The following is a 57,671-nucleotide window of genomic DNA, read 5'->3' on the forward strand; positions in this document are numbered from 1 at the left end:
TTTGGTTCGCACTTAAACTTACCACTTTTTCATGCCTTTTTCATATCGTTGCAACAAAGCCATTTTTAATTATCAATTTTTAATTAAAACAAATCATTGATCATTGAAAATTATAAAAGCTATAGCGTACCACTGACCTATTTTAGAGCTTGTTTGGAATCCAGATTTTGAGAATAAAACTTCTATAAATTGACTGAGAAAGTTCTGATTTGAGCCTAATAGTGGTTCTATTTGGGGATAATCAGGACTTTCTCAGTCAAAATTAGAGGAATTTTATTCCAAAAGATGTGGTTCCAAACAAGCTCTTAAGAGTTCAAAGTTTTTTGCTTATACAAAATTAACCGTGATAAAGTCTAATGATTTATGAGTTCAATTATTGACATTGGATGGATGGAGCTGTTTTTTAGCTTCAGCATTCTAATCATCCCTTTTGTTTTCTTCTGGAAGTTTGACATTCGGCTAACCAAAAATGTACTCATCAGTGCTGTCCGAATGGGCATACAATTAGGCTTGGTTGCGCTTTACCTGGAATGGATTTTCACCTTAAATAATCCCTGGATTAACACACTATGGGTAGGAATTATGATATTGGTCGGTGTATTGACGACTATCAGAAGAGTCGCACTCAACTGGAAAATCTTTCTAATCCCCTTAGCAATCGCAGGGCTGACGTCTGTATTTATAGTCGATGCTTTTTATCTTGGATTAATTATACAGTTAGAGTATATATTTGATGCCCGTTATTTCATCCCTATCACGGGTATGATCTTGGGAAATGCTCTCAATCATAATATTGTAGGGCTCACTACCTACATCAAAGGGTTACAAGAAAAATCTGACCTTTATTACTTCTTATTGATCAATACAAATAAACGAGAAACCGCCCTCAAGCCTTTTATCCAAGAGGCTATTATTCGCGCCCTAAATCCTATGATTGCAAGTATGTCTGTGATGGGGTTAATCTCCTTACCCGGCATGATGACTGGTCAAATTCTAGGGGGAAGTTCTCCCGCTACAGCGATCAAGTATCAGATTATGATTATGTTGGCAATTTTTGTGGGGTGCTCTCTGAATCTTTTTCTGAGTATCTTAATGATTAATCGGGTGATTTTAGATGAAAAAGACCAAATGATTGAGAAGATAAAATAGGTTTTTGTTCATATTGTTTAATTGAGCTTCGCTCGTTCATGATGTTTAGTTGTTACCTATATTTTAAACAACTAAACATCATGAACGTAGTTACGCAGTGACTACAATTAAACAATATGAACAAGAAGCTACCCTTCTATCTGTTCTCTAAAGAAGCGCTCGTAGTTGTCAATGACCTTCTCTATGGAAAAGTCTTCGAAAGCTGTTTTCCTTCCATTGGCAATCAATCGATCCTGTAGTTCTTTGTCTTTTAATAAGCGCTCTATTTGTTTTGCCAATTGCACGGCATCTCCTTCCTCGAAGAACAATCCATTCACTCCTTCCTCTATCAAGTCAATATTTCCAGCTGCTCTTGTGCCAATCACGGGTACACCTAAGGCCATTGCCTCCAATAGGGACTGAGACAATCCTTCCATATTAGAAGCCAGTACCTTAATCGTGAATAAATCATAGAAATAAAGGATTTCCTTAGCATCCACTTTTCCGGCATAAATAATATGATGAGGTACTTCATACTTGTCGGTGATCGCTTTATACTCCGGAAACTCCTCCACTCCGGCCAATAGTACCGTCAATGGTTGCTCAATATACTGAAGGGCGCTAAGTAAGTGACTTTGCTGTTTCTTACGAGACACTACCCCTATAACCACTTCATCCTTATGTATATCATAGCGTTTGCGTAACTCTTGGCTAATTTCAGGGTTTTTCAGTTCATATTTCTCGGCTGGTGTTCCATTATAAATCACCTCAATATGAGATTCAGGAAGGCCTTTCTGAACCAGCTGTTTCTTGATCTCATGCCCAACCGCTACAATTTTATCCGGCGATTTGGTATAAAACCAATTCTGCAAGAAACCACCAATACTCTCCGGTTTCTGTCTGCGGGTATGAATAATTTTTACGGGTAGGTTATAAAGCCATTTCGCAAAACCTACCGTATACCGGTCATAACTTGCCTGCGCATTGATCAGTTGAATATTATGTTCCTTAACCAAATCTCTGATATGGCGCATATTATCCAAATCCAACTTTCCTTTGAATTTCATAGGAACAAGAATAGCCTTAGAATCTTCCAGCAAGTTATAGAGTAAGGAGCCTTCCGGACACCCTACGTATACATTATGCCCTCTTTCAGCTAATCCTCTACTAAGATATGAAATGGAATTAGTAGACCCGGCCATTCCTCCCCAACAAGTAATAATTAAAATATTCATTGTTTCCGCTAACAAGTATGTTTATTCGTTCGCATGGTGTCAATTACTACAATAATAGAAGGATTTTTACACTTTTAAAGTGTCGGAATCTCCGACCAAACTACTCAAAACTCATAAATCCATTAATTTTCACTCTTTTTATAACGTTATTTATTCAAATACAGAATAGCTACCCAATAGACAACAACACACAAATGACTCATTACTAAAAAGATAGACTCAACCCATGAAAAGTATATGTTAATAAGGCTAAAAGTACCCCTCAATGAAACATTTATATATGTTCATACGTTTATATATTTGTAACTTTAAAATGGCATATTTGCCTCAGAATAGAACGATCATCTAATAAGAAAATATAGATTATGAAAAATTTGACATTAGCCGATTTCAAAGCCAACGTTCACGACTTCGAAAACAATAAAGAATGGAAATTCTTGGGAGATAAGCCTGCAATCATCGATTTCTTTGCAGACTGGTGTGGACCTTGTAAAATGCTAACTCCTGTACTAGAGGAGCTATCTCAGAAATATGAAGGGAAAATAGATATTTATAAAGTGGATACAGAAGTGGAAGAAGAGTTGTCTGCCATGTTCGGTATCCGTAGTATTCCATCTATCTTGTTTATTCCACAGGATGGGCAGCCACAAATGGCACAAGGTGCATTGCCTATGAATACCTTGGAGCAGGCAATCCAAGAAGTACTACAAGTACAGTAATCAGTTTTTAAGTGCGCAGTGAACAATGAACAGTAAAATGTGTCATTCATTCACTGCGCACTGTTCACTGCTCACTGTTTTACAGTTCTTCCTTCACCATTCCACACTTCAACATCTTATCTCCAAAGTAAGGATTTCTCACCTCCTTGGATGCGCTCAACCAGTAAGCTCCCGTGTCATTGAATGCCATTGGACAATACTGCTTATACAATGCTGTTTCTTTCTCCGTGGACTTTGCTACTAAATAGATATACTCAGATAATGTTTTGAAATGTTCTCTCTGAAGTTCTGTATCTTTTGTATCCACAATAAATTGTGCATCGGCGATAATCATCGCTACCTCACTTCCTTCTTCAGCTTCCCCCAATGCTGTTACCAGCTTAGCTGCCGCTGCACTCGCCTTAGCAGCATCCGTTGCAACCAATGCATCTTTTACTTCAAGGTAAGCGTTGATTGCTCCTTGTGCATCTTGTAGCATAATTGCCTCCTCTTCTTTTACTTCCTCCATGGCCTCATGGTCATGTCCTGCGTGAGATGCATGCATTTCCTGCTTAGCTTCTTCTTGTTTTGCATTTTCAGTATTTCCACATGATACCAACTGGAATGCTGCACCCATTACTAGTGCTACTGCGATTGTTCTCTTTTTCATTTTTTGTTTGATTTGTTTATTATCAACTGATTAAAGCATGAATAAGGGCTGCGACAATAAATAGCCCCGTACCTATCCATATAATTTTACTTTTCCATTTTTGAAACCTTGAAGGCTCCTTGGTTTGGCAACAGTTTTTCATTCTTATCTTTTGATCACGTGCTGTACTTCTCCACAGCGAAGCATCATTTCGCCGAAATAAGGATTCTTCACTTCTTCTTCCAAACTCAACCATATAGCTCCTTTATTATCAAAAGCCATAGGGCAGTATTGTTGATAAATCGTATGATCCAAGGGCTGAAATGTCACGGTCAACTGCAACATTACTTCAGAGATTACCTCAAAGTCCTTTCTTAGACTTTCGATATTCTCATGATCTGACACATACTGCAAAGGCTTCTCCATATCTTGTTTGATCTTCCCCCATACTTTTTGGGCTTTTAGGTCCAATGCATTAGTATTTACTTTATTTAATGCCTCTTTTAAGGATAACCCTGCCATTTTGGCTTTCAGAAAATCATCTGCTGCAAGCTGCTCCTTCAACTCAAAATAAGCTGTATACAGAGGTTTGAAGGTTGCCTTTGCCTTAGAGGTAATCGCAATGACTTTGATATTGTCCAATGTATTTTTCTCCCCAGACATCATACTCGGTTTCCCCGCCAGCTGAGCTGCAGCATCAATGCTAAACGTACCATGAGTCGCTATCTCTTCTCCTTCGCTTAACCCGTCCTTTAAGATATAACTATCTCCTAAGGCAGTACCTAGCTCTATCTCTCTCATCCTAAAGTATACCCCCTGCTTTTCCTCCGTTTTTACATAAACCACGGAACGTTCTCCAGTCCACATAACTGCGCTTTTGGGAATCACCAAAGCGTCTTTAGTCTGCTTTAGCGTCGCCTCTACCACTGCTGAAACAAACATCTCAGGTTTCAACTGCAGCGTTGGATTGTTGATCACCAACCTTGCCTTAGCCACCCGTGTTTGGGGATTGATAACCGGGTCGATATAGTCAATCACACCTTCAAACAGTTTCCCTGGCAAAGAGGATACCCGGATCTGTACTTTATCACCCTTGTTAACCCAAGGTAAATCTGACTCATAGATATCCAGTAATACCCACACCTTAGACAAGTCTGCAACCTGAAATAAAACTGCTCCCTCCATAACATGGTCACCTGAGTTGACCATTTTGGCAGTTACGTACCCAGCATGATCTGACAACACTGGAAAAGACTCATCAGGGGTTCCCTTCTGCAAGATACGCTCTATCTGAGCTTCCGTCAATTTCCAATTTTTAAGCTTCTCTTTTGCTGCATTAAACAACATTGGCTGGGTATCCATTATTTTCCGTGCTTCAAATAACTCTTGCTGAGCCGTAATCAACTCCGGAGAGTAAATTTGAGCAATGGGTTGGTATTTCTTAACATACTCTCCCGTAAAATTAATCATCAGTTTCTCAATCCTACCTTTGATATGCGAGGTTTGAGAATACACTCTTCGTTCATCTACTTGTACCTTACCATGGAGGTTAACCTCTTTTACTGGATGCATTCTCCCCACCAAATCGGTTTGAATATTGGCTAGTTTCATCGCTGTTGGAGACATTTTTACAGCCAAGGGGTCTCCTTTGTCTATTTCATCTTTCAAAGGGATTAAATCCATTCCGCAAATGGGGCAGTCCCCTTCCTCCGGTTGACGAATTTGAGGATGCATAGAACAAGTCCACATTGTTTCAGTCGAGTATTTCTCTATATGAGGAGTCTCTCTTGGAGTCTCTTGTATTCCGAAAATCACCCAACCTAGTAGTATACCTAAGGACAGTGTCACTACTGCTGTTACCGTGATCGTTTGTATCTTTTTCATTTTTTAGTAATTAGTGGTTGGTGTATTAGTAGTTGGTGATTGGTGATTGGTGATTGGTCGTTTTATCAGCTAATATCCCACTAAAAAACTAATCACTAGACACTAATCACGAATCACTACTAACTCCCTCCAAGAATGATAAACTCCAACTGTGCTTTCAGTACATTCCACTCTACCAGCGTTGATACCTGCTTTTTCTGAAGGAGCAATAGCTGTTGCTGTACTCTTAATACTTCCTCAAAATCTTTCCCTGAATTGCTATATGCCGTAAAGAGTAAGTTGAGTATTTGCTCTGATTCCTGAATTTGCTGCTCATACAGTACTAATAAATCCTGTTGCTGCTCCAACTGGAAATATAGTCGATGATAGTTGCCAAAAAGCTGGTTCTTCACCTCCTCCTTTTGTAGTCGATAACTCTCCGTCAGTAATTTTGCCTCCTCTTGTTGTGCCTGGTATTTCTTACTGAAAAAAGGAATAGATACGGACACCATCGGCATCCATACATCCTTTCCATTATCCGGAAGGTCCATATCATCCCGCTTACCCACCATTACATAGTCCAATCCTACTCCAAATTTCGGCAAAGCCTGTTTCTGTGCTACCTGAATACCTGCCTCGGAGGCTTTAACTTTTGCATTAATTATATCTAATACAGGGTTTCCTTCCAGAAGGGAATCTTTTGAATAATCTATTAATAAGGTCGCTTCCAACGTATCTTTTACCACGACCTCCTCTTCCCATGAACGATTCAAGATCGCATTGAAACAGCTTCTCAAAGCATTTTCTTTTTTATTCAGAATGTCCAAATTCGTCTGTGCTTCTTTTAGCATAATATCTACCCGAAGTACATCCACCATTGTACCTTTTCCATTTCTGAATTTTGTAGTCGCCAATGCCTTAAAGGACTCTAACAAAATAATATTTTCATCCTCCAGCATTTTCCACTCTTTCCATTCATAGAAAGGATAATAAGCCAGCGCTACTTGATAATATAACTGATTACGAGCATCCAAAAATTCCTGATATTTCACTTCTGCCAATGCAGCAGCCACCTCATTTTGTGCCGACAATGTTCCAAACCAAGGAAACTGTTGTGTCAAGGAAAATTTCGCTTGCTGAGGTCCTACCCTTGTCTCCACCGGAGCAAGAAAAACCCCCATCGAAAGCATAGGGTCCGGCAATGCTTTTGCTTGTGCAGCCTTCTGCAAGGAAGCTTCAAATGCCTTATAACGAGCCTGTAACCCTGGATTACTTTCTGCCGCAATACGGTAATAATCCTCCAGAGACTGTGTATGGCCTATTGGCATTCCAGCAAGTCCTAAAAGCCCAAGCAAGGTTGTTATGATTAATTTATATCGATACATGTTGTCTGTTGATGTTTTATTACCTGAAGACGATGTGGTGTTGATCACCATTTCGGCCATGCCAGTGGCATGGCCCTACGTCTTCCTTAAAGACCGTTCTTCCCTCCAGCAATAAAGTGTCGGTACAATAAAATACGTAATGGCTGCTACCAGCATACCTCCAAAAGAAGGAATCGCCATGGGTACCATGATATCACTTCCTCTTCCTGTGGAGGTCAGGATCGGCAACAAAGCAATAATCGTTGTAGCCGAAGTCATTACCGCTGGTTTGATACGACGTTGTCCTGCCTCTACCACTGCAGCCCTGATTTCCTCCAGAGAAGTCGTTTTGTTCTTAGCAAAACTTTGGTCCAAATAGGTCGCCATTAGTACGCCGTCATCCGTAGCAATACCGAACAGGGCTATAAAACCTACCCATACCGCTACACTCAAGTTTATGGTTCCCATCTGGAATAAATCCCTCATATTCGTTCCGAATAAGGAGAAGTTACCAAACCATGCTTCACCATAAAGCCAAAGCATAATAAAGCCACCAGAAAACGCCATAGCTATTCCTGTAAAGACCATCAAGGAGGTCGTCACCGACTTAAACTGAAAGTAGAGAATCAGAAAGACAATCATTAGTACCAATGGGATAATCATGGACAATCGCTTCTCTGCTCTCACCTGATTTTCATAACTACCGGAAAACTTATAGTTGACTCCTCTCGGTACAATCAAATTACCCTGATCAATCTGCGTTTGTATCGCATCACGAGCCGCATTCACGACATCCACCTCCGCTTGCCCTTCCCGCTTATCAAACAAGACATAACCTACCAAAAAAGTGTCCTCACTCTTGATCGCCTGAGGCCCTCTGATATATTGAATATTCACCAGTTGACTTAAAGGAATCTGCGTTCCTGTAGGCGTAGGTACCAATATATTTCCTACGGATTCTGGACCATCCCTTAGTTCCCTTGGGTAACGCACTCTTACCGGGAAACGCTCACGCCCCTCTACTGTTGACGTAATCTTCATTCCTCCGATCGCTGTCTCTATCGTTTGCTGTACATCTTCTACGTGCAACCCATAACGGGCAATGGCATCACGATTGATCTCCAGGTGCAAATAAGGCTTCCCTACAATACGGTCTGCAAACACCGCCTCTGCCTTTACCGAAGGCACTGTTTTCAGAACATCTTCCAGCTTTCGGCCAAAGTCCTCGATCGTCTGAAGGTCTGGTCCGTATACCTTAATCCCCATGGGAGCTCTCATTCCTGTCTGTAGCATCACCAAACGTGTTTCTATAGGTTGTAACTTAGGTGCTGAAGTAACTCCTGGAATTTTAGTTACCTTCAATATTTCATTCCAGATATCATCCGAAGAATGAATATGTTTACGCCAGTTTCTGAAATAACGTCCCTCTTCATCCGGCTGTAAAACCTTAGCAGTAATTCCTTTCTCCAATGCTTCTGCATTATCATATACCTTTCCATTGCGGGTGACAAACTTCCCCTCTTCATCTACCTTGAATCGCACACGATGTCCCATAGAGTCCAATGCATATTCAGGCTTATAGTTGATCACATTCTCATACATGGAAATAGGAGCAGGGTCCAAAGCAGACGCTACTCGTCCCATTTTCCCCACGGTTAGATCCACTTCTGGAATATTCGTCAGGAGCATATCCAATTGCCCTAAAACTGTTCTGTTATAATCTACACCAGAATGTGGCATAGAAGTAGGCATTAATAGGAAACTTCCTTCATCCAGAGAAGGCATAAATTCCTCTCCTATACCCGGAAACTCATGCGCCATAAAGGCCCATCCTTTTGAGGTACGAATATTCCATCCTACTTGATCAAATCCGTTGGCTACAAATCCAAAAATAGTGTTGAACCCCAACCAAATGAAAAGAGCTAGCACCATCAATATGGCCGGAATCGATAAGAATTTCAGTTTATTATTCAAGCACCAAAGCAGGATATCTTTGTAATAGTATTCCAATACAGAAAACAGTACCAGGATACTTCCTACGAGTAACACCACAAAAACCGTATTCCACCATAAACTATAAGAAGGTCCCAACGGAAGCCAGTACTCTGCTAATAAGATTGTTACGCCTATCACTACCACAATCAGCTCCAAATGATGGAACAAACGCTTTCTCCAACCTTCAAAAGTAACCCCTCTTTTCTCAATCCATAACTTTAATAGTAATACTCCTGTATAGATCAGTAACATCCAACCTGCCCAGGCGTATCCCATAAACAGGAATACCAAACCTGCAATCAGTAGTACCCCATGCATCATCCCTTTTTGCTCTTTGCGCTTTACCTGAAATCCAAAAAACCAGTAAGCAAGCGTAGGCAGGATTAAAAGAGAAACCAATAAGGCAGCGATCAATGCAAATGTTTTCGTATAAGCCAAAGGGCCAAACAGCTTTCCTTCTGCTGCTTCCATCGTAAATACCGGCACAAAACTCACAATCGTCGTAGAGACAGCCGTCAAAATCGCAGAAGCCACTTCTGAAGCGCCCTTGTAAATCGTTTCCTGCAAGGGTTGTCCTTCCGGAGCTTCTTCCAGATGCTTGATGATGTTTTCAGAAAGGACGATCCCTAAGTCTACCATGGTACCTATCGCAATTGCAATCCCTGATAAGGCTACGATATTGGCATCTACCCCAAAGTAGCGCATCCCAATAAAAACCATTAATACAGCAATGGGCAATAAGGCTGAGATCAACAAAGAAGCTCTCAGATTATAGACTAAGACGATCACAACCAATACGGATATCAGGATTTCCAGTGATAATGCCTCTTCCAACGTACCCAACGTTTCATAGATCAACGTAGAACGATCATAAAAAGGCACAATCGTCAACTGACTCTCTACCCCATTAGCTAATGTCTTGCGTGGAAGCCCAGGAGCAATTTCCTTGATTCTATCTTTAAGGTTATTGATCACCTGTAAGGGATTTGCACCATAACGGGCAACCACTACGCCTCCAACGACCTCTGCCCCATCCTTATCCAATAAACCTCTTCGGGTAGAAGGCCCCAAGGTTACTTTGGCTATATCCTTAATTCGGATCGGAACGTTGTCGGTCACAGCTACCACGGCTTTCTCCAAGTCTTCCACACTCTTGATATACCCCAAACCTCTGACCAGGTATTCTGCCTGATTAATCTCTATGGTTTTAGCCCCTACATCACGATTGGATTTCTTTACCGCCTGCATCACCTGATGCAATGGAATCCCATAAGTTTTTAAGGCATCTGGATTAACATCCACCTGATACTCCTGTACAAAACCACCAATAGAAGCGACTTCTGATACCCCATCGGTCGCATTCAATCCATACTTCACATAAAAATCCTGTACCGTACGAATCTCATGTAAATCCCATCCACCCGTTGGGTTTCCATCCTTATCCCTTCCTTCCAACGTATACCAAAATACTTGTCCCAAAGCAGTCGCATCAGGGCCTAAAGCGGGCTGTACCCCTTCCGGCAATAAGCCCGAAGGCAACGAATTTAGCTTTTCCAGAATACGGGAACGAGACCAATAAAAAGCAATCTCTTCCTCAAAAATGATATAGATACTGGAAAAACCGAAAATGGAAGAACTACGGATAGACTTCACGCCGGGAATTCCCAAAAGGTAAGTGGTCAATGGATAAGAGATTTGATCCTCTATATCCTGAGGAGAACGCCCTGCCCATGGAGTAAAAACGATTTGCTGGTTTTCTCCTATATCCGGAATGGCATCTACGGGCACTGGATCAGAGGGCAGCCCATCCACCTTCCACCCAAAAGGTGCTGTGATGATTCCCCATCCGATAAAACCCAGCAACAGCAAGACCGTTGCCAAACGATTTTCCAGAAAAAATCTAATTAATTTACCTAGCATATTGTTGAGGCAGCTTGCGCTGCTTATTGAGTAGTGCTTCGCACTGTTGAGTGGCACTTTGTGCCGTTGAGTTTATAAACGTATACTATTCTAAGAGTTCAGGTTTTATCTTTCTACAACAATCAAAACCTGACGTTGCTGACTATCGGTAAAATCGCTCTTAGAATTGATTGTTGTTGGGGAGGGGGAGTGGTCATCTCGGGTCAAAGAGCGATTTTATCTGTGATAATTCGTACTCTTCTTCATCCTGCAGTAGCCGATAAAACCTGAACTCTTTGACCAGATTTAATGAATCTCCTGATCACTAGTGGCTAGTCACCAACAACTGGCACCCAACACCTCAAACTATAATAGGAAAGATTGATGAAGTACATAGGCGACGTACCTCAAGAGTGGAGGAACATATTCATTAAAAGTCTGTTCCGTAGTAGGCAATGAAAAAATTGCCTGAAAAAAATGATGGATTGTAGCGACAATAATAGCGGGAGACAAAACCCATTTCAGGTCATTCCCTACTTTTACACTGTCCTCCAATTGCAATTGCTTTACAAGATCTGAACAGCAATCTGCTCTGGTAATACTTTCTTTACCATCTGTACCTTCTTCACAGTTAGCCTCCATATTTTGCATTCCACATCCAAGATGGTGGACACCCAAAGCCACCTCCGACTCTACTGCTACTTCCCCACAAAAATGGGTAGCAACAGAAAACCCGAGGTTTCCGAGCAATACGCTCATGGCTAACAATATGGATACAACTGCTTTCATAAAACAAAGGTATATCAAACCGTTCGTACTGCAATTATATAATTTTGTCTTTGATTTATAAAAATATGAGACATAAAAAAAGCCTGAGGTTTCCCTCAAGCTTACTCATCAATTATCATTTTTAAGCATCATCTCTAGAACTTGTAATAGGCCCTTGTCCTGTGATAGGACCATGTCCTGTACTCGGACCTGTAGCAGTCTTAGAGCTAAATTTACCGCTCAACTCATCCTGCTTTTGCTTAATCATGGATTTATAATTCTCTATTTTATCTCTTCCACTAACAATCTGGTGATCCAGTTCTCCTTGTAGTCTTTTGATGTCATTAGTTAATTTTCGTTGGGTTTCTGTGCCCGAATCCGGAGCCAGTAAAAGTCCAGCTACTGCCCCTATGGCTGTTCCTGCAAGAAATGCTAAAAGTGTTCCGTTCTTCATAGTTTTTGATTTGGGAATTCAGGTAAACGATTAATATAATGTAATGGGAATAAATTAGGTTACCCCTAATATACTGGTATGTACCCTAGAGTGGAACTCTTTAAGAATCATTAATATGACTTTTCCCTCCTGAAATTGCACTCCCTAAAGACTATGTAATATTCTATGAAAAATTACTTTTTTTCTCCTAAAAAATAACGCTTCAGTCTCTCCCAAAAAGTTATTTTCTTATGAATACGTATGGGGGTATCGGGTGCAACTCTCTCGATAGCTGTCTGTCTTTCGGGCTCATCTCCCACTTGCAAAGTAAAGATCAGTAAGCGTCTCAGAATAGTCTGCCTCTCTCTCCATCGTAGAAACACGCTTAAAGCCTGATCCTTTTTCTCTCCAAAAGCTTCTTGTATTTGCTCTTTTAGGTGCTCTAGTGACTCTTTTATCTGTACTACCGTCCACCCCTTTCTTTTAGCCAAAGCTGGAATATCCAGTTGCTGACCATATACCTGTTCCAATAATTCCAGTTCCTCTTCCGGCAATCTTTCAAAGAAATCCTGTACTTCGGTATCAAATGAATTAAAATCTGTCTCGCTTTTCTGGATGTCACAAATCTCCTCATAATGGACAAATCCCTCTTTGGGAGTAACCCCAGACTGCCAAAACATACAGGAATAAAGATAAGATGACAACGTTATATTGCTTGGGAGCTCCCATTTCTCTCTCCGAAGTTTCTGAGCCATATCCGTCACTACTTTTTGCCAAAGGGCTTCAATCGCTGCATCTTCCCAATCATGATGAAACAACATATAATAAGCAGGAGTATAATAATCTCTATACAGTCTACTTAAAATACGGTCTTCTCCTTTACTTAAGCCATGAAGAATACGGATATCTGGGAGTAATACTCTTTTTTTCATAAATGGTTGAGGGATTGATAAGACATCTTCTCTACAAAATTATACGAAAAAACATGAATCATCCCATATTAACAAATGGCTTAGCTTTCTGAGAATTCATCACTTTACAGCTATCTCAAAAGCCCTTTATGAGCTTCTTCATTTTTTCCTTGCCATCGTGGCCCGGATGAAAAACGAAGCAAAAAAATCAAGGCTTTGAAGAATTTACCTAATTTCTAATCGCAAAAGCTAAAACCATTACATGGCGTATTCAACTCGCTGCGCTCAAACAATGGAATTTTCTTAACGCTTTTACGATTAAAAATTTTAACGGCAATTCTTCAAGGCCATTTTTAGATATATAAAGGCACTTTTTAAAGAAAAAATATGAGCCACCCCTTAAATGTTAATATGGGATGACTCATCCATTAAGAACTTGCTTGAAACAAGCTCTAAGTCATTTCAATACTATTTGCAAAACAACAACCATTTTTAACAGGCTTTCATCTTATTTATGAATATCCTGAAAAATATAAACAGGCATTTCTAAATGATTCACTAAATCACGGCTTGGACAGCCATCAATCAATACGGCTAATCCTTCTCTTGATTTCGTTGCAATCGCAACAATGGCCGTTTCCGGATTAGACTCAATATATTTTCTTACACCTTCTTCTACTCCATAAGCAGAAACCATATGTACCGCAAAATGCTCTATTTCGTTATGCTCCATCAAATGCTTGGCCCTTTGATGTACCTCCTCTGTGGTCATTGTACTGCTTGGACGTTCGATCTTCAGTAAGTTCACTTTTGCTCCTAGTACTTCTTGCATTACTTTAATGTAAGGCAATGGTTGATCCAACTGCTTCAAATCATTCACCACCACAATCTCAGAAATCGCTAAAGCATCACGATTACATTTCAGAGACAATACCGGTACTTCTGACTTAATTGAGATATATTCTGTTAGAGAGTTCGTGAAAATCTCCTTAATACCAGAGTTTCCTTCTGTACCCATAATCACCAAATCAGCCCCTTGCTGTTTGATTACCTGCAGGATAGATTTAGAACAGCTATGTCCATAAATAGATACAGACTCTACCTTTACCTCACTCTCCCCTTTCCAATCTTCCAGTCTTTTAAGATTATCAGCTCTCTGCTCACGGATTTTATCTACATCGACTTCATTGTTGGAAGCTAAATCTCCTTCATCATTCAGAAGAACATCCGCAGATACTTCTGTTACGCGTAATAAAACAATTGTAGAGTCAAATGCCTTGGCAATTTTAGTAGCAAAACTATAAGCATCGTGTGCTAAGGGAGAAAAATCTACAGGGACTAATATTCGTTTCATGTTAATTAAGTTTTTTAGTGCTCGTCGTAGTATTCTGATTACAGTGTAAATAAAACACTTACTTTTTGATAAAGTAGTGACTTTGATCACACAAATGAAAATATGTTCATTTGTTACTTTAACTATGAGTGATACTAAAAAAAGCCACCCTGAAACAGGATGGCTTTTTCACCTTTAAAGCATTATGTATGTATGGTTTATACATAGTATCATTGGATGTCATGAATCGTGCTACAATTTCATCCGTCAATCAACACATTTAATTTTTCGTTCTCGTATTATCTACGTGATCAATTATGCCATGTTACCCCAGTTTCCGGCATTATAAACTTCTTCGATTCCTGAACGTTGCAGGATACTCATAGCCTGTCCGGCACGGTTACCAGACTGACATACCAAAATAATTGGCTTATTATATTTCTTGATTTGATTCACCTTGGAAGCCACTTCCTGCAATGGAATATTAATAGATTTTGGCGCATGTCCATGTTGGAATTCCATTGGTGAACGAACGTCGATAATCTTAGCGCCTTTCGCTAAAAGTTCTGAATAATCCACTTGTGGTGCTGCTCCGAATAGTCTACTTAGAAAATCCATGGTTTATTTTATTTGGTTTATCAATAAATCTATTTTCTCCTAATGAAATGACAAACGCTTATTTTGAAGTGAAGGCTGGGCAACTTCCAGCAAGTTGCCCTGGCCACATTCTTATCACAAAACTATAACGAATAAACGTTCATCGACATCTTGAAGCTTTATTGCTCTTTGATGATGAAACAAATGTAGTAGGTGAAGGGTGAAACAAGTGTAACTAAACTCACACTGTTAACTACAGCCCCCTTGAATCTTTTTCTTCTTCACGATACGAATGACCGGTTTCTGCTTCAACTTCTCTGCAATGGCCGGTAGTTCCACTCTCGCCTTACTTCTAAAGCGGTGGTTGAACTGTTCCTGTAAACCAGCAGAAGCTTGCAGTTCATAAGGCATCATGATCGTTTGGTAGAATGCTTCTGTAGAAGCATCCAATATGTATACATTAGGATAATTCAGTTCCTTAAGAATATAGGCCGCACTCTTGGCTTGCTCCGGATGATCTGCATAAATCACATTAATCTTGGAAGGCTTAGACAAGGTCACCTCGTATTTTCTATCCTGTAACTCTTCCAATGGAATATTGAAAGAGGTAGGGATGTTTTGAGCATCAAACGCTTCTTTGGAGCGAACATCAATCACGTTCATCGCACTGTCTTGCTTCATAATTTTATAAGCCAGTTTATCCGGCGTATAATAAGCAAAATCATTTTGCTCCAATTGCTTTTGATCGTGGGCAGCCGTAAATAAACGCTCCTCCTTGTCTGGTGTAAAGAAAATCACTAGAGCTGGAATAATCATCACGACTCCAAATGCCAAGTATTTTTTGTTGACGGTTTTTAATGTTACCGCTTCCTTCCCATTGACACGCTGCTGTATATAGTACGTCATCACAAAGGCACCCAATGCTACGAGAGTAAGTATTACAACATACACTTCCTTGGACAATCCAAGCACCTCAAAAGAAGTCAATGGGCCCATGGCTTCTGCAGCGTAGATTCCCTTTAACAGAGGGAACATTTCTCCATAAACAAATACTCCCAGTATCGCACCACCTACGAAAATCATCGCATCAATACGGCCAATCACGGCCCCTACAATACTGGTGCCGGGACAAAATCCCCCAATAATAAAGCCTAGTCCCATTACGGCTCCTCCAATCATTGCAGAATAAAGGAAGGTTGGGTTTACATAAATCAAGCTGACATCCAACCATCCCAGTTTCCCTAGAATGGTAATGCCCAACATGGCCGTAATACCGGCGGTAAAAAATACTCTCAGTACGGTAAAATCATATCCGTAAAATACCCCTGCCAATTTTTTGGTGGAAGAAAACCCTGCCTGTTCCAAAGTATATCCAAAGCCAAAACCTACGACAATGGCCACCAACAAGTTGATATCGTTATTGATCAAATCAGGTACTAAAGGTGCTACCATGATAGTCTATTGTTTATAGTTCTTTAATTTATTTAAAGCCATAATCTTCTAAAGAAGTAGGCCATCATATACCCTCCTCCGAAGATAAAGAGCATCGTCAGGATACCACCGGCAGACATCACCGCCATACCACTCAAGGCCGAGCCACTGGTACATCCTCTACCTAACTGTGAACCTATACCGAATAACATCCCCCCGATAATTGCGGCAATCACACGGGTACGTTTGGTGATATTCGGTCCTTTCTCAAACTTAAGCTTCATCCTTCCAGAAGCGATCCCCGAAAAAGCGGCACCCAGTACCACCCCGATCACCTCAAACACCAACCAGCTTTTCATCGGTCCTCCATCTTCATGGGCCGCCGCATAGCTGGCATAATAAGGCACTTCATTATAACGCTCAGGAGCTACCTCCGACATGGTTTGCATCACCACACTCTTCAAGGCACCACTGGCTCCTAGTCCTCTTCCTGAGAGGTATACTGACCCAACCAGCACCATTCCTAGTATAATACCGGCCAGATAAGGGTTCATGTATTTTTGTTCTTTGTTCATCTTGTATACGTTTATCGTTGAATCGTTGAATCGTTGAATCGTTGAATTGAGCTTCGCTTCATTACATGACGTCTCAATTCGAGTTGAATTGTTGGTTGATCTCCGTAAAAATTCAACTCGAATCGAGATGCTATGTAATGGAGCTTCGCTCCATTCAACGACTCAACAGAGCGTATTAAGCGTTTACCGTTTGTTTTTTGCTTTGGCTAACTTTCTCCTCAGAAGGTACTTCATGCTCATCCTCCAAGGTTTCATACCCTGTGATCATGGCCTTAATATTTTCAGTCAGTGTAACTCCCGTTGTCGTCATATAAACGTGAATGATCACAAACTGCACCAACAGGTAAGCTCCCAAGGTATGCCAGAAAGCCAAACTATCCAGACTAAACCACTCCAGCGTATACACTTCACCTTCATACATAAAGCGGTAAAGCATATATAGTATACCGGAAAAGACCATGACCGGAATAAATACCAGTTTCAGTCCCAGGTAAGTGATTACCTGCAAAGGGTTCATCTTACGTCTTACCGTTTTATGGACCGGGTGTGGTGCTCCATGGAAGATCCCATAAGTATAGTACCTGATCTGCTCCAATAACTTATGGTAAGTTGGAATGTATTGCTTCCACTCCCCAGTAACGAAATGCCAGAAGATCGCAAAGACAATCAATACCATCAGCAAGATCGCCGACACATTGTGTACCTGTACGGCATTATCAAACCCCAATACAGAGAAGCTTCCGTGAATCTCAAACCCTGTAAAGGCCAGAAGGGTAATCAGTGCCGCTTGGGCCCAGTGCCAGAATCTTTCAAATCGTTTATAGATATATACTTGCTTTTTCATCCTCTTTGTCTTCTAAAGTAAAACATGATCCTCACGGTTGCATGGACACTGATTCCCAACAAGGACAAGATGATCAGCCATGTACCCATCGTATCCAAATCATTGTCGTTGTCTCTTCCCGGCATATAGAAACCTTCCAGACTAGCCAGTCTACCATCTGCTGAGCGTGTATGACACTCCTGACAGCTCACACTCTTCTCTTTAGGAGAGATCATATGGTTCAATGGCCAGTACATTTCGGTATTTGCGAAGGCTACTTCTCCACTGAACGGCAAGCCTAGTTTCTCTTGTCCAATTTCAGAAGCTTTTACCCAATCAAAGTCTGTCCAAAATGCTCCGGATCCTTTCTCGGGATTATAAGTGTAAGGTTGAATTAGAATTTGATGTACTGGATCATATGGTTGCTTGGCACGGTGGACTTTCACCGGAATAATCTTACCGTCAGCATAAGAACCATGAAGGGTATTCACCTGAATAGGGGCTAACGTATCTACCTTATCCCCCAATACATAATGATCTGCCGTACCGTTAAAGAATACATACTCCGGTTTTACATTCTTTTCCCAAGTAAATGAGCCCTTAATAGAAAGGTAATCATGATTTCCGTCTGCGTCCTCCGTATGGTATGGCTTACCGTCTTTCAGCTTACCTGCTGTTGACCAGTCCCAGGTCATTTTGGTGGCATTTTCTTTCGCATATTCCGGAATATGACACGTTTGACAAGCAATCTTCTCCGTGTGTGTATTCAGCATCGCCTGATTATGCACCGGTCCACTGTGACAGTCTTCACAAGATGCTCTATTGGTATTCTCCGAAGAAACAGAATACATTTTACCTTTCATTTGGTGGTTCTCTGTGGTATGACATTCTGTACAGCTCATATCGCCACCATCAAGACCCATATGGACGTCCAGTTCGCGGTCTCCGTCCAGCTGTGCCATTTCCAAATCACCGTGCTTCACGTTGTTACCACCTCCACTAAAGAAGTGACAAGTACCACAGTTGGCACGAGTAGGAGTTCCTACGCCTTGTGCAATCTCCGTAAGGTTTACGTTTTCATGGGGCTTACCCCAGCCTCCATTTTTCACATACTCGTCACTACCATTATGACAAGCCAAACAATCTACATTTTCTTCTTTGGCGAAAAACTTGTTATTCTTCTGATAGTTATAGCCTACGTGACACTTGGCACAAGCCTGCTCATTTCCAGTTGCCCCAATACAGAAGTTATTTAATAGGTTTTTCTTTCCCAGGTAAGTCACCCCTCTTCCTTCAATATACTCTTCACGCTCCCAGTTCCAGTGGTTGGACTCCATCACCTCTTTGTGGCGCTCCTGATGACAACTAATACAAGCTTTAGTCACCTCCTCTGGACGGTCAAATTCTTGCTGCAGTACCTCAAATTTGCTATGATCTACCACAGATTTCTTTTCTTTCTTTAACTGCTCCTTCAACTTACTGACTTTCTGTTCTGCCTTAGAAGCGCCCATATCTTCCCAGAAGAGATGAAAAACTGCTACCACCAGCACATTGATCAGAATGACAATGGCTATATTTTTTTTCATGCTAACACCTTTAATTCTTTGTCATATCTTTATATGAACAAATGTATATATGTTTAGAATTGTAAATATTGATGTGCATCACCAAAAAAAGGGTATTATGATTTATTCAATAGTTGATAGAACTATTTAAATAAACGTTTTTAATGGAAAGAAGGAGGATAAGGAAGGTTTGTCTACCTACTAAAAAAGGTTAGCTATTTTTAGCTAACCTTTTTTAATATTTAAGCATCACACTGCCAAACCGATTATTAAATAGGTGTACGGGTGTAAACATGAATCATCCCTTAAATGTTAATATGGGATGATTCATGTCTACAAAACAAAGCTGTTAAGGAAGGAAAGATAGTCCTTTCTTATTCTTGTAAATCATATATTTCTCCAAGAATACTTTGCCTACATCATTCAATACATTAGGGACCATAATGGCAAATTGTCTTGGTCTAAAGAACTTATTGGCAAAGATATAGACCTCCTTATTCCCGGCATCCATCACGCACATGGCTGGAATATCACCAAATCCTTTCTCTACAAACTTGTCCTTTCCATTAATCATATTCGCGATGTTTTGTGCGGCAATCTTACCGGTTACATCACTTGGGTATCCTGTTTTAGGAACACCGAATGGAGTAGACTCACATTTAAAAGGAGCCTTTACCTGTACGGCCAACCCTGCAGCAAATACATTTTTGTATTTAATATGCTGATACCCATCGTTGGTTTCTACAAACCCTTTGTCATCGATCAGCTCAGGAGAGTTGAGCATAGCATCTGCTCCTGTGAATGGAGGCATTAGCATAGCCATTTTATAAGGTAATACCTTACCATTTTTCAAGGTGATTTTGTCTTTCTCAATCTTCTCTATAGAAGCATCTGTTACAAAGTTGATGTTAAACATCTTCATAAAAGAGCTTAGCATCGTTTCCGCCCCGGTCATACCATCCATACCAAAGTGTCCCAGGTAAGGCTCAGGAGTCAACCAGGTAATTTCTACCTTGTCCCTTACCTTGTGTTTTCTGAGGGTTTTCTCCAGATTGAAGAGGTACTCATAGGCCGCCCCCATACAGCTTGCTCCTTGTGTAGCTCCTACGACAACAGGACCGGGATCTTTCACCAGTTCCTTAAACTTGTCATATGCTTTCTCCGCATACTTAGGAATCACAATATTCTCTATCATCCCTGCCTCTGGATGCAGGTTCTCCAAGATATCAAACTTCAATTTCACCCCTGTGGTAGAAATCACGTAATCATAATCCAGTATACCGTGCTTTTCGGTATGTACCTGGCTGTTTTCAGCATCTACTCGAACAGCAGCATCCTTGATAAAGCCCACCTTTTTCTTTTCCAGCACCTTGCGAATATTGAAGGTAATATCCTTCACTTTTCTTCTACCAAAAGGTACCCAGATCAAAGATGGTACATAAAGAAAATCCTCAGTAGGGGAAACTACTGTAATCTTGTGTTCTTTCCCCACTTTCCTTCTGAGCTCCAGTGCCGCAGTTACTCCGGCAAAATTACTTCCCAAAATAATGGTGTGTGCCATAGTAGTCCTGTTTTGTGATGAATAACTTATTGATTACACTCTGAATTTATGTAAACAGATCTTAATGAAGTGTAACAATTATCACATAACAACCTATAGGGATTGGAGGCTATTTAATGACCAATTTTCAATGATCAATTTTCAATTATTAATAGGTGGGCTTGCAGGAAAAAGGCTGCTTTGTGAGGAGAAAGGAGAAAGGAGAAAGGAGAAAGGAGAAAGGAGAAAGGAGAAAGGAGAAAGGAGAAAGGAGAAAGGAGAAAGGAGAAAGGAGAAAGGAGAAAGGAGAAAGGAGAAAGGAGAAATTTAAACTCCTTTTTACCTTTTACCTATTACCTTTTACTTACTTTTTCTTTTTCTAAAAAAGAGTTCCTTGTCCGGCTTCGGCTCCTCCTCCGAAATCCAAACCAAGGTGCTTATAGGCTGCCTCTGTAGCTTGCCTTCCTCTAGAGGTTCGCTTAATATATCCTTCCTTAATTAAGAATGGCTCATACACCTCTTCAATAGTCTCTGCTTCTTCACTACACGCTGTGGCAATTGTACTTAATCCTACTGGACCACCTTTAAACTTCTCAATAATGGTCTGTAGAATACGGTTATCCATCTCATCCAATCCATCGTGATCAACATTCAGAGCATCCAAAGCCATACGGGCAATATCAATACGTATGGTTCCATCTCCTTTGATATCCGCAAAATCACGGGTACGTCTCAGTAAGTTATTGGCAATACGAGGGGTTCCCCTACTCCTACGGGCAATCTCAAATGCGGCCTGACGATCAATAGGAGTATCCAGAATACCACAAGAACGGCTGACAATCTTAGACAATAGTTCAGCATCATAATACTCCAAGCGAGCATTGATCCCAAAACGAGCTCTTAACGGAGAGGTCAACAATCCTGAACGTGTTGTTGCCCCTATCAAGGTAAACGGACTCAAGCTGATCTGTATGGTACGGGCATTGGGGCCCGTATCCAGCATGATATCAATACGGTAATCCTCCATGGCAGAATACAAGTACTCCTCTACCACCGGATTCAAACGGTGAATCTCATCAATAAAAAGTACATCTCCTTCATCCAGGTTTGTCAGCAATCCGGCTAGGTCGGAAGGTTTTTCCAATACAGGTCCTGACGTAATCTTGATGTCTGCATTCAGTTCATTGGCAATGATATTCGCCAAGGTGGTCTTCCCCAGTCCCGGAGGGCCGTGTAACAAGACATGATCCAAAGGTTCTCCTCGCTTCAGCGCAGCTCCCACAAAAACCTGTAGGTTTTCCAATACCTTTTGCTGTCCTGCGAAATCCTCAAACGACAGTGGACGCAAGGCTCTTTCTACCTCCCGATCAGAAGAAGATAGGTGCTCATCATCACCACTCAAATAATCTTCACGCATAGTGTTACTCTTTATCAATGATTCTTAATTGAACAAAATTACGCCTTTTATATTAATATTGAATATTTATTTATCAATTATCTATGATGCATCATGGGGCGTGAAGGGGCACAATGAATCCTGCCCTATGCGGGTTATTCAATTTTGTTAAGACGCTCCTCCACCGCATTCCCTCAGATTATTCGTATATTAATTTATAAAAACTACGGAATCTTACATCTAGTTTTTATTGTTCTAAATACCCAATGTTCACGTTACATACATCCCTACAGCTATGAAAAAACCCTTGTATATCCCTATTATCCTCTCCTTACTATACAGTAGTAGTTGTACCTCCCCTCCCAAAGAGGAAGGCGAAGCAACAGAAAATATGGCTTCTATCAGTCAGCCTACTTTACCCATAACCGTCACCACAGACTCTTTCACTTACGTATCCGCTGAGGATCTTATTCATCAGGGCTATGAAAAAGCAGAAGAAGACGATGTGCCTATCAGCTTACAATTGGAGCATATCATGTCCCTAAAAGAGCTCACACACAAAGACGGCACCCCCAACTATATCTTTGCCACCTATCTTCTAGAAGGAGAAAATACAGAAAGTAGTCTGGACGCTGCCATCAACCTCTGTGAGAATAAACTCAGAAAGGAAGCGGTACATTACTTTGATCAGCAAATACAAGAAGGAGTTAATCCTATTGCGGTCAGAAGTAATAGTATGAAACTTCCTTCCCGAAGTGCCTTAAAAATCAAAAAGGTCAATGAGCAAACGGGAGAAGCTGAGTTTTTGGTGGTTCTTTATGCCAATACAGACAGCGTGCTTTCAGCTGCCACGGAAGAAGAAAGAAACCTACCGACGGAGTAGCGTTTGGAGTGATGAGTGATGAGTTAATTTATTGAATAACTCTTGGAGCAAGTATTAACCTGTATTGTTTACGGGTTTAATGCTTGCTCTTTTTGCTTATGGCTTTATGAATATCTTTTGCGGGGGATATCGTCAATTTAAGCAAATAGTGCATGTATAAAAGGTATTGCAAACTCGCTTCAGGTCGTAGCGAGGACGCTACGACCAGTATCTACTTTCACTTTGCCCCCTTAACTTGACAGCATTGAGGGAACTTACACCTTATACCTTATACCTTATACCTTATACCTTATACCTTATACCTTATACCTTATACCTTATACCTTATACCTTATACCTTATAAAAGTTTAAACTTTTTCACACCCAAAAGGTTAAGCATCCGGGACTCCACTTCTTTTTGCATGGAGAATCCACGATTTATCCGTAACTTTGCGGAGTTAATACACAGAATACACTAAAAACGCATTTTACTTTGGAAAATACGACTTTGAAATACAAGGTAAAAGACCTCTCTCTGGCAGATTGGGGCAGAAAAGAAATTAAATTGGCGGAAGCGGAAATGCCTGGTTTGATGGCTATCCGTGAGGAATACAGAGATCAGCAACCGTTGAAAGGTGCTCGTATTGCAGGATGTCTGCATATGACGATCCAAACAGCTGTTTTGATCGAAACGTTGAAAGAACTAGGCGCTGAGGTAACTTGGTCTTCTTGTAATATTTTCTCTACTCAGGATCATGCTGCAGCTGCTATTGCTGCTGCTGGTATTCCAGTATTTGCATGGAAAGGCATGAATGACGAGGAGTTTGACTGGTGTATCGAGCAAACACTAAATTCTTTCGAAGGTGGCAAGCCTTTGAACATGATCTTGGATGATGGTGGAGACCTTACCAACATGGTATTGGATCGTTACCCTGAATTGGTGGGTGAGATCAAAGGTATCTCTGAGGAAACTACTACAGGGGTATTGCGTTTGATCGAGCGTGAGAAGAACGGTAAATTACCTCTTCCTGCTATCAACATTAATGATTCTGTAACGAAGTCTAAGTTCGATAATAAATACGGTTGTAAAGAGTCTTTGGTAGACGGTATCCGTCGTGCTACAGACGTTATGATGGCCGGTAAAGTAGCTGTTGTTGCAGGTTACGGTGACGTAGGAAAGGGTTCTGCAGCTTCTCTAAGAGGTGCTGGCGCTCGTGTTATGGTGACTGAAATCGATCCAATCTGTGCGCTTCAGGCCGCTATGGACGGTTACGGAGTAAAGAAGATGGACGATGCCGTAAAAGAGGCTGACATCATCGTAACAGCGACTGGTAACAAAGATATCATCGTTGGACGTCACTTCGAGTCAATGAAAGATAAGGCGATCGTTTGTAACATCGGTCACTTCGACAACGAAATCGATATGGCTTGGTTGAACGAGAAGTACGGTGCTTCTAAAGTGAACATCAAACCTCAGGTTGATATGTACAACGTGAATGGTAACGATGTAATCGTATTGGCTGAAGGTCGTTTGGTAAACCTTGGTTGTGCGACAGGTCACCCATCTTTCGTAATGTCTAACTCATTCACCAACCAAACGTTGGCACAAATTGAGCTTTGGACTAAATCTGAAGAGTATGACAAGAAGGTATATACCCTTCCGAAACACTTGGACGAGAAAGTAGCAGAACTTCACCTAGCTAAGATCGGTGTAACGCTTGAGGTCTTGACAAAAGAGCAAGCAGACTACATTGGTGTAGCAGTAGAAGGACCTTTCAAGTCTGACGACTATAGATACTAGTATTTGGGTTGTTCCCGAATAGTAAAAGGTCTGCTTCCCTGTGTGGTGAAGCAGACCTTTTTTTAATTTTCAATGATTATAATTAAGCTTGAGTATTTATCCGTCACACTACCAAATCTCTTTGTTGAATCGTTGAATTTCAATACTCCGTATTGAGTTGAATTGAGCTTCGCTCGTTGATTCGAGTTGAACTGTTGATTGATAGTTATATGTCTTCATACAACAGTTCAACTCGAATCAACGAGCGAAGCTTAATTCAGCGATTCAACGGTTCAACAGAGCTGTTTAGTAGTATGTCGGTTATTTATTTAACTTTAATTTAATCATTAATACTCTCTACCACCTCTTCCTGCTCAGGTTCTTCCACAACAAACATATCTTGTACCGGAGCTAAATCAACATCGGCTCCAAACAGTTCTCGGGTAACCTTAATGGCTTCTACGATATGCCCTTGTTGTACATAAGGGCGAATCAACTCAAAGATAAGGGTCATCATTCCTAAATCATCGGCAAAGCCTAATTGTAGGAGAAAATCGGGCAATAAATCAAAAGGGATCACAAAATAGGTAATCGCAAAGCCTACCAAAGCTTTGACGATCCAAGGAGCAGTGCTGTCCTTTAGCAAATTGTACAGTACCAAGGACACATATACGAGTTTTAGTCCTGCTTTTTTAGCGTATTTTTTCAGTTTTAGCCAATACGATTCGTTGGGATAGTTATTGTTGTTCATTGGGTTATTGGAGTTATGGGTTATGAGTTATGAGTTAGGAGTTAGGAGTGATGAGTTATGAGTAAAGTTATTGTTCATTCTTTCCTTCCAGTTGATAGATCACTATATCTCCTCTACAATAAGATAGCTTATTACCAACTATTTACATAATTATTGCATCAAATCAAGAAATCTATCAAGCTCCCTACAGTAAAACCAAAACAAATAAAGATCTTTGGGGTTCTATACATCTTAGCAATGAATTTACAACTATGAGTTACTGGCAACTAATCAAACAATCGCCTAAGGATACCTCTTTTGGGTTTACGCATTTCCTATACTCTTCGGTAGGTCAGTCCTTCTTTATGAGCCTGTTTATTCCGGTGTGGCTATCAGAGTTTACTATGGATAATGTCACTTTTGCTAAGATTTATGGCGTAGCTACTTTCTTAGGGGCTATGGCCTTATCGCAAGTAGGCCCTTGGATTGATCGTATGCCTATTCGAAAGTTCTCCTTACTCAATGGACTTTTTCTGTCCTTTGGTGCCCTCTTCCTATCTTTTGCTACCCATTGGTTATGGCTTGGAGTGGGTATTACCTTTTTGAGGTTATCGGCTCAAGGATTGATGCCATTAACAGGAGCTACAGCTATGGGGCGCTATTTCGATAAAGACAGAGGCAAAGCCCTTTCTTTTGCCTCCATGGGAATGTCTACAGGGGAATTACTCTTTCCATTATTAGTCGTTGCCTTATTAAACCAAATGGGTTGGGATACTTTATGGAGAATTATTGCTGTAGTCTTATTGGTTGGTTTCAGCAGCAGTGTATTGTTGCTGGGGAGAAAAGGGGAAAGTAGTATAACGACCGGTAAAAGAGCAGAAAACAAAGCATTAGTGAGAAGATTATGGCGTACCCCTCCTTTCCTGATGCTGGCAGCACTTGCAATCTACACCCCTATGATTACCGCTGGCATATTGATCAACCAAAACCTGATATTGGAAGCCAAGGATATACCCGCTGATTGGTTTGCCATAGGCATCACGGCTTTTGGCATTATGCGTATCAGTAGTAGCTTAATCAGTGGACCTTTGGTAGACCGCTATACGGCAGTACGAGTATTTCCTCTATTACCAATTCCTATGATTATAGGAGTACTGGCTTTATTACTGATTGACCATCCTTATACCATGATTTTCTTTATGGGAATGGTAGGGACAAGTATTAGCATGGGAGGTGTAAGTGGTACAGCACTTTGGGCTGAGTTATTTGGAAAAGAATCTATAGGGACTGTTAAAAGTATCGTTTCTACCATGATGGTTTTCTCAACAGCATTATCCCCTGCCTTATTTGCACCTCTATATGAACATTACTTTGTACCAACGTTGTCCGGTGTTATTTTCTTCAGTGTATTTCTATCTTGGAGAGCCATTAGAATGCTGGAGAGAAAACATGTTTTTGCTACTGTTGTAGAATAAATAGTATACCGTTTACCGGTTATCGCTTATGGTTTATCGTTTATTTTTTTGATTAAGATTTAAGCAAAGCGATAAGCGATAAGCGATAAGCGATAAGCGATAAGCGCAAATAACATTAACCTGAAACATCTTAAAATACCATGAAAACAATACTTATCACCGGAAGTACCGACGGCATCGGAAAACTGGCAGCGACCAAACTAGCCCAAGATGGCCACCATCTATACCTACATGGGAGAAATGCTAATAAGCTGGAAGAAACCATCAAAGAAATCAAGCAATTATCCCACAACAACCATATCAAAGGCTTTCTCGGTGATCTATCAGATCTAGCAGATACTCGTCGCATGGCTCATCAAATCAAGCAGGAGCTGGACACTTTGGATGTGTTGATCAATAACGCTGGAGTTTATAAAAGTCCTACGACTCAGAATCAAGCCGGGTTAGACCTTCGCTTTGTCGTCAACTACTTTGCTCCTGTACTTTTAACGCATGAATTACTTCCCTTATTAGAAAAAGGTAAAAACCCTCGTATCATCAACCTGAGTTCAGCGGCTCAAGGAGCAATAGACTATGACATGCTAAAGGGTAAAACCCAAGGAGATCAAGGAGACACCTATGCCCAGAGCAAACTGGCATTAACCATGTGGAGCTTTGACTTGGCCAAGACATTAAAAGACATCACTGTCATTCCCGTAAACCCTGGCTCACTACTTAACACGAGGATGGTAAAAGAAGCCTTTGGACGTTTTTGGTCTCCTGCCGACAAAGGAGGCGATATTCTCTATGACTTAGCCGTCTCTAAAAAATATGAGGGAATTACCGGTCAATATTTTGACAACGACCAAGGAGATTTTGGCACCGCACATCCGGATGCTTATGATGAAGATAAAATTCAGCAATTACTAGAGGTTACTAATGAGATTGTGACCGGTTAATTGGGTTGGAATGTTTATCCGTCCTACTGCTAGTCCACTTTGTTGAATCGTTGAATTGAGCTTCGCTCGTTGATTCGTTGATTCGAGTTGAACTGTTGATCGATATATATGTATTCATACAACAGTTCAACTCGAATCAACTCATCGAAGGTGAAATTCAACGATTCAACAATTCAACAAAGCGGACTAGTAGTAGGATAAATAAATATTCAAAATAAATAAAGCTTTCCCCTCTTAATCCCTTCCTATATAATGGGTATACCCCACAATCAAGTTGAGCTGAAAAAAGTTTACACTCACATCCGTTTCCGTAATATTACTCAAAGCACTTTCCAAAGTGGTTAAGTCCCCTGCAAAACGAGGAATCTTATTGAAGGACCTACCGTATTCAATACCAAAATGGGTAGAACTTTGCTTACGGTATCGGCCTAATCCAAAGGTTAGATAATAGGTATTGAACTTACCGATCCCGGGAGTAACCAATAAGTTGTTCTCTTCCTCTGTAGGAATATCTTCGTAAGCAGAAAAGTTGGTACGGAAACTTCCTAGCAAAGCCCATTTGTTGAGTTGATGTTCTACTCCTACGTTTACATTGGTCACAGAACTGGAAGCGTCCTTCACCTCCACGAACTGATCTACCGCCAACTCGCCCGTAATATCTCCATCCGTTTGTTCCGTGTCCAATAATTGATAGGCCTTTTGTTTGAAGTGATGTTGTATAGAAAGGTATAGCTTTGTCTTTTGCAACTCATATTGTGCGCCAAGCCCCAGTTCCATAGGGCGGCGATGAGTTGTCTTTACCCCTTGCTGCCGATCACTCAAGATAAGATCATCCTCTCCAATCAATTCATCCAAATTAAGCGCAAAAAACTCCCGATCAATCACCCCTTTATCAGCAAAAGTATCGACACTTAACTTAGGTGTAGTTAATGTCAACCCCATACTAAAATGAGGCTTATGCCATTGTAGGCCAAACTTCCACAGAAATCCCAAGGTATTACTTTCTACTTGTTGTGAAATATCCGCGGTACCAATATTAGTCGGTTCAGCAAACTCTATCACACGTACATAAGAGCGACTCGAAAAGGCATGCTGCCGATAGGTGGCAAAAGCCGTTAACCCTACAGACCAATGTTCATTGACCCGCAATCCTACGCCCAAACCGATCCATTGCTCGAAGAGGTCCTCATCAAACTCAAAAGAAGCAATCGCAGTCGTATCAAAGCCATCTCCTACCGCCGAAGCCTCAAAGGTATTACGACTGTTCAAAACAATATTGTTGTCGTGCTTGGTCAGGAGGGTATATCCTATAAAAACATCTTTGGAGGCACTTAAAGGAATTTCTCCAGCAATCAACTGGGGAAAAATATTCACCTTGGAAGAAAGTAAATCAATATCTTCGCCGGCACCATCCTTAATACGTAAGGAACCATAGCCATATAGGTTAGAACTAATCGTCACACCGGTTCCTCCTAGATGTACCGTTGCCGCCGGGTTATAGTAAATGGTTGATTTATCAGTAGTATCTGCCAGCATTGCTCCTCCCAATAAAGCCCCCCTACCACCGTATTGCAAGGAGTTATAATAATGGTTTTGGGAAAAAGAGAAGGTAGTAATACCAACAAATAAGAAGGATAGTACAATCAGGATTCGCTGATAATGGTGCATTGTTAGGGTATATTGAGTTAAATAAGTCTGTTCTTCTATCAATAAGATAAAAAATCCTTCAAAATACAGCCTTATTATCTCTGTCGAAGTTTTCAAAGAAACCAAAAACCCTACTTGTTGTGATGAGTTTGGAGTTTGGAGTTTGGAGTTTGGAGTTTGGAGTTTGACATTAAAGAAAATTACAACTCCAGACTCACAACTCCTAACTCATAACTGTTCACTAATACTCCTCCCACCATCTTGTTACAGGATAATCACGACCATCAAACGTAATGGTCTCTCCTATCTTTGGAGTAGTCATAGGCACGTTTAGTTCCTTTGCTTTTTTTGAAGCTCGGATGACCGGCTCTCTCCAATCATGTAGTGATAAGGTAAATGCTCCCCAGTGAATCGGCAACAATAGTTTTCCTTTTACATCAAGGGTGGCTTGCACTGTTTCTTCGGGCATCATATGGATTTCTTTCCAATGGGTATTGTATTGCCCACATTCCATCATGGCGATATCAAAAGGACCATATTTTTCTCCTATTTCCTTGAAGTGTGTGCCGTATCCCCCATCACCACTAAAGAAGATATTTTCCTTCTCTCCTTTGATCACCCATGAACTCCAAAAGGTCTTAAATCGGTCTAACAACCCTCTTCCAGAAAAATGTCGGGAAGGTGTACTGACCAAGGTTAGTCCCTTGTACTCATAGCTTTCCCACCAGTTCAGTTCATGGATCTTATCGGTCTCAATACCCCATGCTTCCAAGTGTATTCCCACTCCTAAAGGAGTGAAAAACGCACCCACTTTATCTTTCATCTGCAAAATCGATTCATAATCTAAGTGATCATAATGATCATGAGAAATCACTACAGCATCAATATAAGGCAGCTCCTCAATCTCAATAGGTAACTCCCTGCTAAAGCGCTTGGGCCCTGGCAAAGGTGCGGGAGACGGCGTGTCTCCAAGCATAGGATCCAGCAAGATATGTTTCCCTTCTATTTCCAATAAAAATGCCGAGTGTCCAAACCAGGTCAAACGAGTAATACTATCCGGTTGCGCCACCAAAGCAGGATCTAATGAGATCACTTCCGGAGCCTTTTCCGGTGCCTGAACCGCCTCCGTAAACAGCATTTCATTGATCAAATCCCAACTAGGTCCTCCTACAGAGGTTGGTTCCTGATTCACGAAGATACCCTCCTGATAATGTCCTGACTCCTCATAACGAACAATTTGCTCTGCCGTAGCCGTTCCTCCAAACTGAGGACTAAGGTTTAAGAACAGTGTTCCTACAATCAATACGATTCCTAATAGGGCTAATACGCTCCAGCCAATCCCTTTGATAACCCTTTTTCCTAATGGCTTTTTCGTTTTGGCAAACTGCTTCGCCCCCGCCTCTTGCATTGATTCCATAAATATCTTTCTATCGTATTTTAATATGAATATTGTTGTAACTTCTTCGTATACGGATTGTTCCCTAAAAAAGATACTATCCGCTATATATAAATTAATATAGTTTGTTCTATGTTAAATGCTGTTAAGGTGGTGTCCATCTCCTCATATGGCCTGTCTCCCTACTAAAAAATGATAAAACAAAGATTTGTTCTTAATTCTATAATCTTTGTTGGTTATATTTGCAGTTGAATTTTTCAAAGAATAATAAGGATAGATAAAGCATGAAGAAATTTATATTAATCATCGGCTTACTTTTTACGATATTCCAGGCATTCGCACAACAAAACCCTCAAGCTAAGAAGGTATTAGATAAAATGAGTGACCAGTATCAATCATTTGATGCTTTTGAGGTAAAACTTCTGAAGTCACAATACTTCAGAGAGCCAGAAAAGAAACTTGGTGTACAAGAAGCAGAACTGTTGGTAAAAGGCAATAAATATCAACTGGAAGCATACGGAAACAAGCTTTTGTTTGATGGACAAACATTGGTTCGTATTGATACGGTAAGTAAAGAAGCTTTCTATGAAAGTGCTTCCAATGACTTGATGACCAACCCTACTAAAATCTTGACTTTCCATAAGGATGGTGCCAAGTATGACTACAAAGGAACGGCTAACATCAAAGGGAAAAAACACCATGTCGTAACGCTTTTCCCAGAAAGAAAAGATGTGAGCTTCCATACGGTAATCATGTATATTGATGCCAACACACACTTATTGAGCCAGTGGGAAACATTGAATAGCGACAACAAAACAATGGATCGCTATGAGATCATTACCTTCAAGAAGAATGTTCCAGCAACAGACAATAAGTTCTCGTTTGACCAAAAGCAATACGAGGCTAAAGGATACTTTGTAGATGATTTGAGGTAATCAGTCTGCAAAAACAATTATTGAACGGCTGAGGTTATCCATGAACTTCAGCCGTTTTTTTTAATAAAGAATTTTTAATTTTCAATGATTAATTATCAATTTTCATGGCGTTGTGACCATTAATAATTAATCATTAAAAATTCATCACGTTATGAATCAACAACGACTAGAGCAACTATTTAACTTTCTGAAAGAAGAACCTAATGATCCTTTCCTGATCTATGCCATCGCCAATGAATATAATGGGCACGATGATGAAAAAGCACTTCAATATTATCACCAACTCTTAGAGGAACATCCCAACTATACGGGCACCTACTACCATGTAGCAGCACTCTATCTACATTTGGGTAATGAAGAAAAAGCTGAGGAGCTTTATAAGAAAGGAATCATGATTTGTCAGCAAGAGGGAGATCGACATGCGCTGAGTGAGTTGCAGAGAGCTTATAATGATTGGCTTTTTGATGACGACGAGTAGTTAATTTTCAATGATTAATTATCAATTTTCAATTGATGACTTCTTCCTGGCTGTTAAAAAGCTAACATTGACATTGATAATTAAAAAAAGGGTCGTACCACACAAAGCGCAGTACGACCCCCAACCAATTCAATTATTATCTTCTTATTCTATTCTTTTCTATGATAGAACACGATCTCTATCTTTTCTTGTCGTGTTCTATGATTTTATACGTAACATTGACACTTAGGTTACAAAAATTTATCCCAATCTTTGGCTAATGTCAATTTATTTCGTCCCATAGTAATCACGCCTTTCTTCTCCAGCTGTTTCAACAAACGGGACACCACTTCTCTTGACGTTCCCAGGTCTGTCGCTATCTCCATATGGGACAGATGCAACTCACGGTTGTTTTTCACTTCCGTAGCCTGTACCAAATAATTCACTAAACGCTCATCCATCTTACGGAAAGCAACATCATCAACCACTTCCAGCAACTCTTCAAAACGTCTTGTATATCCATTCATGACATAAGCTCTCCAAGAAGAATACTTGTGCATCCACTCGTCCATAAAAGACACGGGAATCATGATAATGGTTGCATCTTCCTCAGCCATGGCTCTCACCATGCTCTGTTGTGTCGTCATACAACACGTCATGCTCATGGAACAGGCATCTCCTTCCTCCAAATAATACAAGAGCATTTCTCTCCCCTCTTCCGTCTCTCTCATGATCTTTAAGGTACCACTAACCAGAATAGGTATCCCCTTCATTGGCTCTCCTATATCAATGATAAAATCGCCTGCCTTTAGCTGCTCAATCTGTCCGTGTTCCTTAATCTCTTCCTTAAGAGAGTCTTCAAAAGTCATACTGAAGTAAGTATCGACTACTTCTGCTAATGTCAATGCTTCTATATTCATAATTTATGCTTATCAGCAATAATACAATGGTCCGTCTCCAAAAACACAAATTTCATTCATGTTGTTCCTTTCTTGTATTTTAGAAAGTTTCTCGTTGTATTATGTGTACAAAATACGTCATTCAAAAAGCTATAAATTATGACTTAAAACACTAAAAAGCGATGTTTTTTCTCAACACCTTGCACCCTGGAATGCTTTCCTGTTGATTTACAAACATTTACAAGATAAGCTTTGTTATGAGTTTGAGTAAATCTTTCACGGTTAACAGACTATCTCATGACTTTTCAAGAAAAACTCCAAAAACTCAAAGAAAAAATTGAAAGTAATTTATCTCAGGAACAACTTTCAATCATGCATGGTGCTACCCAAAAACTAAAGGACTCCGGCATTCAGGACAATGTCCTTAAGGTAGGAACGCAAATGCCTTCTTTTACCCTTCCCAACCAAAATGGAAAGATGATCGATAGTGCAGAGCTACTGCAGAAAGGACTCTTATTTATTACCTTCTACCGAGGTTTTTGGTGCCCGTATTGCAATACGGACCTTGCCAATCTGAACCATTATGTCAGCAGTATTGAGCAAGCTGGAGGTACCTTGTTGGCCATATCTCCGGAGCTTCCTGAGTATTCTCAGCGAGTGATTGAAAAGCAACACCTCAAATTTGATATCCTTACTGATAAAGGTAATCTGGTTGCTGAAAAATTTGGATTGAAATTTCACCTTCCTGATGATCTGATCGGTGTTTATCGAGATGATTTTAATATTCCCCTTGATCAATACCATGGAGATGAGGAGTGGGCATTACCTATGCCTGCCCGTTTTTTAATTGATGAAGGTGGTATAATACAATTTGCAGAAAGTAATCCTGACTATACCCAGCGCCCAGATCCAGAGCCTGTCGTAGACCTGCTGGAGCAATTATAAAACCCAAAAAAGTATATTATGAAGATATTATTAACAGGGAGTACCGGCTATATTGGTCGTAGGCTCCTTCCTATATTATTACAAAGTGGGCATCATGTGATCTGTCCTGTCAGAGACCCCCGACGATTTGACTTTGAAGACTTTAATGATGAATTACTCAAGCAAATCGAGGTCATTCAGGTGGATTTTCTTAAAGAAGAAACCATTCGTAACCTACCCAAAGACATTGATGCTGCTTATTTCCTGATTCACTCCATGAGTTCTGGCAGGCCCGACTTTGCTGAGCTGGAACAGAGAGTAGCGGAAAACTTTAGAGACTATATAGATGACACTAGTTGTCAACAAGTGGTTTACCTAAGTGGCATTTCCAATGACGATAATTTATCTAAACATTTAGCCTCCAGAAAAAACGTCGAGCATTATCTCAGAGGAAGGGTTCCGTTAACTATTCTTCGTGCCGCTATTATTATTGGATCAGGGAGTGCCTCTTTTGAGATTATTCGTGACTTGGTTGAAAAGCTGCCATTAATGGTTGCACCACTATGGGTCAGTAGCCGATGCCAGCCTATCGCTATCCGAAATGTTATCCAATACCTGGAAGGCGTATTATTTCAAGAAGCCGCTTATGATAAAATCTTTGATATTGGAGGACCAGATATCCTGACCTATAAGGAGATGTTGTTACAGTTTGCCTCTTTCCGGAATCTCAAAAGATACATTATTACCATTCCATTCTTTACTCCAAGATTATCCTCTTATTGGTTATACTTCGTCACCTCGACTTCTTATGAGTTAGCACGTAATTTGGTGGACAGTTTACATAATGAAGTGGTTTGTAAAAATATAGGGATTCAAGAAATTGTTCCCCTCAAATTATATTCCTATCAGGAAGCACTCTCTTTGGCCTTCCAGAAAATCGAGCAAAATGAGGTGGTTTCAAGCTGGAAAGAGGCGATTATGGGACCTATTCCTGAAAATTTCCTCGATTTCATTCACGTTCCCACTTATGGGTGTTTCAAGGATGTCAGGGAATATACGTTTGAAAGAGATACTGAAGAGGTTCTGGATAATATCTGGGCCATCGGTGGCGATCGAGGATGGTATTTCGGGAACTTCCTGTGGAGAATAAGAGGAATTATGGACTTATTTGTAGGGGGAGTTGGCCTGCGTAGAGGAAGAAGAAGTCCAACACAATTGAAAGCAGGTGAAGCCCTGGATTTTTGGAGGGTGGTCCTCGCAGACAGAAAAGGGAAACGTCTCCTCTTATTTGCCGAAATGAAGCTCCCGGGAGAAGCCTGGCTGGAATTTAAAGTGGAAGGCAACAAATTGATCCAAACAGCAACTTTCCGACCTTTAGGAATATGGGGCAGAGCTTATTGGTACTCTGTCTTACCATTCCATGGCTTGATCTTTCCGGGAATGGCTAAAAACCTAATCAACTATCAGGATAAGAATCGGTATCCTTACCAATGGCCTCGATTGGAGGTTAGGGATTAAAAAGATGATCACAATCTAGGGATGGCCGTGCCAGTGGCACGGCCATCCCTAATTCATGCTCAATAGCTCAGTATTTATAGAAGAATCAATAGTACTTTCCCACTATCCTTTGTAACTTAAGGAAGATTACTACCCTTCCACTGTAGATTACATTAATTATCATAGGGACAAGCTAACTTTTCGTTCTTTAAAGATGTTCAATAAGCTATCAATATACTTAACGGTACTTCTATTGTTATTTTCATGTAGAAATAAAAAAGAAGATCTTCATGCAGTAGAAATCAAAGATCAGCGTGTACATGACATCGTAAATGATGTAATTAATGGTATAAAAACTAATGTAATTTTAAAATTAACATTAAGAAGTTCAAATCACACTCCATTTGACTTAGAGTATGATTGGCTATTAGTATATGTAGAGCCTATTATCTCCAGTGAACAACTAGATATAGAGGATAAACCTCCAATAGCGTATTCATATATTAATAATACTTTAATACTGATATACACTGATGTTGAATTCGTGGTATCACCTTCTTCTACCTTTTTATCTTCCTTAAAAGCAGCAATAGATAAAGAAGTTTTATCCGTTGATGAAATGAGAAATATTCCACCCAATAGAAATCATACATTTTACAGATATGAATACTGTAACCAAAAGTTATCAAAAAAAATGGGTAATATTTTCCCTCCAGATATGATCCCAGAGTGTGCTAATGATTGATAGAATGTGTAGCCCCGTTCGCACACAGAAAATGGATAGTTCAATGCGTTATACATCCAGAGTTGTGGAACACATATCGACAGGAGCTGGAGCTCGAGGCACAGCCATATGGATAGAGCGGACAGTCGCTGATAGTATAGAGATACTATCCTAACAAACATCAAAAGGCATGATATTTAAACATTTGATAATAACCTTAGACCACAAAGATTTCTCAAAAGAAGAACGATATCCACATTTCTTATCATCTCGTTTTATTCTCTCATTTTTAGAAAGAGAAGTCCTAAAGAAGTTAAAATTAAATAGAGCTTTTAGTATGCTATACATTTGTCTTATTAATGAAACAAATAAAAGCGAGTTAAAAGAGATCTATTTAGGTGAGAAATCTCTAAGACATAATATCTATAACCCTGATTATTTGAAGTATTCAAAACTAAATGGTATAGAGAAAGTAGAGTACTATATTACTATTCTTCTTAATTCTATAAATACTCTAAAAGATAAGTATGATTTACCTCTTTCAGAAATTAAAGAGGGTATTCAAAAATTTAGAAACTTAGGTTATAGAAATGAATGGGTTCATAAGAAAAAGCTTTACCGCCCATTGTCTATCACATTCTTTTTGGAATGTGAGATGACAATGGAAGAATTCAACCTTTATCTCACCTTAAGGAAGAAAAAAGAAACGCTATTAAAAAAATGTATTTTAACAACAGATCCTGATGAAATAGCTTTTCATTATAAGTTTAAGGATATTGTTTTTGAAAATAATAAAGTAACAATTAAAGGGCTTCAAGGGTATACTCTCTTTGAAAGTGCGATTGATGAACTGTTATCCGGTATAAAATAAATACCTTACCCCGTTAGAGGTGACATCACATAAAGGCGGGAAGGGACTGTAAGTCTTTATACTGTCACTATACGAAACACAGCGATTTTTTATTCGATCTACCAATCCATCACTAATCTCCATTTTCCACTCATACCACCTGAGCGTGGACGCTCGGCGAAAGCGCTTTTAGGTCTTAGGCTGGAGCCTAAGACCAGTAGCCCAGACCAGTACCTAGGAAATGAATCTTGATAATAAAATGGCCGCGCCAGTGGCGCGGCCCTATCACTTTATAATAATTTTTGCAATGTCTCCTCCACCTTATCGTGCTTAAAGCGTCTCATCACCTCATCTTCTTTTTGGGCAATGCGATCATTACAAAGATTTCCAATACTCCCCTGATGGGTATGGTTTACCTCATGATCCGCTTTGAACATTCCTTCTTCTACGGCATTGCCTACTTCTTTGTATGCATCACGGAACGGTACGCCTTCTACTACTCGTTTGTTTACTTCCTCTACGGTAAACAAGTAGTTGTAAATAGGATTCTCTAATAGCTCCTCATTAATTTTAATATTGGATAGCATCAAACAGGTCATTTCCAAACAACCCGATAGCATTTCAAAGGCAGGCATAATCACTTCCTTGATCTGCTGGAAATCACGATGATATCCTGAAGGAAGCCCTGAGATCACCGCCATCACTTGTGTTGGTAAGGCCATCAATTGATTACATCTTCCCCTTACCAGCTCCATAGGGTCCGGGTTCTTCTTATGCGGCATGATACTGGACCCTGTCGTTAACTCATTCGGGAAAGAGAAGAAGCCAAAGTTCTGTCCAGCATACATACAGGTGTCCATCGCCAAACGGCTCAAGGTTGCCGATAGGGTAGCAATCGCATTCGCAATTACATATTCTGTTTTACCTCTACCCATCTGTGCATACACCACATTCCAACTCAAATCCTCAAAGCCCAATAGTTTTGCGGTCTTTTCCCTATCCAAAGGGAAGGAAGAACCATACCCTGCCGCAGAACCTAGAGGATTTCTGTTACTGATCTCATACGCTCCTTGTAAAACAACCAGATCATCTACCAAACTTTCGGCATAAGCCCCAAACCATAACCCAAAAGAAGAAGGCATCGCCACCTGCATATGCGTATACCCTGGCATCAACACGTCCTTATAGTTTTCGCTTTGTGCCAATAAGACATCAAATAAGTCCTGTACCTTCTGCGCTATTTTCCAGATTTCCTCTCGGAAATACATCTTAAGGTCTAGGAGTACTTGATCATTTCTGGAGCGCCCGGTATGCAGCTTTTTACCAACATCTCCCAAACGTTCTGTCAGTAATAGTTCTACTTGTGAATGTACGTCCTCTACTCCTTCTTTGATCTCGAAATCTCCTTCTTCGATCTCCTGATAGATTGTAGATAACCCTTCCTTAAGAGAAGTAAATTCATCCTTTTCCAACAAACCTACTTCCTGCAGCATCTTGGCATGGGCAATCGACCCTAATACATCATAAGGGGCTAACTGTAAATCCAGTTCACGGTCTTTGCCTATGGTAAAGACTTCTACTTGCTTATCGATTTCGTATGCTTTTTCCCAAAGTTTTTTCATGGGGTATTATTGTTCGTTTATTATATCGTTTAATGAATCGTTGAGGCGGCTTGCGCCGCTGGTTGAGTCCATTACATGGCGTGTTCTGCGTGCCGTTGAGTAGCCCTTCAGGCTGTTGAGAAAGGGCAGTACTACAAAATCTCAACGTGCGAAGCATACTCAACCAGCGACGTAAGTCGCCTCAACAGCACGCAGTGCTACTCAACAAAGTTATTTAGTAGTATGACAGTTATTTATTGAAACTTAATAATCACACCCCACCTCTACTGGGTGATTTGACCAAGCCATTGGATATATCGCTTGATTCCTTCCTCAATCTCATTCACATAGATATACTCATCGGCGGAATGAGAACGGGCAGAATCTCCCGGTCCTATCTTTACAGAAGGACATGGAATCAACGCTTGATCTGATAGAGTAACCGATCCGAATGTACTCATTCCTATTGCAACTCCGGCTTGTACCATCGGATGGTCTGTGGCAACCCCTGAAGGATTCAAACGGGTAGATCTCGCATTTACCTCACAATCTACACAGCTTTTGATCAGCTCCAGAATTTCTTTATTCTGATAAGCATCTGTGGTTCTTACATCTACCACGAAACTACAAGTAGCCGGCACCACATTATGCTGACTCCCTGCCTCTATTTGTGTCACGGTCATTTTTACAGGCCCCAATAATGCTGACTCTTTCATAAAAGAGTAGGTATGAAACCAGTGAATCGCATCCATAGCCTTTTCAATGGCATTGATTCCTTCTTCTCTAGCAGCATGTCCTGCTTTCCCATGCGCCACACAATCCAGCACCATCAATCCTTTCTCTGCAATGGCCAGATTCATTTGGGTAGGTTCCCCTACAATCGCAAAATCCACTTTCCCTAGATCTTCCCAAATAGAAGCAATTCCCTCTCTACCAGAAATCTCTTCCTCTGCGGTCATAGCGATAATCAGGTTAAACGGCAAATCTTTCTTTCCGTAAAACCATAGAAATGTTGCCAATAAAGACACCAATGGTCCTCCAGCATCATTACTTCCCAACCCGTATAATTTACCATCCTTTACTTGTGGCTGAAAAGGATCAAGGGTATACTGAGCATTGGGTTTTACCGTATCGTGATGGGAGTTTAATAAATAAGTAGGTTTTTCCTCAGAAAAATGTTGATTTTTAGCCCAAACATTATTCCCCTTACGAGTGCTTTCAATCCCCTTCTGTGTTAGGAATTCCTGTAACAAATCTGCTGTCTTGTCCTCCTCCCTGCTCAAAGAGGGAATGGCAATAAGGTCCTTGAGCAATTGAATAGCTTCTTGTATGAGTTGTTTTTCAGAGAATAAGTTCATGGTGGTAATTTTTAAAAAATCAGCTTTTGTTGATGATGTTTAATTGAGCTTCGCTCGTTCATGTTGTTTAGTTGTTTTTATGATGTAGGCCTTCGCTTTACACACGGTCTGTAGGGCAACGATTTACGATAAATCGTAATCAATACTATTCGTACGTGTATCCTCACCTGAGTCATAATGCCGTGAACTTAAGGATTTCTATTCATCCGTAAACGATAGGCTAAAGCCTACCACTGATATTATTAATCCCATAAATGGGAATGAATGTAGTCCCTAATTCCCATTTATGGGATTAAGAATCTTTTAGCGGTGGGTTTTCAACCCATCGTCTACGAGTGAACAGTGCTATTATTTAACTTAAGTTGACGGCATTGCGCCTGAAGCTAGGGCCTACGTTAGCTTGTTGCGGCTAACTTATCCTCCGCTTTTACGACCGTTCCAAAAGGTTGCTGCTGTAATATTCCTTCTGCCAGTCCCAAGACCACTTCCTCTACACCTGCTTCTACTGCCTGAAATGCATTATGCAACTTGGGAAGCATACCTTCTGCAATCACTCCTTCTTCCTTTAGTGTCGCATAATTAACAGGGGTCAGCTCCTTTACCAAACTGTCAGCATCCTGCAAGTCCAACATCACCCCTGGTTTATCAAAGCAATATTTCAAGGATACCTCATACCCTACTTCGGCCAACGCCTTAGCTACCTCTGTAGCAACCGTATCAGCATTAGTGTTTAACATATTCCCTTCTAAATCGTGCGTCAATGGTGCAAACACAGGAACGAACCCTTCTTTGAGGTACATCTGCAACAAATAAGCATTGACTCCCTGAACATCTCCCACAAATCCATAGTCTACTTCTTTCACTGGTCTTTTTACGGACTGTATCGTATTTCCATCTGCTCCAGTCAGTCCTATCGCATTGCACCCCATAGCCTGTAATACTGCTACCAGGTTCTTATTGATCAACCCTCCATATACCATCGTCACTAAATCCAAGGTTGCCTTATCAGTTACCCTTCTTCCATTCACCATATTGGGGGTAATACCCATTTCCTTCCCTAGCTCAGAAGCAATCTTACCACCTCCATGCACCAATAGTTTGGGACCTTCCAAAGCATTAAACTGTTTCAGAAAAGCGTGAAGTGCTTCCTGATTATCAATAATATTTCCTCCTACTTTGACGACTGATAATTTCATGTTGTTGAATCGTTGAGGCCGCATACACGGCTTGTTGAGTAAAGCTTCGATAAGCTAAGCTAGGGGTATACTTTAGGGGGCGACCACAAGGGTCGCCCTTACCTTTTACCTTTCAAGATATTTTTGAGTACGGCCTGAGCGGCAAATGTCCTGTTGTTGGCCTGTTCGATCACTAAAGAGTGCTCTCCGTCCAATACCTCATCAGCCACCACTACATTTCTACGTACCGGCAGGCAATGCATAAACTTCCCTTCATTCGTCAGGGACATCTTCTGATTGTCAATCATCCAGCTACTATCCTGTACCACACACTTTCCATATTCGGTAGTAGAGGACCAGTTTTTAGCATACACAAAATCGGCATCTTTCAAGGCCTCCTCTTGATTATGTGTCACCACTGCATTTCCTGCAAACTGTTCATCCAACTCATACCCTTCCGGACAAGCAATGACGAAATCCACATCAATAGCATTCATCCACTCAGCAAAAGAATTGGGAACGGCCTGAGGCAAAGCCCTTGGATGAGGCGCCCAAGTCAATACGACTTTAGGACGAGCTACTTTCTTGTTTTCTTCTATAGTCACTACATCTGCCAATGACTGTAGAGGATGACGAGTTGCAGACTCTAAACTTATCACAGGAACTGTCGTATACTTCAGGAAATCATTAAGTACCTGATCTTTTAAGTCCTCTTCCTTATCCTTTAGCTCTGGAAAAGAACGGATACCCAATACATCACAATACTGACTCATTACCGCAGCAGCCTCTTTAAGGTGCTCTGCTTTGTCACTATTCATGATAACCCCTTCTTCTGTTTCAATCTTCCAACCGTCTTTATCGACATTAAGCACCATCACATTCATTCCTAAATGATAGGCTGCCTTTTGGGTGCTCATACGGGTACGAAGGCTAGGGTTGAAAAAAAGTAACCCTAATGTTTTATACTTCCCTAGTTCATGCCAGGCAAAGGGCGTTTCCTTACAAGCCAATGCATCCTTTACCAAGGCATCTATATCTGTTACATCGTGAACAGCAGTAAATTGTTTCATTCTCTTAAAAGGCTATGGTTTTCAATTTCAATGCAGTCGTCTCTTCCAACCCCAACATCAGGTTCATGTTCTGTACCGCCTGTCCTACTGCTCCTTTCAATAAATTATCAATCACAGAAGTTACCAATATATTCTTTCCGTGCTTCTGCACACTTAGCAAACACTTATTCGTGTTTACTACTTGCTTCAAATCAATGGCATCTGAAGTCACGAACGTAAAGGCTGAGTCTCTGTAGTACTCCTCATAAAGTTTGAAAATCTCCTTCTCTTCCAAGTCTGACTCAAAGTAAACAGAAGCTAGAATTCCTCTACTGAAGTTTCCTCTATACGGGATAAAATTGATATCCTGCTCAAAATCATCTTGCAACTGTCTCACGCTTTGTCCGATCTCCAATAAGTGCTGATGATTAAATACTTTATACGAAGAGATATTATTATTTCTCCAAGAGAAACCGGTCGTACTCATTGGCTTAAGCCCGGCTCCTGTGGAACCTGTAATGGCACTGACATGAATATCTGTCTTGAACAGAGATGCTTTAGCTGCAGGAAGTAAAGCTAACTGTATGGCTGTGGCAAAACATCCCGGATTTGCAATGCTAGAAGCTTTCTGAATCGCTTCTTTTTGTAACTCTGGAAGACCATAGATAAACTCTCTTCCTCCCATCACTGTAGAACGATCTTCTACGACACCTTCTTTCAAACGGAAGTCCTGACTAAGGTCAATCAATAAAGAGGTAGGAGAAAGGGCATTTTCTTCCAAAAACTTTCTGGATTCTCCGTGTCCCAAACACAAGAAGTATACATCAGCCTCTCCTATCGTATCGGTAAACGTCATTGATGTTTCTCCGAAAAGGTCATTGTGTACGGAGGAAATCAAGTTCCCAGCCTGACTTCTACTATGAACGAAAGTTACTTTTAAATGAGGATGGTTTAATAATACTCTTAGGAGCTCGCCTCCTGTCATTCCTGCTCCACCTATAATTCCTGCCTTGATATTCATGCTTTTTATCTTTTTTTGGGGTAATGCGATGGGGTGCGATGATTACATTTGAATATTTATCCTTCATACTGCTAACCAGCTTTGTTGAATCGTTGATTCGTTGAATTAAGCTTCGCTCGTTGATTCGAGTTGATTTGTTTATTGATCGATTATTATTAAATATTCAATTAAAATTAAATCAGTCAACGGTTCAACTCAAATCAACGAGCGAAGCTTAATTCAACTCAATGCAAAGCATTGAAATTCAACGATTCAACAAAGCTAGTTAGCAGTAGGATAGTTATTTTCATTGCACCCATACAATGATGTCAAATTAAAGGACAACCTTATCCTTTGCTGCTTCCTGTACCTGACGGTGAATCTTCGTTTGGTTAGCCAATATTTTAGCAAAACCTCTGGCATCTTCTCCAGTCCATCCTTTGTTCATTTCCCCGTAAGCACCAAATTCCGCCGACATCAAATCATAAGGAGATGTTATTCCTACGATCTCAAAGTGATAAGGCTTCAAGTTCACCTTCACTTCTCCGGTCACACTTTCTTGTGTATCCTGAAGGAATTTTTCCACGTTACGCATCACTGGGTCTAGCCACTGTCCTTCGTGCACCAACATTCCGTACCAGTTTCCTAGTTGCTCTTTCCAATACAACTGCCATTTGGTTAGCGTATGCTTTTCCAAAGCGTGATGTGCTTTAATTGTGACAACAGGGGCAGCAGCTTCAAAACCAACTCTTCCCTTAATTCCGATAATCGTATCTCCCACATGAATATCACGACCGATCCCGAAAGGAGCTGCGATAGCGGTTAATGCCTGAATTGCTTTTACAGGACTCTCATACGTTGTCGTATCAATTCCTTTCAGTTCTCCTTGCTCAAAATGCAATGTAATTTCTTTCGCTTCCTTCTCTGTCGCTTGTGTTGGGTAAGCTTCTTCCGGCAACCCTTGATCAGAAGTAAGCGTTTCTTTTCCTCCTACAGACGTTCCCCAGATTCCTTGGTTAATCGAATAGATTGCTTTTTCCCAGTCCATATCGACACCCTTTTCTTTCAGGAAGGTAATCTCTTCTTCTCTGGAAAGCTGCATATCTCTGATAGGAGTCAAGATCTCTACACCAGGAAGAATGGTATGGAAAACCATGTCAAAACGAATCTGGTCGTTTCCTGCACCTGTACTACCGTGTGCAATGGTTCCTGCTCCAATTTCTTTGGCGTATTCCGCAATAGCGATTGCCTGGAATACACGCTCTGCACTTACAGACAATGGATAAGTGTTGTATCGCAATACATTTCCAAATACCAAGTACTTAATACAGTTGTCGTAAAACCCTTGTGTCTCATCAATCGTGATGTGTTGTTTTACGCCAAGGTCATAAGCCCTCTCCTCAATACTTTTAAGCTCTTCCTCAGAAAAACCTCCTGTTTGTACGATGGCAGAGTATACTTCCAACCCTTTTTCTTCTGTCAGGTATTTGACACAGTAAGAGGTATCCAATCCTCCACTAAATGCAAGAACAACTTTTTGCTTATCCATGATTATTTGAATGTTAGTTTTAATATCGTTATAAAAAATGCGCAGCTTCCTTTATCCAAGTACTATGAACATCCCATAGCCATATCCCTATGAATGACTCATCAGCTCTATATCCTTGATTAAAGGCTTTTCCTGATCTTTGGGGTCATAAAGCATTCCCGTACACAAGCAATGCGATTGATTGGTACGTGTCAGAATATCGTAATTGACACAACTCTGACAGCCCTTCCAAAAGTCCTTATCATCGGTCAGTTCAGAAAACGTTACCGGCTTATATCCTAGGCTACTATTAATGCGCATTACGGCTAAGTTGGTTGTCAAACCAAATAATTTCGCCTCAGGGTACTTCTTTCGGGATAGATTAAAGGCCACTTGCTTAATGGCTTTCGCCAACCCTGTACCCCTAAATGCAGGCATGACAATCAGGCCTGAGTTAGCAGCAAAGCGATGGTGTCCCCAAGACTCTATGTAGCAAAACCCTGCCACACGTCCATCGTTATGTAAAGCAATCACTGCCTTTCCTTCTTCCATCTTTAGTTGAAGGTATTCTACGGTACGCTTGGCTATTCCTGTTCCTCTGGCCTTGGCAGATGCTGCCATCTCATCACATATTGCCTGAGCAAACTCTCTATGCAACGCAGCATCCGCTACGGTTACGATGAAATCTGATAATTCTAGTCTCATTGCCTTTAAGGGTAATCCACCCCATTTTTTAATTAAGTAATTCAGTAATTAATTAATTAGTCAATGGTAATCCGGCAAGCTAGCTCCAGCAACAATCTTCGGGCTACTTTAAGGACAAACCAACCTGCTCCACTCCCAATAATTAAAGTCGGTATGAATAAGAATCACTTTCAAAACTTATGTACCCTTTTCATACAAATCGTCATTATTAGCAGTAACAAGGAAGGCCAAATGTATAGAATAAAATCACAGATGCAAAAATTTTTTAATTAAAAGTTAAGATTTAGAACATTTAATGTTAAATATTTAACATAGTAAAATATACACGTTAATTATTGCGTATAGGCACAAAAAAAGGGAGGTGTTTAACACACCTCCCTTTTTTCTTACTTATTTTTCTTCTTCCAGCGCTTGTATTCTTTCAAAAATTCTTTCGCTTCTTTATGTAGTGTAGATTTCCGCTCACTATGATCTTTTAGCTTATCATAGTACTCATAAGCGACCTCCATTTCTCCTTCTCGTTGGGCAATCTGTCCTAGCTTTCTCAAGGCATGCAAGTAATACCCTGAATCGTAATCTTCTATCGCTTCTGCAAAACCCACAGTCTTTTTAAAGTAAGTCTCTCCCGTTTTCACATCTCCCTTCCGATCCATATAATAGCTCCCCAAGTAATAACTGGCATACCTTCCACTAATCTCTTCATAGCCCGTTGCTCCTGTTTCTACTCGCTCCAACAGTGATTTGGCTACCGGAACTAATTGACGATGTCGCCCAGTACTATAGAGCATACGCGTATAATAGCGATGGAAGTAGGCATTATTTGGATAATTTTTATACAAATACTCCGAAAGCTGAAAAGCCCTGGATACTCTTCCATCTCCATTAGCATGTATACGCATGAGGTAATACATTGCTTCAATACGGGTATAGAAAGCTTCCTCCCCTGCCATTTCCAACTGCTCCAAGCCAAGTTGTTTATCTCCCTCCTCAAAAAACCACAAGACAGGACGCAATACTTTATAGTTTTCCTTAATCCACTCTACGAAGTAGTTATAAAGTCCATCTCCAAAATACATTTCCGCTCCCAACTCTACCGCTTTCTTTTTGGTTACATCAAAGTACTCCAGGGATTTTCGAGCAGCAAAAGTCGCCTTGGACCATTCATGACGCTCTCCATAAAGCCTTGCCTTAAAGGCTAATGCTCCTGCCAAAAAAAATGAAGCTTCTGCATGCTCCGGATACTTTTTGTAGATCTCCTCAGCAAAGTAAACAGAGGAGTCCATATAAGCATGGAACAGATCATCGTGAGAATCATCTTCCACATTGGGCATAATCTTCCACCATTCATTCAAGCCTAGCAAAAAATATGGCAAAGGATGCTTAGGGTAGTACCCTTTCATCCAACGAAACTGCCCTTCTGCAACATTAAACTTAAAGTCATACATGGCATCGATCCCAAACGTGATCTCCATCTGTACTTTTTGGTTAGTCAGCAACATTTTGTCTTCCTGCAAAGGAGGAAGGTGCGCCTGTGCCATGCCATTAAACGCATATGACCAACATAGAAACAAAAACAGTAATTGATAAAAAATTCTTGACATAGTCTCCAAATATAAATGGTATTGTCAGCGTACCTCTAGAAGGATCTGTTTTTAAAAAGATCTTCCTGAATACTTTCTAAGGACAATACCCAAAATAAGATCGCTTTGCTTATAATTGAGTTACACCTCCTGATCCGAATTCCAAACTTCCTGAAAAGCGTCTTGAATAAGATCACCTTCAAACCCTTTCCCTGATAGATATTGAATACATTTATACTTGAGTACAAACATTTCTGTTTCCTTGCTACGTCCTAACTTTTGGCGAACAAGTTGTTTCAGTACCTCGAAGTATTGTTCTCCATCAATCTCGGCTAGTCCATAACGGACGGCATCCTCTTGTACCTGTTTCTGTTTCAGCGCCTGTCTTATTTTATAGCGCCCCCACTTATTACGATTAAATTTTCCTCTTACAAAAGATGCCGCAAAGCGTTTTTCGTCCAGGTACTTTTCTTCTATCAGCCACAGAACGACTTCTTCGATCTGTTTACTTTCTAACCCAAAGGTTTCCAATTTGTTAATTACCTCCTGTCTACAGCGATCCTGATAGGCACAATAGGAAGCGATCTTGGGTAAAATCTGTTTAATATTGACTTGTTTTTCACTCATTCGACCCTATTGATTGACATTACAGTATTACCTATGAATGGGCCTCAAATCAACCACTTCTAGCGAAATACTACTCTTTTATAAAACAATAGGCTTTATTTTCACCCTTGTTTAACCTAAAACAGAAAAATCACTATTTAATAGCCCTTAAAAAAACACAATAATAACTAAGAAATACAAAAATCAAACCTTCTTCTACCTTTTAGGAGATAATTCCGGAGAATGATTTTATAATAATGGTTAACGAAAGGAAAAATCGGTTATCGGTTATCGGTTAAAACATATTAATGAAAAATAAACGATAACCGATAACCGATAAACTTTTTATACCGAGAACAGACTCACTGCTTTTACTTCCTTCAAACTTACCTTGAAAAACTCCTTATGCAAATCGAAAGGTAAACCACCCTCTGGCACCGATGTCTTCACATAACTGCCATCCTCCTGCATTTCATAAGCATTGACATTGTCCTTCAGGTTGTAACTCAAGATATTGATGGCCTCTTGCTTAGAGAGTTTATCCTCAATAGAAAATAGAGACTCTATCCTACGGTCAAAACTACGGACCATGGCATCGGCACTACCTCCATACACTTTAGGTTTCCCGTCATTATGGAAATAAAATATTCTGGAGTGCTCCAGGTATTCCCCAACAATAGAACGAACCGTAATATTCTCACTCAGGCCTTTTCTTCCTGGACGCAAACAGCATATTCCCCGAACGATCAGTTTAATTGGCACACCTGCTTGAGAGGCTCTATACAAAGCATCGATAAACTTATCATCCTGCAAGGAATTCACCTTTATCACGATTCCTGATGGTAGTCCTTGTTTGGCATTAGCAATCTCTTGGTCCATCAATTTGATCAACTCCCTTCTCATATCATTAGGAGCTGTCAACAGACGATTATAACTTCTCGGACGAGAATGCCCCGTAATGGCATTAAAGAACTCTGAAACATCTTCTCCATAAGCTTCATCTGTTGTCATTAAGCCGATGTCTGTGTACAAACGAGCCGTATCTTCATTATAGTTACCACTTCCCATATGTACATAGCGCTTGACCTTATCGCTCTCTTTACGAACAATCAACATCAACTTAGTATGCGTTTTCAGAGCTGTAATTCCATAGATCACAAAACAACCCGCTTCCTGAAGCTTCTTCGCTTCTTCTATATTGTTTTCCTCATCAAAACGAGCTTTCACCTCAAACAGAGCCGATACGTGCTTCCCATTTTCTACTGCTTTTAACAACGCTGAAGTCACCCTTGAATCATCCGCCAAACGATAAATAGTCATCTTGATCGCTAAGACATTGGGATCTTCTGCAGCCGCTTCAATTAATTCAATCAAATGATCGGCACTATTGTACGGATGGTGCAAGAACAAATCCCTCTTTTTAAGGCGGTCAAAAATGTTCTTGGACATATTTTGCTTGGTCAATCCTACAGGCAACACCGGATGTCTGTTCTTCGGCATCAGGTATTTGAATGCACGATGCTTGACAATAGACCAAAAAGCCGTAAAATCCAGCAATGTATCCGTCTCAAAGAAGTTGAGATCTTCTACATTCCATCGCTCTTTTAAGATATCAACTACCCAATCAATACAGTTCTTCTCTATTTCTATCCGTACTACACGACCTGTCTTTCGGGTTTTAAGCTTCAGTTTCAGTTCCTTGATAAAGTCTGTATCCAGGTCTTCACTTTCATCTAGCGTATAATCTCCATTTCGAGTAATACGGAAAAGCGTACATTGCTCTATCTCAATATTTCGAAATAATTTATCCAAGTGTGTACGAATGATCTCTTCAATAGGAACAAAGATGATTCGATCTTCCCTCACAATTTCATAAAAGCGAGTCAGGTTTTTAGGAATCTGCACAAAGGATAGCTTTCGTTTTTCTCCAGCCTTAGCGGTTTTATCCATCGTCACTACTGCAAAAATTAATAACTTATTTTGCAGGGCAGGAAAGGCATGGTAATTATCATAGACCATAGGAGTTAACATCGGAAAAATGGTCTTATCAAAATGTGTTTCCACCTCTATCCGTTCCGAATCCGTCAAGTCTTCAACGTGTGAAATCTGCAATCCATTATCTTCAAAGCGTGGCATGACCACATCCTTATAATAGTTCTGCTGCTCATTGACAAACTGATGGATTTCCTCATAGAGTAACGTTTTAAATTGCTCCTCCCTTAACCCGGAATAATCCAATCTACTCTTCCCATAATCTAAGTAGTTATATAAACTGCCTACACGCACCATAAAAAACTCATCCAGGTTAGATGCTGTGATAGCCAGAAACTTTAGACGTTCAAATACGGTTTTATCTTCTTTTTTAGCTTGATCCAGTACACGGTGATTAAACTGCAACCAACTGAGGTCTCGACTTATATAGATACTTTCATCAATCAAAGACGTCAGCTTTTCTTTATTTAGCATAGCTATTTCAGGTTAGATTTTATCAATAGGATGTCCTAAAAATACAATGAATCCATAGTGGATAAAAATAAATATTTGTAAATTATTTAAGGACTGATGTAAGGGTTAATTTCTTTAAAAAAATTTAATCCTTTAAATTGTGCGCTTTAATTTTTATGATTTCATCATCACACTATAAATCATTCCCATGGAAATATTGAGAGGGGTTCTTGGGATCCTAATGTTTGTTGGTATTGCTTGGGCATTTTCCATCAATAGAAAACAGATCAGTTGGCGCGTTGTCGGGGCCGGCTTGGCACTTCAGATTCTTTTTGGCTTTTTGGTAACAAGAGTAGAGTTGGTTGCCGATATTTTTAATGCGATCAGTAATGCTTTTGTAACCTTTTTGGGATATTCCACTAATGGGGCCATGTTTATCTTTGGAGACCTCGCCAATGCCAGTGGAAGTATGGGATTTATTTTTGCCTTTAAGGTACTACCTACTATCATCTTTTTTGCGGCGGTTTCCTCCGGACTTTATTACCTGGGTGTCTTACAGAAAATTGTCTATGTGATTGCCTATATCATGGCCAGAACCATGGGCCTTTCTGGAGCTGAAAGCATGTCTGCCGCTGGTAATATCTTCCTAGGACAAACGGAGGCTCCACTACTCGTCAAACCATTTATCAAAAATATGACTCGCTCAGAGTTGATGTGTTTGATGACAGGAGGTATGGCTACCATGGCGGGTGGTGTACTCGCAGGGTATGTTTCCTTTTTGGGTGGAGGAGATCCACTAGAAGAAGTAAAGTATGCTTCCTACCTATTGAGTGCATCCATTATGAATGCACCTGCAGCCATCGTTATGTCCAAGATCTTGATTCCGGAAACACAACCAGACGAGATAGATACAGAACTAAAGGTTAACCCCGAAAAAATCGGTGCCAACCTGATTGATGCCATTGCTAACGGTACGGTAGATGGCTTGCGACTAGCATTAAATGTTGGTGCAATGCTTATTTCTTTTATTGCGATTATTTATGCCATTAATGGTGGATTAGGATATCTGGGAAGCTTTGGGGGAGTCAATGAATGGATCGAAAGCTCTACTGATGGACAGTTCCAGGACCTAAGCTTACAATATATTCTGGGACAAGTCTTCCGTGTTTTCGCCTTTATGATGGGCGTAGATTGGACCGAATCTTTAAGAGTAGGAAGTTTATTGGGACAAAAAACGGTAATCAACGAGTTTATTGCTTACTCTGACCTGGCCTCTCTAAAATCAACAGGAATCTTAAGTGAAAAAGCTATTGTAATTTCTACTTACGCATTATGTGGCTTCTCTAACTTTAGCTCCATTGCTATTCAAATTGGAGGAATTGGAGGGATTGCACCAAGTAGACAATCCGACCTATCTTCTTTGGGTATGATCGCCTTACTAGGGGCTTCCATGGCCTGCATGATGACCGGAACGATTGCCGGAATTATGTTTTAAAAAGTAAAAGGTAAGAAGTAAAAGGTAAAACGTTATAGGTAGTACGTCTTCGTTCCATTATTTTACCTCTTACCTCTTACCTCTTACCTCTTACCTTTTACCTTTTACCTTTTACCTTTTACCTTTTTTTCGTCTATAAACTAAACAATCAACAACATGTTAAAACGTACAAAGTTAGCTGTATCCGCAGCTATACTCCTTACTGCATTCAACAGTTGCAAACCCTCATCGGAATATGCTAATGAAAACGAAAAAGCCAATGCTTTTTTCCAGCGCGTTTATGATGAAGAACTAGCTCTATCTCCTATGATGCAAACCATGAAAGGGTTAAAAACCAATTATGGGCAATGGGATGATTTCTCTGAAGAAGGTGAGAAAAAACACTTGGAGCTTACCAAAGTTCATCTTCAGTTCTTACAAGACTCTATCGATGTTTCCCAACTAAGCAAAGAGGAAAAGCTTAGCTACGATTTGATGGAGCAGCGCTTAAAGAATGCCATCAAAGACTATAGCTTCCGTCACATAAGCTACCCTGTCAACCAAATGCATGGAGTACAGGCAGAGATTCCTGCTTTCCTTATTGGCTTTCACAGTATCAGTACTATTGAAGAAGCGAAGGCATACATCAGTCGTTTGGAGGGAATCACGCCATTGATGGAGCAGATTGTATCTCAACTGCAGACCAGAGAAGAAAAAGGCGTTTTACTTCCAGACTTTCTATATCCAAAGGTATTAAGTGACTGCCGTAATATTATTAGTGGAGCACCTTTCGAGGGAGAGCAACCTGGCGCTTTATACGGTGACTTTATCAAAAAAGTAGATGCTCTTGACATTGAAGATGCTAAGAAAGAAGCCCTAAAAACAGAAGCAGCTACGGCACTTACAACACATGTAAAGCCTGCCTATGAGCAATTGATCTCTGTTCTTGAAAAAGAAGAAAAGCAAGCTACTGCAGATGCTGGTGTATGGAGATTTGAGCAAGGAGATGAGTTCTATGCCTTTGCCTTACAGCAAACGACAACTACCGACCTGACGGCAGAACAAATCCATGAAAAAGGATTGCAAGAAGTAAAACGTATCCACGGAGAAATGCGTGCGATCATGGAAAAAGTAGGCTTCAAAGGAGACCTTCAGGAGTTTTTCCAGTTCATGAAAGAAGATCCTCAATTCTACTTACCAGATACCGAAGAAGGGAAAGCACAATACTTAAAAGAAGCTACTGCTTTAGTAGACAGTATCAAAAGCCGCTTGGATGAAGTTTTTATCACTAAGCCTAAAGCGGATATGATAGTGAAACGTGTAGAGGCCTTTAGAGAGAAAACAGCCGGTAAAGCATTTTACAACTCTCCTGCAGAAGATGGTTCTCGCCCAGGGTATTACTATGCCAACCTATATGACATGAAGCAAATGCCTATCTATGAAATGGAGGCTTTGGCATTCCATGAAGGTATCCCTGGACATCATATGCAAATCGCTATTGCACAAGAGCTACAGAATGTACCTGAGTTCAGAAAAAACAGTTTCTATACTGCTTATGTAGAAGGGTGGGGACTTTACTCAGAGTTCGTTCCAAAAGAAATGGGCTTCTACAGTGACCCATATTCTGACTTCGGACGTCTAGCCATGGAACTATGGAGAGCTTGTCGTTTAGTGGTAGATACTGGTATTCACAGTAAAAAGTGGACTCGTGAAGAGGGTATCAACTATTATTCAAGCAATACTCCAGCAGCTTATGGCGCTTGTGAGAAAATGGTCGATCGTCATATTGTAATGCCTTCTCAAGCTACTGCCTATAAAATCGGCATGCTCAAAATCCTAGAGCTTAGGGAAAATGCTAAGAAGACATTAGGAGAGCAGTTTGATATCAGAGAGTTCCACGATGTGGTACTCACCAATGGAGCTGTGCCATTGAATGTACTGGAAGTACTTGTTCAAGAATGGATTGACTCCAAAAAAAGCTAAGATTGAATAAATAACCGTCATGCTACTAAATGGCTTTGTTGAGTGGCACTGCGTGCCGTTGAGCAGAGCTTCGCTCCGTTGAGTAGCCCTACGGGCTGTTGAGATTTTACAGTACTGTACTTTCTCAACAGCCCGTAGGGCTACTCAACGGAGCGAAGCTCTACTCAACCAGCGGTGTAAGCCGCCTCAACTGTCGGTCATTTATTCAAACTAAAAAATCGGGCAGCGAATCGCTGCCCGATTAATATCACTCAAACCTACAATTGTTTCTTTATGGGTTAAACCACCACTTTTTTAAAGTGGGGGATTATGCGTACTCTGTATACTTACGGAAGTCTCTTCAATAGGTTACAATACTTCTAAAAATCTTCTAATCTTATATAACGCTCAATCACAGTCTCTATATGCTTAGCTTCCTTGGTAAGGATATCCATCAACGATAAGGCCTCATAGTGTTTCATTTCTTCTTCAGTCCTTAGTTTACGCATCTGTACCAATAGATCTTCCCGGATCTGCGCCCTCACCTTCTCCGATTCCATATTGAGGGCATCAGAAAGTGTTAGGAAAATATTACTCAACAATAAGTAATTGGCTTTCAGCGCCAATAAGTCTCGTTCCTGATAGCTCCCCAACTTCTTTAGACTTTCCACTGTCGTATATAACTGCGCATATTTCTCCTTCAATGCTTCATACTCCTCCTCCAGTCCTTGTTCCTGAGTTGGAGTATAAATAGGCTCAAAAGCCTGCTTCCAAACCTCCATCACACCTACTCCAAGAGCATTAGCGATCTGTTCCACTTGTAATACGGTCAGTTTATTTCCTCTTTTCTCCAGACGGGCATAATTGGGGCGCTCCATACCTATTTTATGAGCAACCTCTGTTTGGGTCATTCTTTTCTCTTGTCTAATCGTCTGGATTACTTCTGAGACTGTCATTATACGCTGGGTTAGTGATATATTGGGGGGTATAAATACCGAGAGCTTGTTTATATCCTTTATACGGTATACAAACAAGCTCTAACTAAAATAACAAGAATTCTGAAATTAAAAAGGACTCTTACGGTAAACGTAAACCTACTACCAAGATATCATCTGTCTGTGATTCCTTGGCCCCTTCTTGCCATTCAATCAAATTCGCAGCAAGCAAAGTCTCTTGTTGCTCCATATTATAGCCAGCGTTCTCCAACAAGAAGTGTCTAAAATTCTTTGCCATAAACTTACGGTTCTTAGGACCGCCGAACTGATCTTGATATCCATCAGAATACATATAAATCTTTGCTCCTGACTGATAAGGTATCGTATGACTCGTAAAGTTTCTTACAATATCCATTTTCCTTCCCCCTACGCTCATACGATCTCCTCGAACTAAGGCAAAATCATCATTATCCACAACCAATAGAGGGGTTCTGGCTCCTGCAAAATGAATTTGCTGATGCTTTGGATCAATCACGCAAACGCCCAAGTCCATCCCATCACTGATCCCTGACGTTGCTTGTTTTAGCATACTACGAACCTCCTGATGTAAAATCGCTAAAATTGCTGAAGGAGATAAAATTTCGTTCTTGGTAATGATCTCAGAGATCAAACGGCTCCCTACCAAACTCATAAATGCTCCCGGTACACCATGCCCTGTACAATCGGCAACCACCAGAACAATTTTATTGTCGATACGATCCAGGTAATAAAAATCTCCTGAGACGATATTCCTCGGTTTATTGAAGATAAAATACTCACAATCACTCAATACCTCCTTTGCTTTATCCTCAGCAGGTAAGATCGCCTGTTGTATTCTCCAGGCGTAATTGATACTGGAAGTCAATTCCTCGTGTTTTCGCTTGAGTTCATAGGTACGTTCCGCTACTGTAACTTCCAGATTTGCATTCGTCTTATTTAGCTTTTCAGTCAATAACTCATTTGTTGTAAATGCCTTGGAAGAACGATACGATAATACGAAAGCCTGAGAGAAGAAGAAAAAATGAAATCCAAAAGGAACAATATCTTCCGACTCTATAAATTGATTATTCAATAACTGATCATTCAGGATCGATACAAACAACACTGTAATTCCCAATGCAAAGATCGTTACTCCTGGCTTCTTATCTAAGGTCGCATAGTAAACCACTCGAACAATATATAGGAATATTAGTATTGACAGGTAAAGGTTAATCTCTACCAAATGACTATATATAGCCAAGGGAGTAAATAACACCAGTAAAGTGTTAATTAATAAGACGAATTTTAATGTGTTAAATACCCATTGATGAAAGTACTCTTTGAATATACTGTAAGCAAAGGCGGGTATCGTAAATGTAGGAATCACAAACCCTAGATATTCCAGCTTGGTAAACAGTTCCCAAGGCATATCAGGGTATATATTCATAATCAAATAATTGCCAGCAAAAAGGATTCTGGAACCTATACTTAAGGAAGATAGACCAAAATAAAGGGAAGCTATTTCCTTCTTACGAAAGAAATAATAACTCAACTGATATATCCCCATGATGAGCATACTCCCCAACAGGAAGAAATCTACCCAAAGGGTGGTCTGATAATCCCTTTGCATCACATCCAGTGCTCCTATTAAAATCGGATCATATGCTCCTCCTTTGCGATGATTAAAGTTCGCTACCTGCAGGATTAGCTCTACTTCTTCAGCTCCTTCGATCACTGCTAATTTAGGGGCATACCCCCCTGCCCAGGAATTTTCATCGGTTCCCACTATACCATTTTCCCAGACCAGCTCACCATTGGCATAAATTCGAGCTGCCGTGGAAAAGGTCTTAGGATTAAGCGCTAATTGCTTAGGATAATTTGCACCAAGTAACATCAGGATACGATAGGTCCCATACCCATTGTTCGTCACCCCAGCAGAGTCTACTTGATTCCAGGTAAATGGAATCGGTAATTGCATAGTAGGCTCAGGAAGTACACTCCCCTGTGTAAAGTCCTCTGCATACAGCAACTCTTTCCAATAAAAATCCCAAGATCCTCTTAATTTAAAGATCCCTGCCTTCTCAAAATCTACTGCAGATAAGTCTACGGTAGCTGGCGCTGTATTTACAGATGCAAAAATGCCATTATTGAGTAATATTAGGCTAGTGAAGATCAATAAAAATGCTTTTGAGAATTGATGTTGTAATTGCATTTTAGTTTAGCATTGTTGATCGTTAGTATATCTTGTGAGGGTGTAAAAAATCTGCTTTTTGCATAGCACTCTACAAAAAAGTTACTTCCATCCCTCAAAAAATAAAAATAGCAAAAAAAGCAGGAACTTTATTCATCATGGAAGAAAAGAAGGAATTATCTCATAGGAGGAGGAAGGAGGAAGGAGGAAGGAGGAAGGAGGAAGGAGGAAGGAAAGTAACACTTCAATATAAAGTGCACAATCCTTCCACCTTTCTTTAAGGCACCGTCACAAAGGACGTCCTTTTAAAATAGCACTCACCACAGGCTTAAAACACCTTTCTTAAATAGCCTGGCATTTTTCTTTTAACCATGCTTTTTCTTCCTCCTCTAACAGAGGTGATATACGCTCATAAACCAGTTCATGATAATTGTTCAACCAAGCTATTTCCTCTGCAGTAAGTAATCTTTTGTCAATTAACTTCGTCTCTATTGGGAAGACGGTCAACATCTCAAAGCCGTAGAATGTACCATATGCAGTCGTTTCTTTTTCAGCAACGACAATTAGGTTCTCGATACGGATACCGTGTTCTCCTGCCTTATAGAAACCTGGTTCGTTGGAAATAATCATTCCCGGCTCCAATGGAATAGGGGCCGTATGAGGACGTACATATACAGGCCCTTCATGCACATTCATAAATGCACCAATACCATGACCCGTTCCATG

General features: G+C 40.4%; 48 protein-coding genes (1 of these 48 running past the window's edge). 15 read left to right on the top strand and 33 right to left on the bottom strand.

What is annotated here, in order from left to right; genetic code table 11:
* Positions 1-363: 363 nt before the first annotated feature.
* Positions 364-1,149, top strand: coding sequence for an ABC transporter permease (locus tag ABD985_RS10070; RefSeq protein WP_345371398.1), 786 nt, complete (start codon positions 364-366; stop codon positions 1,147-1,149).
* 128 nt (positions 1,150-1,277) lie between these two features.
* Here the strand turns inward: ABD985_RS10070 and ABD985_RS10075 are convergent, their stop codons facing one another.
* Positions 1,278-2,363, bottom strand: a complete 1,086-nt coding sequence (locus ABD985_RS10075) for a glycosyltransferase family 4 protein (RefSeq protein WP_345371401.1) — start codon at positions 2,361-2,363, stop codon at positions 1,278-1,280.
* Between the two features lie 365 nt (positions 2,364-2,728).
* Between ABD985_RS10075 and trxA the strand changes: the two genes are divergently transcribed.
* Positions 2,729-3,082, top strand: a complete 354-nt coding sequence (gene trxA, locus ABD985_RS10080; protein WP_345371402.1) for a thioredoxin — start codon at positions 2,729-2,731, stop codon at positions 3,080-3,082.
* A 79-nt stretch (positions 3,083-3,161) separates the two neighbouring features.
* Here trxA and ABD985_RS10085 read toward each other — a convergent pair whose 3' ends face one another.
* The 14 genes from ABD985_RS10085 to ABD985_RS10150 form a co-directional block, all read right to left on the bottom strand.
* Positions 3,162-3,731: a DUF3347 domain-containing protein gene (locus ABD985_RS10085; RefSeq protein ID WP_345371404.1), complete on the bottom strand. Its 570-nt coding sequence runs from the start codon at positions 3,729-3,731 to the stop codon at positions 3,162-3,164.
* A gap of 144 nt (positions 3,732-3,875) precedes the next feature.
* Positions 3,876-5,594: an efflux RND transporter periplasmic adaptor subunit gene (locus ABD985_RS10090; RefSeq protein WP_345371405.1), complete on the bottom strand. Its 1,719-nt coding sequence runs from the start codon at positions 5,592-5,594 to the stop codon at positions 3,876-3,878.
* A gap of 119 nt (positions 5,595-5,713) precedes the next feature.
* Positions 5,714-6,928 carry a TolC family protein gene (locus ABD985_RS10095; protein ID WP_345371407.1) on the bottom strand — a complete coding sequence of 405 codons (1,215 nt, stop codon included), beginning with the start codon at positions 6,926-6,928 and terminating at the stop codon, positions 5,714-5,716.
* Between the two features lie 105 nt (positions 6,929-7,033).
* Positions 7,034-10,852 (bottom strand): efflux RND transporter permease subunit, encoded by a 3,819-nt coding sequence (locus ABD985_RS10100; protein WP_345371408.1) that lies wholly within the window; start codon positions 10,850-10,852, stop codon positions 7,034-7,036.
* Between the two features lie 345 nt (positions 10,853-11,197).
* Positions 11,198-11,620, bottom strand: a complete 423-nt coding sequence (locus ABD985_RS10105) for an HYC_CC_PP family protein (RefSeq protein ID WP_345371410.1) — start codon at positions 11,618-11,620, stop codon at positions 11,198-11,200.
* 121 nt (positions 11,621-11,741) lie between these two features.
* Positions 11,742-12,053, bottom strand: a complete 312-nt coding sequence (locus tag ABD985_RS10110) for a YtxH domain-containing protein (protein ID WP_345371412.1) — start codon at positions 12,051-12,053, stop codon at positions 11,742-11,744.
* A 173-nt stretch (positions 12,054-12,226) separates the two neighbouring features.
* On the bottom strand, positions 12,227-12,964 hold the full coding sequence (locus tag ABD985_RS10115) for a hypothetical protein (protein ID WP_345371414.1): 738 nt from the start codon (positions 12,962-12,964) through the stop codon (positions 12,227-12,229).
* A 487-nt stretch (positions 12,965-13,451) separates the two neighbouring features.
* A complete protein-coding gene (locus ABD985_RS10120) occupies positions 13,452-14,297 on the bottom strand; it encodes a universal stress protein (RefSeq protein WP_345371416.1) in 846 nt (281 codons plus the stop codon).
* Between the two features lie 294 nt (positions 14,298-14,591).
* Positions 14,592-14,894, bottom strand: a complete 303-nt coding sequence (locus ABD985_RS10125; RefSeq protein ID WP_345371418.1) for a rhodanese-like domain-containing protein — start codon at positions 14,892-14,894, stop codon at positions 14,592-14,594.
* A gap of 228 nt (positions 14,895-15,122) precedes the next feature.
* Positions 15,123-16,325, bottom strand: a complete 1,203-nt coding sequence (locus ABD985_RS10130; RefSeq protein ID WP_345371420.1) for a rhodanese-like domain-containing protein — start codon at positions 16,323-16,325, stop codon at positions 15,123-15,125.
* Positions 16,326-16,357: 32 nt separating this feature from the next.
* Entirely contained in the window at positions 16,358-16,879 is a 522-nt protein-coding gene (locus ABD985_RS10135) for a YeeE/YedE thiosulfate transporter family protein (RefSeq protein WP_345371422.1), read from the bottom strand.
* A 175-nt stretch (positions 16,880-17,054) separates the two neighbouring features.
* Entirely contained in the window at positions 17,055-17,723 is a 669-nt protein-coding gene (locus ABD985_RS10140; RefSeq protein WP_345371424.1) for a cytochrome b/b6 domain-containing protein, read from the bottom strand.
* Positions 17,720-19,288 carry a tetrathionate reductase family octaheme c-type cytochrome gene (locus ABD985_RS10145; RefSeq protein WP_345371426.1) on the bottom strand — a complete coding sequence of 523 codons (1,569 nt, stop codon included), beginning with the start codon at positions 19,286-19,288 and terminating at the stop codon, positions 17,720-17,722. The genes ABD985_RS10140 and ABD985_RS10145 overlap by 4 nt, the downstream gene beginning before the upstream one ends.
* A 328-nt stretch (positions 19,289-19,616) precedes the next feature.
* Entirely contained in the window at positions 19,617-20,828 is a 1,212-nt protein-coding gene (locus ABD985_RS10150; protein ID WP_345371428.1) for an NAD(P)/FAD-dependent oxidoreductase, read from the bottom strand.
* A 130-nt stretch (positions 20,829-20,958) separates the two neighbouring features.
* Between ABD985_RS10150 and ABD985_RS10155 the strand changes: the two genes are divergently transcribed.
* The gene (locus tag ABD985_RS10155) at positions 20,959-21,138 is read left to right on the top strand and encodes a hypothetical protein (protein ID WP_345371430.1); all 180 of its coding nucleotides are present in this window, start codon (positions 20,959-20,961) and stop codon (positions 21,136-21,138) included.
* 48 nt (positions 21,139-21,186) lie between these two features.
* On the opposite strand, the gene ruvB is transcribed toward ABD985_RS10155, so the two are convergent.
* The gene (gene ruvB, locus ABD985_RS10160) at positions 21,187-22,224 is read right to left on the bottom strand and encodes a Holliday junction branch migration DNA helicase RuvB (protein WP_345371432.1); all 1,038 of its coding nucleotides are present in this window, start codon (positions 22,222-22,224) and stop codon (positions 21,187-21,189) included.
* Between the two features lie 274 nt (positions 22,225-22,498).
* Between ruvB and ABD985_RS10165 the strand changes: the two genes are divergently transcribed.
* Positions 22,499-23,086: a hypothetical protein gene (locus ABD985_RS10165; protein ID WP_345371433.1), complete on the top strand. Its 588-nt coding sequence runs from the start codon at positions 22,499-22,501 to the stop codon at positions 23,084-23,086.
* A gap of 473 nt (positions 23,087-23,559) precedes the next feature.
* Complete coding sequence (gene ahcY / locus ABD985_RS10170) at positions 23,560-24,867, top strand: adenosylhomocysteinase (RefSeq protein ID WP_345371435.1); 1,308 nt, start codon at positions 23,560-23,562, stop codon at positions 24,865-24,867.
* A gap of 319 nt (positions 24,868-25,186) precedes the next feature.
* Here the strand turns inward: ahcY and ABD985_RS10175 are convergent, their stop codons facing one another.
* A complete protein-coding gene (locus ABD985_RS10175; RefSeq protein WP_345371437.1) occupies positions 25,187-25,597 on the bottom strand; it encodes a YkvA family protein in 411 nt (136 codons plus the stop codon).
* Positions 25,598-25,848: 251 nt separating this feature from the next.
* On the opposite strand from ABD985_RS10175, the gene ABD985_RS10180 reads away from it, so the two are divergent.
* Together ABD985_RS10180 and ABD985_RS10185 are read left to right on the top strand one after the other, a co-directional pair.
* Positions 25,849-27,051 carry an MFS transporter gene (locus ABD985_RS10180; RefSeq protein ID WP_345371438.1) on the top strand — a complete coding sequence of 401 codons (1,203 nt, stop codon included), beginning with the start codon at positions 25,849-25,851 and terminating at the stop codon, positions 27,049-27,051.
* A gap of 140 nt (positions 27,052-27,191) precedes the next feature.
* Complete coding sequence (locus tag ABD985_RS10185; protein WP_345371439.1) at positions 27,192-27,989, top strand: SDR family NAD(P)-dependent oxidoreductase; 798 nt, start codon at positions 27,192-27,194, stop codon at positions 27,987-27,989.
* A gap of 234 nt (positions 27,990-28,223) precedes the next feature.
* Here the strand turns inward: ABD985_RS10185 and ABD985_RS10190 are convergent, their stop codons facing one another.
* Positions 28,224-29,657 (bottom strand): hypothetical protein, encoded by a 1,434-nt coding sequence (locus ABD985_RS10190; RefSeq protein WP_345371441.1) that lies wholly within the window; start codon positions 29,655-29,657, stop codon positions 28,224-28,226.
* Between the two features lie 220 nt (positions 29,658-29,877).
* On the bottom strand, positions 29,878-31,053 hold the full coding sequence (locus ABD985_RS10195; protein WP_345371443.1) for an MBL fold metallo-hydrolase: 1,176 nt from the start codon (positions 31,051-31,053) through the stop codon (positions 29,878-29,880).
* 263 nt (positions 31,054-31,316) lie between these two features.
* Between ABD985_RS10195 and lolA1 the strand changes: the two genes are divergently transcribed.
* Both lolA1 and ABD985_RS10205 read left to right on the top strand, forming a co-directional pair.
* Complete coding sequence (gene lolA1 / locus ABD985_RS10200; RefSeq protein WP_345371445.1) at positions 31,317-31,967, top strand: outer membrane lipoprotein periplasmic chaperone LolA1; 651 nt, start codon at positions 31,317-31,319, stop codon at positions 31,965-31,967.
* Between the two features lie 151 nt (positions 31,968-32,118).
* Positions 32,119-32,445, top strand: a complete 327-nt coding sequence (locus tag ABD985_RS10205; RefSeq protein WP_345371446.1) for a tetratricopeptide repeat protein — start codon at positions 32,119-32,121, stop codon at positions 32,443-32,445.
* Between the two features lie 230 nt (positions 32,446-32,675).
* Here the strand turns inward: ABD985_RS10205 and ABD985_RS10210 are convergent, their stop codons facing one another.
* The gene (locus tag ABD985_RS10210; RefSeq protein WP_345371448.1) at positions 32,676-33,344 is read right to left on the bottom strand and encodes a Crp/Fnr family transcriptional regulator; all 669 of its coding nucleotides are present in this window, start codon (positions 33,342-33,344) and stop codon (positions 32,676-32,678) included.
* A 276-nt stretch (positions 33,345-33,620) separates the two neighbouring features.
* On the opposite strand from ABD985_RS10210, the gene ABD985_RS10215 reads away from it, so the two are divergent.
* From ABD985_RS10215 to ABD985_RS10230, 4 genes are all read left to right on the top strand, one after another.
* Entirely contained in the window at positions 33,621-34,268 is a 648-nt protein-coding gene (locus tag ABD985_RS10215) for a peroxiredoxin-like family protein (RefSeq protein ID WP_345371450.1), read from the top strand.
* Positions 34,269-34,286: 18 nt separating this feature from the next.
* Positions 34,287-35,765: an SDR family oxidoreductase gene (locus ABD985_RS10220; protein ID WP_345371451.1), complete on the top strand. Its 1,479-nt coding sequence runs from the start codon at positions 34,287-34,289 to the stop codon at positions 35,763-35,765.
* 193 nt (positions 35,766-35,958) lie between these two features.
* Positions 35,959-36,489, top strand: a complete 531-nt coding sequence (locus ABD985_RS10225) for a hypothetical protein (RefSeq protein WP_345371452.1) — start codon at positions 35,959-35,961, stop codon at positions 36,487-36,489.
* A gap of 169 nt (positions 36,490-36,658) precedes the next feature.
* The gene (locus ABD985_RS10230) at positions 36,659-37,339 is read left to right on the top strand and encodes a hypothetical protein (protein WP_345371453.1); all 681 of its coding nucleotides are present in this window, start codon (positions 36,659-36,661) and stop codon (positions 37,337-37,339) included.
* Between the two features lie 269 nt (positions 37,340-37,608).
* Here ABD985_RS10230 and argH read toward each other — a convergent pair whose 3' ends face one another.
* The 10 genes from argH to ppk1 form a co-directional block, all read right to left on the bottom strand.
* The gene (gene argH, locus ABD985_RS10235; RefSeq protein ID WP_345371454.1) at positions 37,609-38,940 is read right to left on the bottom strand and encodes an argininosuccinate lyase; all 1,332 of its coding nucleotides are present in this window, start codon (positions 38,938-38,940) and stop codon (positions 37,609-37,611) included.
* 263 nt (positions 38,941-39,203) lie between these two features.
* Positions 39,204-40,277: a M20 family metallo-hydrolase gene (locus ABD985_RS10240; protein WP_345371455.1), complete on the bottom strand. Its 1,074-nt coding sequence runs from the start codon at positions 40,275-40,277 to the stop codon at positions 39,204-39,206.
* A gap of 395 nt (positions 40,278-40,672) precedes the next feature.
* On the bottom strand, positions 40,673-41,473 hold the full coding sequence (gene argB / locus ABD985_RS10245; protein ID WP_345371456.1) for an acetylglutamate kinase: 801 nt from the start codon (positions 41,471-41,473) through the stop codon (positions 40,673-40,675).
* A gap of 98 nt (positions 41,474-41,571) precedes the next feature.
* Positions 41,572-42,522 carry an N-acetylornithine carbamoyltransferase gene (locus ABD985_RS10250; RefSeq protein WP_345371457.1) on the bottom strand — a complete coding sequence of 317 codons (951 nt, stop codon included), beginning with the start codon at positions 42,520-42,522 and terminating at the stop codon, positions 41,572-41,574.
* Between the two features lie 4 nt (positions 42,523-42,526).
* Entirely contained in the window at positions 42,527-43,522 is a 996-nt protein-coding gene (gene argC / locus ABD985_RS10255; RefSeq protein WP_345371458.1) for an N-acetyl-gamma-glutamyl-phosphate reductase, read from the bottom strand.
* Positions 43,523-43,835: 313 nt separating this feature from the next.
* Positions 43,836-45,050, bottom strand: coding sequence for an argininosuccinate synthase (argG, locus tag ABD985_RS10260; protein WP_345371459.1), 1,215 nt, complete (start codon positions 45,048-45,050; stop codon positions 43,836-43,838).
* An 87-nt stretch (positions 45,051-45,137) separates the two neighbouring features.
* Positions 45,138-45,734 (bottom strand): GNAT family N-acetyltransferase, encoded by a 597-nt coding sequence (locus ABD985_RS10265; RefSeq protein ID WP_345371460.1) that lies wholly within the window; start codon positions 45,732-45,734, stop codon positions 45,138-45,140.
* Positions 45,735-46,120: 386 nt separating this feature from the next.
* Positions 46,121-47,335: a tetratricopeptide repeat protein gene (locus tag ABD985_RS10270; RefSeq protein WP_345371461.1), complete on the bottom strand. Its 1,215-nt coding sequence runs from the start codon at positions 47,333-47,335 to the stop codon at positions 46,121-46,123.
* Between the two features lie 120 nt (positions 47,336-47,455).
* Positions 47,456-47,941, bottom strand: a complete 486-nt coding sequence (locus tag ABD985_RS10275) for a regulatory protein RecX (protein WP_345371462.1) — start codon at positions 47,939-47,941, stop codon at positions 47,456-47,458.
* A gap of 324 nt (positions 47,942-48,265) precedes the next feature.
* On the bottom strand, positions 48,266-50,386 hold the full coding sequence (ppk1, locus tag ABD985_RS10280; RefSeq protein WP_345371463.1) for a polyphosphate kinase 1: 2,121 nt from the start codon (positions 50,384-50,386) through the stop codon (positions 48,266-48,268).
* A gap of 187 nt (positions 50,387-50,573) precedes the next feature.
* Between ppk1 and ABD985_RS10285 the strand changes: the two genes are divergently transcribed.
* Together ABD985_RS10285 and ABD985_RS10290 are read left to right on the top strand one after the other, a co-directional pair.
* A complete protein-coding gene (locus ABD985_RS10285) occupies positions 50,574-51,860 on the top strand; it encodes a NupC/NupG family nucleoside CNT transporter (protein ID WP_345371464.1) in 1,287 nt (428 codons plus the stop codon).
* A 156-nt stretch (positions 51,861-52,016) separates the two neighbouring features.
* A complete protein-coding gene (locus ABD985_RS10290) occupies positions 52,017-53,822 on the top strand; it encodes a DUF885 domain-containing protein (protein WP_345371465.1) in 1,806 nt (601 codons plus the stop codon).
* Positions 53,823-54,181: 359 nt separating this feature from the next.
* Here the strand turns inward: ABD985_RS10290 and ABD985_RS10295 are convergent, their stop codons facing one another.
* The 3 genes from ABD985_RS10295 to ABD985_RS10305 all read right to left on the bottom strand — a co-directional run.
* A complete protein-coding gene (locus ABD985_RS10295; RefSeq protein ID WP_345371466.1) occupies positions 54,182-54,757 on the bottom strand; it encodes a helix-turn-helix domain-containing protein in 576 nt (191 codons plus the stop codon).
* 121 nt (positions 54,758-54,878) lie between these two features.
* Entirely contained in the window at positions 54,879-56,966 is a 2,088-nt protein-coding gene (locus tag ABD985_RS10300; RefSeq protein WP_345371467.1) for a 7TM diverse intracellular signaling domain-containing protein, read from the bottom strand.
* A 321-nt stretch (positions 56,967-57,287) separates the two neighbouring features.
* On the bottom strand, positions 57,288-57,671 hold the end of the coding sequence (locus ABD985_RS10305) for an aminopeptidase P family protein (RefSeq protein WP_345371468.1). It continues 1,392 nt past the right edge of the window; the window shows 384 of its 1,776 coding nt (coding positions 1,393-1,776); its start codon lies off the right edge, out of view — the gene reads right to left on this strand; it ends in the stop codon at positions 57,288-57,290.

Origin of the sequence: Algivirga pacifica (assembly GCF_039543525.1) — a bacterium.
GTDB lineage: Bacteria > Bacteroidota > Bacteroidia > Cytophagales > Flammeovirgaceae > Algivirga > Algivirga pacifica.

Excerpts from the sequence above, each read along its gene's own strand:
- ABD985_RS10150 (WP_345371428.1), bottom strand. The coding sequence starts at position 20,828 with ATGGCACACACCATTATTTTGGGAAGTAATTTTGCCGGAGTAACTGCG.
- ABD985_RS10090 (WP_345371405.1), bottom strand. The coding sequence starts at position 5,594 with ATGAAAAAGATACAAACGATCACGGTAACAGCAGTAGTGACACTGTCC.
- lolA1 (WP_345371445.1), top strand. The coding sequence starts at position 31,317 with ATGAAGAAATTTATATTAATCATCGGCTTACTTTTTACGATATTCCAG.
- ppk1 (WP_345371463.1), bottom strand. The coding sequence starts at position 50,386 with ATGCTAAATAAAGAAAAGCTGACGTCTTTGATTGATGAAAGTATCTAT.
- ABD985_RS10100 (WP_345371408.1), bottom strand. The coding sequence starts at position 10,852 with ATGCTAGGTAAATTAATTAGATTTTTTCTGGAAAATCGTTTGGCAACG.
- trxA (WP_345371402.1), top strand. The coding sequence starts at position 2,729 with ATGAAAAATTTGACATTAGCCGATTTCAAAGCCAACGTTCACGACTTC.
- ABD985_RS10085 (WP_345371404.1), bottom strand. The coding sequence starts at position 3,731 with ATGAAAAAGAGAACAATCGCAGTAGCACTAGTAATGGGTGCAGCATTC.
- ABD985_RS10215 (WP_345371450.1), top strand. The coding sequence starts at position 33,621 with ATGACTTTTCAAGAAAAACTCCAAAAACTCAAAGAAAAAATTGAAAGT.
- ABD985_RS10115 (WP_345371414.1), bottom strand. The coding sequence starts at position 12,964 with ATGAAAAAAAGAGTATTACTCCCAGATATCCGTATTCTTCATGGCTTA.
- ABD985_RS10265 (WP_345371460.1), bottom strand. The coding sequence starts at position 45,734 with ATGAGACTAGAATTATCAGATTTCATCGTAACCGTAGCGGATGCTGCG.
- ABD985_RS10195 (WP_345371443.1), bottom strand. The coding sequence starts at position 31,053 with ATGGAATCAATGCAAGAGGCGGGGGCGAAGCAGTTTGCCAAAACGAAA.
- ABD985_RS10145 (WP_345371426.1), bottom strand. The coding sequence starts at position 19,288 with ATGAAAAAAAATATAGCCATTGTCATTCTGATCAATGTGCTGGTGGTA.
- ABD985_RS10165 (WP_345371433.1), top strand. The coding sequence starts at position 22,499 with ATGAAAAAACCCTTGTATATCCCTATTATCCTCTCCTTACTATACAGT.
- ABD985_RS10190 (WP_345371441.1), bottom strand. The coding sequence starts at position 29,657 with ATGCACCATTATCAGCGAATCCTGATTGTACTATCCTTCTTATTTGTT.
- ABD985_RS10105 (WP_345371410.1), bottom strand. The coding sequence starts at position 11,620 with ATGAAAGCAGTTGTATCCATATTGTTAGCCATGAGCGTATTGCTCGGA.
- ABD985_RS10290 (WP_345371465.1), top strand. The coding sequence starts at position 52,017 with ATGTTAAAACGTACAAAGTTAGCTGTATCCGCAGCTATACTCCTTACT.
- ABD985_RS10140 (WP_345371424.1), bottom strand. The coding sequence starts at position 17,723 with ATGAAAAAGCAAGTATATATCTATAAACGATTTGAAAGATTCTGGCAC.
- ABD985_RS10300 (WP_345371467.1), bottom strand. The coding sequence starts at position 56,966 with ATGCAATTACAACATCAATTCTCAAAAGCATTTTTATTGATCTTCACT.
- argC (WP_345371458.1), bottom strand. The coding sequence starts at position 43,522 with ATGAATATCAAGGCAGGAATTATAGGTGGAGCAGGAATGACAGGAGGC.
- ABD985_RS10110 (WP_345371412.1), bottom strand. The coding sequence starts at position 12,053 with ATGAAGAACGGAACACTTTTAGCATTTCTTGCAGGAACAGCCATAGGG.
- ABD985_RS10295 (WP_345371466.1), bottom strand. The coding sequence starts at position 54,757 with ATGACAGTCTCAGAAGTAATCCAGACGATTAGACAAGAGAAAAGAATG.
- argB (WP_345371456.1), bottom strand. The coding sequence starts at position 41,473 with ATGAAATTATCAGTCGTCAAAGTAGGAGGAAATATTATTGATAATCAG.
- ABD985_RS10270 (WP_345371461.1), bottom strand. The coding sequence starts at position 47,335 with ATGTCAAGAATTTTTTATCAATTACTGTTTTTGTTTCTATGTTGGTCA.
- ABD985_RS10230 (WP_345371453.1), top strand. The coding sequence starts at position 36,659 with ATGATATTTAAACATTTGATAATAACCTTAGACCACAAAGATTTCTCA.
- ABD985_RS10155 (WP_345371430.1), top strand. The coding sequence starts at position 20,959 with ATGATCAATTTTCAATTATTAATAGGTGGGCTTGCAGGAAAAAGGCTG.
- ABD985_RS10250 (WP_345371457.1), bottom strand. The coding sequence starts at position 42,522 with ATGAAACAATTTACTGCTGTTCACGATGTAACAGATATAGATGCCTTG.
- ABD985_RS10075 (WP_345371401.1), bottom strand. The coding sequence starts at position 2,363 with ATGAATATTTTAATTATTACTTGTTGGGGAGGAATGGCCGGGTCTACT.
- ABD985_RS10135 (WP_345371422.1), bottom strand. The coding sequence starts at position 16,879 with ATGAACAAAGAACAAAAATACATGAACCCTTATCTGGCCGGTATTATA.
- ABD985_RS10220 (WP_345371451.1), top strand. The coding sequence starts at position 34,287 with ATGAAGATATTATTAACAGGGAGTACCGGCTATATTGGTCGTAGGCTC.
- ABD985_RS10125 (WP_345371418.1), bottom strand. The coding sequence starts at position 14,894 with ATGGATTTTCTAAGTAGACTATTCGGAGCAGCACCACAAGTGGATTAT.
- ABD985_RS10130 (WP_345371420.1), bottom strand. The coding sequence starts at position 16,325 with ATGGTAGCACCTTTAGTACCTGATTTGATCAATAACGATATCAACTTG.
- ABD985_RS10185 (WP_345371439.1), top strand. The coding sequence starts at position 27,192 with ATGAAAACAATACTTATCACCGGAAGTACCGACGGCATCGGAAAACTG.
- ABD985_RS10240 (WP_345371455.1), bottom strand. The coding sequence starts at position 40,277 with ATGAACTTATTCTCTGAAAAACAACTCATACAAGAAGCTATTCAATTG.
- ruvB (WP_345371432.1), bottom strand. The coding sequence starts at position 22,224 with ATGCGTGAAGATTATTTGAGTGGTGATGATGAGCACCTATCTTCTTCT.
- ABD985_RS10175 (WP_345371437.1), bottom strand. The coding sequence starts at position 25,597 with ATGAACAACAATAACTATCCCAACGAATCGTATTGGCTAAAACTGAAA.
- ABD985_RS10225 (WP_345371452.1), top strand. The coding sequence starts at position 35,959 with ATGTTCAATAAGCTATCAATATACTTAACGGTACTTCTATTGTTATTT.
- ABD985_RS10180 (WP_345371438.1), top strand. The coding sequence starts at position 25,849 with ATGAGTTACTGGCAACTAATCAAACAATCGCCTAAGGATACCTCTTTT.
- ABD985_RS10120 (WP_345371416.1), bottom strand. The coding sequence starts at position 14,297 with ATGAAACGAATATTAGTCCCTGTAGATTTTTCTCCCTTAGCACACGAT.
- ABD985_RS10205 (WP_345371446.1), top strand. The coding sequence starts at position 32,119 with ATGAATCAACAACGACTAGAGCAACTATTTAACTTTCTGAAAGAAGAA.
- ABD985_RS10275 (WP_345371462.1), bottom strand. The coding sequence starts at position 47,941 with ATGAGTGAAAAACAAGTCAATATTAAACAGATTTTACCCAAGATCGCT.
- ABD985_RS10285 (WP_345371464.1), top strand. The coding sequence starts at position 50,574 with ATGGAAATATTGAGAGGGGTTCTTGGGATCCTAATGTTTGTTGGTATT.
- argG (WP_345371459.1), bottom strand. The coding sequence starts at position 45,050 with ATGGATAAGCAAAAAGTTGTTCTTGCATTTAGTGGAGGATTGGATACC.
- ABD985_RS10210 (WP_345371448.1), bottom strand. The coding sequence starts at position 33,344 with ATGAATATAGAAGCATTGACATTAGCAGAAGTAGTCGATACTTACTTC.
- argH (WP_345371454.1), bottom strand. The coding sequence starts at position 38,940 with ATGAAAAAACTTTGGGAAAAAGCATACGAAATCGATAAGCAAGTAGAA.
- ABD985_RS10070 (WP_345371398.1), top strand. The coding sequence starts at position 364 with ATGAGTTCAATTATTGACATTGGATGGATGGAGCTGTTTTTTAGCTTC.